This is a genomic window from Occallatibacter sp., assembly GCF_036502485.1.
Lineage (GTDB): Bacteria > Acidobacteriota > Terriglobia > Terriglobales > Acidobacteriaceae > Telmatobacter.
This window is the reverse complement of sequence record NZ_DASXYM010000146.1, coordinates 1-48,364: the sequence shown is the minus strand read 5'-3', so window position 1 is coordinate 48,364 and position 48,364 is coordinate 1. Positions and strand designations below refer to the sequence as shown.

Annotated in this window: 40 protein-coding genes and 1 pseudogene; 15 read left to right on the top strand and 26 right to left on the bottom strand. The window is 62.2% G+C overall.

Annotation, left to right across the window (positions count from 1 at the left end; translation table 11 throughout):
• Positions 1-264 precede the first annotated feature (264 nt).
• Positions 265-810 (top strand): YfiT family bacillithiol transferase, encoded by a 546-nt coding sequence (locus VGL22_RS18560; protein WP_465268441.1) that lies wholly within the window; start codon positions 265-267, stop codon positions 808-810.
• A 4-nt stretch (positions 811-814) separates the two neighbouring features.
• On the top strand, positions 815-2,434 hold the full coding sequence (locus VGL22_RS18555) for a hypothetical protein (protein WP_465268440.1): 1,620 nt from the start codon (positions 815-817) through the stop codon (positions 2,432-2,434).
• A 33-nt stretch (positions 2,435-2,467) separates the two neighbouring features.
• On the opposite strand, the gene VGL22_RS18550 is transcribed toward VGL22_RS18555, so the two are convergent.
• Together VGL22_RS18550 and VGL22_RS18545 are read right to left on the bottom strand one after the other, a co-directional pair.
• Positions 2,468-3,472: an alpha/beta fold hydrolase gene (locus VGL22_RS18550; RefSeq protein WP_465268439.1), complete on the bottom strand. Its 1,005-nt coding sequence runs from the start codon at positions 3,470-3,472 to the stop codon at positions 2,468-2,470.
• Between the two features lie 64 nt (positions 3,473-3,536).
• Positions 3,537-4,115, bottom strand: a complete 579-nt coding sequence (locus VGL22_RS18545) for a cupin (protein ID WP_465268438.1) — start codon at positions 4,113-4,115, stop codon at positions 3,537-3,539.
• A 372-nt stretch (positions 4,116-4,487) separates the two neighbouring features.
• Between VGL22_RS18545 and VGL22_RS18540 the strand changes: the two genes are divergently transcribed.
• Both VGL22_RS18540 and rpsT read left to right on the top strand, forming a co-directional pair.
• Entirely contained in the window at positions 4,488-5,114 is a 627-nt protein-coding gene (locus VGL22_RS18540; RefSeq protein ID WP_465268437.1) for a DUF1349 domain-containing protein, read from the top strand.
• Positions 5,115-5,231: 117 nt separating this feature from the next.
• Entirely contained in the window at positions 5,232-5,507 is a 276-nt protein-coding gene (gene rpsT, locus VGL22_RS18535; protein ID WP_465268436.1) for a 30S ribosomal protein S20, read from the top strand.
• Between the two features lie 91 nt (positions 5,508-5,598).
• Here the strand turns inward: rpsT and VGL22_RS18530 are convergent, their stop codons facing one another.
• A complete protein-coding gene (locus VGL22_RS18530; RefSeq protein WP_465268435.1) occupies positions 5,599-6,207 on the bottom strand; it encodes a DsbA family protein in 609 nt (202 codons plus the stop codon).
• Between the two features lie 130 nt (positions 6,208-6,337).
• Between VGL22_RS18530 and VGL22_RS18525 the strand changes: the two genes are divergently transcribed.
• Entirely contained in the window at positions 6,338-6,751 is a 414-nt protein-coding gene (locus VGL22_RS18525; protein ID WP_465268434.1) for a vitamin K epoxide reductase family protein, read from the top strand.
• Between the two features lie 1,016 nt (positions 6,752-7,767).
• Here VGL22_RS18525 and VGL22_RS18520 read toward each other — a convergent pair.
• A complete protein-coding gene (locus VGL22_RS18520; RefSeq protein WP_465268433.1) occupies positions 7,768-8,952 on the bottom strand; it encodes a thiolase family protein in 1,185 nt (394 codons plus the stop codon).
• A 193-nt stretch (positions 8,953-9,145) separates the two neighbouring features.
• Positions 9,146-9,454: pseudogene (locus VGL22_RS18515) on the bottom strand (DUF5597 domain-containing protein); the annotation flags it as partial.
• A gap of 1,501 nt (positions 9,455-10,955) precedes the next feature.
• Here VGL22_RS18515 and VGL22_RS18510 point away from each other — a divergent pair.
• Positions 10,956-12,224 (top strand): carboxypeptidase regulatory-like domain-containing protein, encoded by a 1,269-nt coding sequence (locus VGL22_RS18510; RefSeq protein ID WP_465268432.1) that lies wholly within the window; start codon positions 10,956-10,958, stop codon positions 12,222-12,224.
• Between the two features lie 156 nt (positions 12,225-12,380).
• Here VGL22_RS18510 and VGL22_RS18505 read toward each other — a convergent pair whose 3' ends face one another.
• Entirely contained in the window at positions 12,381-13,208 is an 828-nt protein-coding gene (locus tag VGL22_RS18505; RefSeq protein ID WP_465268431.1) for a hypothetical protein, read from the bottom strand.
• A gap of 381 nt (positions 13,209-13,589) precedes the next feature.
• On the opposite strand from VGL22_RS18505, the gene VGL22_RS18500 reads away from it, so the two are divergent.
• Positions 13,590-15,359 carry a mechanosensitive ion channel family protein gene (locus tag VGL22_RS18500; RefSeq protein WP_465268430.1) on the top strand — a complete coding sequence of 590 codons (1,770 nt, stop codon included), beginning with the start codon at positions 13,590-13,592 and terminating at the stop codon, positions 15,357-15,359.
• Between the two features lie 39 nt (positions 15,360-15,398).
• Here the strand turns inward: VGL22_RS18500 and VGL22_RS18495 are convergent, their stop codons facing one another.
• The 5 genes from VGL22_RS18495 to VGL22_RS18475 all read right to left on the bottom strand — a co-directional run bounded on the left by VGL22_RS18495 (position 15,399) and on the right by VGL22_RS18475 (position 20,431).
• A complete protein-coding gene (locus VGL22_RS18495; RefSeq protein ID WP_465268429.1) occupies positions 15,399-16,481 on the bottom strand; it encodes a carboxypeptidase-like regulatory domain-containing protein in 1,083 nt (360 codons plus the stop codon).
• Between the two features lie 183 nt (positions 16,482-16,664).
• On the bottom strand, positions 16,665-17,336 hold the full coding sequence (locus VGL22_RS18490) for a PspA/IM30 family protein (protein WP_465268428.1): 672 nt from the start codon (positions 17,334-17,336) through the stop codon (positions 16,665-16,667).
• Between the two features lie 138 nt (positions 17,337-17,474).
• Complete coding sequence (locus tag VGL22_RS18485) at positions 17,475-18,881, bottom strand: flotillin family protein (protein ID WP_465268427.1); 1,407 nt, start codon at positions 18,879-18,881, stop codon at positions 17,475-17,477.
• A gap of 335 nt (positions 18,882-19,216) precedes the next feature.
• Positions 19,217-19,843, bottom strand: a complete 627-nt coding sequence (locus VGL22_RS18480) for an NfeD family membrane protein (RefSeq protein WP_465268426.1) — start codon at positions 19,841-19,843, stop codon at positions 19,217-19,219.
• Between the two features lie 12 nt (positions 19,844-19,855).
• Positions 19,856-20,431, bottom strand: coding sequence for a helix-turn-helix domain-containing protein (locus VGL22_RS18475; protein WP_465268425.1), 576 nt, complete (start codon positions 20,429-20,431; stop codon positions 19,856-19,858).
• A 234-nt stretch (positions 20,432-20,665) separates the two neighbouring features.
• Here VGL22_RS18475 and VGL22_RS18470 point away from each other — a divergent pair, with 234 nt between their 5' ends.
• Positions 20,666-21,037, top strand: coding sequence for a VOC family protein (locus VGL22_RS18470; RefSeq protein WP_465268424.1), 372 nt, complete (start codon positions 20,666-20,668; stop codon positions 21,035-21,037).
• A 43-nt stretch (positions 21,038-21,080) separates the two neighbouring features.
• Here the strand turns inward: VGL22_RS18470 and VGL22_RS18465 are convergent, their stop codons facing one another.
• From VGL22_RS18465 to VGL22_RS18455, 3 genes are all read right to left on the bottom strand, one after another.
• Positions 21,081-22,196, bottom strand: a complete 1,116-nt coding sequence (locus tag VGL22_RS18465) for an alpha/beta hydrolase (protein ID WP_465268423.1) — start codon at positions 22,194-22,196, stop codon at positions 21,081-21,083.
• Between the two features lie 97 nt (positions 22,197-22,293).
• Positions 22,294-23,820: an RNB domain-containing ribonuclease gene (locus VGL22_RS18460; protein ID WP_465268422.1), complete on the bottom strand. Its 1,527-nt coding sequence runs from the start codon at positions 23,818-23,820 to the stop codon at positions 22,294-22,296.
• A 29-nt stretch (positions 23,821-23,849) separates the two neighbouring features.
• Positions 23,850-27,536 carry an Ig-like domain repeat protein gene (locus tag VGL22_RS18455; RefSeq protein WP_465268421.1) on the bottom strand — a complete coding sequence of 1,229 codons (3,687 nt, stop codon included), beginning with the start codon at positions 27,534-27,536 and terminating at the stop codon, positions 23,850-23,852.
• A 398-nt stretch (positions 27,537-27,934) separates the two neighbouring features.
• Between VGL22_RS18455 and VGL22_RS18450 the strand changes: the two genes are divergently transcribed.
• On the top strand, positions 27,935-28,180 hold the full coding sequence (locus tag VGL22_RS18450; RefSeq protein ID WP_465268442.1) for a DUF5597 domain-containing protein: 246 nt from the start codon (positions 27,935-27,937) through the stop codon (positions 28,178-28,180).
• A 14-nt stretch (positions 28,181-28,194) separates the two neighbouring features.
• On the opposite strand, the gene VGL22_RS18445 is transcribed toward VGL22_RS18450, so the two are convergent.
• Together VGL22_RS18445 and VGL22_RS18440 are read right to left on the bottom strand one after the other, a co-directional pair.
• A complete protein-coding gene (locus VGL22_RS18445; RefSeq protein ID WP_465268420.1) occupies positions 28,195-28,536 on the bottom strand; it encodes a hypothetical protein in 342 nt (113 codons plus the stop codon).
• Positions 28,537-28,544: 8 nt separating this feature from the next.
• Complete coding sequence (locus VGL22_RS18440) at positions 28,545-29,108, bottom strand: RNA polymerase sigma factor (protein ID WP_465268419.1); 564 nt, start codon at positions 29,106-29,108, stop codon at positions 28,545-28,547.
• Positions 29,109-29,283: 175 nt separating this feature from the next.
• Between VGL22_RS18440 and VGL22_RS18435 the strand changes: the two genes are divergently transcribed.
• Positions 29,284-29,607: a hypothetical protein gene (locus tag VGL22_RS18435; protein WP_465268418.1), complete on the top strand. Its 324-nt coding sequence runs from the start codon at positions 29,284-29,286 to the stop codon at positions 29,605-29,607.
• Between the two features lie 100 nt (positions 29,608-29,707).
• Here the strand turns inward: VGL22_RS18435 and VGL22_RS18430 are convergent, their stop codons facing one another.
• The 5 genes from VGL22_RS18430 to VGL22_RS18410 all read right to left on the bottom strand — a co-directional run bounded on the left by VGL22_RS18430 (position 29,708) and on the right by VGL22_RS18410 (position 35,722).
• Positions 29,708-31,177: a NapC/NirT family cytochrome c gene (locus VGL22_RS18430; protein WP_465268417.1), complete on the bottom strand. Its 1,470-nt coding sequence runs from the start codon at positions 31,175-31,177 to the stop codon at positions 29,708-29,710.
• A 140-nt stretch (positions 31,178-31,317) separates the two neighbouring features.
• Positions 31,318-31,629, bottom strand: coding sequence for a c-type cytochrome (locus VGL22_RS18425; RefSeq protein WP_465268416.1), 312 nt, complete (start codon positions 31,627-31,629; stop codon positions 31,318-31,320).
• Positions 31,630-31,795: 166 nt separating this feature from the next.
• The gene (locus tag VGL22_RS18420; RefSeq protein ID WP_465268415.1) at positions 31,796-32,113 is read right to left on the bottom strand and encodes a c-type cytochrome; all 318 of its coding nucleotides are present in this window, start codon (positions 32,111-32,113) and stop codon (positions 31,796-31,798) included.
• 286 nt (positions 32,114-32,399) lie between these two features.
• Positions 32,400-34,814: a hypothetical protein gene (locus VGL22_RS18415; protein WP_465268414.1), complete on the bottom strand. Its 2,415-nt coding sequence runs from the start codon at positions 34,812-34,814 to the stop codon at positions 32,400-32,402.
• A 14-nt stretch (positions 34,815-34,828) separates the two neighbouring features.
• Positions 34,829-35,722 carry a DmsE family decaheme c-type cytochrome gene (locus tag VGL22_RS18410; RefSeq protein WP_465268413.1) on the bottom strand — a complete coding sequence of 298 codons (894 nt, stop codon included), beginning with the start codon at positions 35,720-35,722 and terminating at the stop codon, positions 34,829-34,831.
• A gap of 633 nt (positions 35,723-36,355) precedes the next feature.
• On the opposite strand from VGL22_RS18410, the gene VGL22_RS18405 reads away from it, so the two are divergent.
• Positions 36,356-37,108 (top strand): Crp/Fnr family transcriptional regulator, encoded by a 753-nt coding sequence (locus tag VGL22_RS18405; RefSeq protein ID WP_465268412.1) that lies wholly within the window; start codon positions 36,356-36,358, stop codon positions 37,106-37,108.
• A 150-nt stretch (positions 37,109-37,258) separates the two neighbouring features.
• Positions 37,259-37,822, top strand: a complete 564-nt coding sequence (locus VGL22_RS18400) for a nuclear transport factor 2 family protein (RefSeq protein ID WP_465268411.1) — start codon at positions 37,259-37,261, stop codon at positions 37,820-37,822.
• A gap of 29 nt (positions 37,823-37,851) precedes the next feature.
• Here VGL22_RS18400 and VGL22_RS18395 read toward each other — a convergent pair whose 3' ends face one another.
• The 3 genes from VGL22_RS18395 to mnmG form a co-directional block, all read right to left on the bottom strand.
• Positions 37,852-39,069 carry a prenyltransferase/squalene oxidase repeat-containing protein gene (locus VGL22_RS18395; protein ID WP_465268410.1) on the bottom strand — a complete coding sequence of 406 codons (1,218 nt, stop codon included), beginning with the start codon at positions 39,067-39,069 and terminating at the stop codon, positions 37,852-37,854.
• A gap of 32 nt (positions 39,070-39,101) precedes the next feature.
• Complete coding sequence (locus VGL22_RS18390; RefSeq protein WP_465268409.1) at positions 39,102-40,205, bottom strand: DmpA family aminopeptidase; 1,104 nt, start codon at positions 40,203-40,205, stop codon at positions 39,102-39,104.
• A 707-nt stretch (positions 40,206-40,912) separates the two neighbouring features.
• On the bottom strand, positions 40,913-43,000 hold the full coding sequence (mnmG, locus tag VGL22_RS18385; protein ID WP_465268408.1) for a tRNA uridine-5-carboxymethylaminomethyl(34) synthesis enzyme MnmG: 2,088 nt from the start codon (positions 42,998-43,000) through the stop codon (positions 40,913-40,915).
• A gap of 140 nt (positions 43,001-43,140) precedes the next feature.
• Between mnmG and VGL22_RS18380 the strand changes: the two genes are divergently transcribed.
• The gene (locus VGL22_RS18380; protein ID WP_465268407.1) at positions 43,141-44,676 is read left to right on the top strand and encodes a hypothetical protein; all 1,536 of its coding nucleotides are present in this window, start codon (positions 43,141-43,143) and stop codon (positions 44,674-44,676) included.
• A gap of 198 nt (positions 44,677-44,874) precedes the next feature.
• On the opposite strand, the gene VGL22_RS18375 is transcribed toward VGL22_RS18380, so the two are convergent.
• The gene (locus VGL22_RS18375) at positions 44,875-45,072 is read right to left on the bottom strand and encodes a hypothetical protein (RefSeq protein ID WP_465268406.1); all 198 of its coding nucleotides are present in this window, start codon (positions 45,070-45,072) and stop codon (positions 44,875-44,877) included.
• A 285-nt stretch (positions 45,073-45,357) separates the two neighbouring features.
• Here VGL22_RS18375 and VGL22_RS18370 point away from each other — a divergent pair, with 285 nt between their 5' ends.
• Together VGL22_RS18370 and pheS are read left to right on the top strand one after the other, a co-directional pair.
• Positions 45,358-45,684 carry a hypothetical protein gene (locus VGL22_RS18370; RefSeq protein WP_465268405.1) on the top strand — a complete coding sequence of 109 codons (327 nt, stop codon included), beginning with the start codon at positions 45,358-45,360 and terminating at the stop codon, positions 45,682-45,684.
• Positions 45,685-45,838: 154 nt separating this feature from the next.
• Positions 45,839-46,966, top strand: coding sequence for a phenylalanine--tRNA ligase subunit alpha (gene pheS / locus VGL22_RS18365; RefSeq protein WP_465268404.1), 1,128 nt, complete (start codon positions 45,839-45,841; stop codon positions 46,964-46,966).
• 148 nt (positions 46,967-47,114) lie between these two features.
• On the opposite strand, the gene VGL22_RS18360 is transcribed toward pheS, so the two are convergent.
• Positions 47,115-48,209, bottom strand: a complete 1,095-nt coding sequence (locus VGL22_RS18360) for an IS5 family transposase (RefSeq protein WP_465268403.1) — start codon at positions 48,207-48,209, stop codon at positions 47,115-47,117.
• Positions 48,210-48,364: the final 155 nt, after the last annotated feature.

The following is a 48,364-nucleotide window of genomic DNA, read 5'->3' as shown; positions in this document are numbered from 1 at the left end:
CAATTCGACCAGTGCTACTCTCAACCCATGAAGAAGCTTGTGCTCGCTGCCTTCGTGCTGATGCTGGTTGCGCCGGCGGCCTTCGCCACCACCCGCCACCATCATCGCGCCCATCTAACCCCCACCGCCCACCACCACCGCACCCACCACCACAATCACCACCGTCCCGCATAAACCGGCGCCCGGCCCCGGGCGGCAACTGCAGGAGCCGGCGCCACCCCACCCACCACTCTTCCGCTCTCCCCGGCGTGATAGGTTCGTGCCATGACACAACCCGTCCCCGACACCCTGTCCGCTCTTGAAGACCTCCGTTATCCGGTCGGCCGCTTCAACGCCGCCGCGGCTGCTTCGCGCGCCCAGCAGATCGACACCCTCCGCCAGCTTCCCGCCAATCTCCGCGCTGCCGTCTCCGGCCTCGATGACGCCCAGCTCGACACCCCCTACCGCGACGGCGGCTGGACCGTCCGCCAGCTCGTGCATCACATCGCCGACAGCCACGCCAACGCCTACATCCGCTTCAAGCTGGCGCTCACCGAAGACTCGCCCACCATCAAGCCCTACGACGAAGCCGCCTGGGCCAATCTGCCCGACAGCCGCCTGCCCATCGACACCTCTCTCGCCCTCACTGAGGCCATCCACACCCGCCTCGTCACCCTGCTCGAGTCCCTCTCCGACGCCGACTATCAGAAGACCTTCCGCCATCCCGAACGCGGCACCGTCTCGCTGACCACCAACCTGGCCATGTATGACTGGCACGCGCGCCACCACACCGCCCACATCACCCGCCTCCGCCAGCGGATGGGCTGGTAGAGCCATGAGAAAGGGCCCTTCGCCCGAACGGCCCTCTGCCGCCCCAGCCGCTGACGAGTCCTCGCCCGCGCAGTTCGCAAAAGACATCGAATCCTACCTCGCCGAGCACCCCGCCGCCGCCATCCTTGAAGACGGACGCGTGGCCTTCGACATGCGCACCGCCAAGTACTCCGTCGCCGAATCCCACAGCCGCTGCGTCCTCCAGCTCTGGAGCGACGAGCGCAACCTCGTCCGCACCGTCGTCTCCGTGCAGCCTCGCGCCGCCTGCCTCCGCATCACTACCCGCCGCCTCGGCGCGCCCCGGCCGGAGACCCTCGAGATCGTCCCCAGCCGTGACATCCGCACCCCCACCGCCCGCGCGTCCGAACGCCGCAATTACCAGCGCCTGCTCGAACGCATCCTCTCCCGCACCTTCATCGGCAGCAAGGTCGAAGGCATGCGCTCCGCCATGGACCTCGAGCACAGCTTCGGCCCCGCTTACACCCGCGGCCGGCTCCTCAAAGGAACCGCCGCCGATGCCGTCATCGGCGTGGGAGCAAATGAGTCCGGCGCCACCATCGACGGCGTCCTCACAATCGGCCTGCTCTGGCTCGATTACTGCCGCCAGCACGCCGACACCCGCCGCCACTTCGGCGGCCTCAAAATCGTCGTGCCTGAAGGAGCCTGGCGCACCACCGCCGAGCGCATGGCCTGGCTCAACCACGCCGCCGCCGATTTCCAGCTCTTCACCCTCGACGAGCGCAGCGAAGAATTCGCTCCCGTCGACTTCCGCGACACCGGCAACTTCAAGTCCCGCCTCGTCCAGGCCTTCTCCGTCCCCGACGCCATCGCCCGCTGCCGCGCCGGCATCGACCGCGTCCTCAACCTGCTCCCGCCCGCGTTCCGCGATCATGTGGAGCTCTACTCCCGCTCCGCCACCCAGGTCAGCCTGCTGCTCCATGGCCTCGACTTCGCCCGCGTCCGTCATGGCGTCGCCGCCGGGTCCTTCGATCGGGTGGACGAAGTCACCTTCGGCGCCGGCGCCAACGAGACTCCGCTCAACCTGGAAACCGAGCCCCTCTGCCGCGATCTCCTCACCCGCCTCTTCCGGAGCCGCTACCCCGACGGCACCCACGCCGACCCGCTCTTCCGCCTCCAGCCCGAACGCTGGCTGGAATCGCGCCTGCGCGCCGGCATGGCCGGCCTCCTGCCCGGCTTCCGCAACGACCTGGTCTACTCCCAGGTCCCCGCCCTCACCAGCGGCGATCGCGGCATGCTCGACCTCCTCACCCTCGACCGCAACAGCCGCCTTGTCGTCATGGAGCTCAAAGCCGACGAAGACCTCCACCTCCCCATGCAGGCCCTCGACTACTGGATCCGCGTCCGCGCCCTGAACGACGACCGCACCCCCGGCCCTGCCGGACGTCCCCTCTCCGCCTTCGAGCGCGCCGGCTACTTCCCCGGCACTGAGGTATCCCCCCTCCCCCCCCGCCTTCTCCTCGCCGCACCCGCCCTCCGCATCCATCCCGCCAACCAACCCGTGCTGCGCTACCTCTCCCCCCAGATCGAGTGGGAGCTGGTCGCCGTCGCCGAACATTGGCGCCGCGAGCTGAAGATCGTGTTTCGCAAAAGGAGCGGAGAATAGTCTGTCGAGTACGATCCGGACGGGAGCCTGCGGCTACTTCAACAGCGCAGCGAATCCGCGAATCTCGTTCAACACCTCCGCCTCCCGGCTCAGAAATACATAGTGATGCGCCCCTGCCAGCACAATCACCCGGTCCGCGGGAAACGCCTCCCGCACCGCCCCGATCTGCTCGGTCTCAAGAGCGGTCAAATTGGCGATGAACCTTCGGCCATCCTCCTGCACTTTCCTATCCGCATTGTTCTCAACCCAGGGGCCGAGGCTGTGCGGACTCGCATAGATGAAGCAGGCAGGCACCGGAATCTGCGTGTACTTCTTCCCGGACGACAAGACCGCCATCAGCATCGAACCACCCGGCTGTGCAATGCCATCACCCACCCGCCCGAACCACCTCGCCTTGCGCTGTGCTCGAAACTCGGCTTCTGGCACTGAAAACCCGTCGATGCGCGCCACATAATTCCGATACGCCTGAAAACTGGCCAGATCCGCTTTTTGGGGTCCCGGGGGCTGCGGCGCCTGCAGCTTCATCATCTGCATCACGTCCGCGCCCTTGCCATTGTCGAACGCATAGGAGTATCCCGAGTCGAGGTAAATCAGCCCTGCCAGACGCTGCGGATACCGGCTTGCAACTGAGCTCATCTCCAGCCCGGCAAAGGAGTGGCCGACCAGTATCGGTTTTTCCAGCCTGAGCGCATCCAGCACCTCCAGCACGTCGTCGCCCAGCCGATCGGCGGTGTTGTCATCGTCGCGAAATCCCGATGCGCCGAACCCGCGCCGTGTGATGCCAACCACGTGAAAATCGCCGGTAAGCTTTGGGGCGAATGCATCGAACACGTGCGCAGTATTGCCGCCGCCAGCCAGCAGGACGAGCGGGCGGCCGCTTCCGCCCCAGTTCAGCACCTCGAGCGGCACTCGCTGATCGACGTTCACAAAACGGATGGTGTGCGGCGAAGGATCATGCCAGGGTCCCGAGCACTGCGTAAGAAGTGGAACCAGCAACAACGCGACCAACAGAAAGGCAACAAAGCGCAGCCGAGGCATACCGGTCCTTTCACAACAGCCATTATGGCCTGCGTGCAGCCCTGGTTCCCCATGCCGCCCGGAATCAGGCGGACTTCCAAAGGCGGAGTAATGGCCCTTCCGCCCCATGCACCGGATCCGACTGCGGCCATCCCATCGCTGCCATCCGTTTCACAGCCACCTCATCCGGGGCCGACCGGCAGATATCCCACTGTGCTCCCGGCGGATAGGCCCCGATTACCAGAAAGTCCCCGCTCGCCGAGATCCGGCGATGCCCGGTCCCGGTGGGCAGCACCGCCACATCGCCGGCACGCACCGTAACCTCGCGGCCATTTTCGCCGCCCAGCATGAGCAACGCCCCGCCGCCGGCGAACCCCAGCACCTCATGCGTGGTCGAATGATAGTGGTGGAAATTGTATACGCCATCACGCCATTGCGCAGGCCAGCCGTTGCGCTCGAAGACCCGCTCCATCTCCGCCGCCAGATCTTTCGTGGACGGGTCGAAAGCTCCCCGGTACACCACCACCGGCAGCCGCCTGTTATTGGGCATCCAGCCGTTGCGCCTGAGCACAAAACTCTCCGGCGCGGGCACGGCCGCAATCCCCTTCGATCCCGCCGCCGCTCCCGCCATCGCCGCCATCCGATTGAACGTCCGCCGATCCATCCTGCCCTCCGGACATCGCATAGATCGTTCGATTAGTCTCAGTGCCGAATCCCAGGCGCCGCTTTCGATCTGCGAAATTATGATCCCCTTTTGCCTATCCTGCCCAATATGCCTTTGATGATGATCTCCAGTCGCGAATTCGCGAAAGAGAGGCGCATTTCTTCCATGCTCACGAAGCATTCTCTTTGTTACGGGCTGGTTCGCCTCACTCGCCCTTTCCAGCATGAGGTGCATGCAGACAAGGATCTCGTCAGTGTCTTCTCGTCGAGTTCTTTGTTTGACCTCTCCCGATCACTCGGCTCAGATCTGAGCGGTCACTGTACCGATAGCCTTAGCACCGGCCAGTCCATCGGATATATTAGGTTCACTCTGATGAAGCCCATCCAAGTTGTTCTGTTTCTTGCGCTGTTCGTGAGTGCCGCCGCCGCACAGACCCCGCGCGGCCTCTTCCCCGGCTCTGACGACATCGGCCACACCAAGCCCGGCGCATCGGCCTATGACGCCGCCACAAAGTCCTACCGCGTCACCGGCGGCGGCGCCGACATGTGGTTCGCCGCTGACGATTTCCACCTCACCTGGGTCAAACTCTCCGGGGATGTGACCCTTACAGCCGATGTCGCCTTCACGCCGCAGCCCGCGCAGCCTCTGGCCAAGGCGGTGTTGATCGTGCGCCAGTCGCTCGATCCAAAGTCTGCCTACGCCGACGTCGCCATCCACGCCGACGGCCACATCACCCTCCAGTGGCGCGAGAAGTCCGGGGACCCGACTAAGGACCTGACCGCCCCCGAGCACAAATCCACCACCCTGCGCCTCGAGCGCAAAGGCGACGTCTTCACCGCCTACGCCCGGAAACCCGATGGCAGCCTCGATCCGTTCGCCAGCTACACCGTCCCCATGACCGGCGACGTCTACGTCGGCTTGGGCGTCTGCCCCCACGACGCCAACGGTCTGGCCACCGCGGCATTCTCCAACGTCAAGATCGACCAGCCGAAGCACTAACCCGAAGCCGCCCCACGTTGACCCTGAGCCCCGTTTCCCGTAGACTAAGTAATTGCGAGGGGTGCGGGCGTTACTGCATCTGCACCGCATCATCTCTTTCACAATCAAGGAACAGGAATGGCAAATCACGTTTCGTCGCTCAAGCGCGCCCGTCAAACCGAGACCCGCACCGCCGTTAACCGCGCCAACCGCAGCCGCGTGCGCACCAGCCTGCGCGCTCTCCGCGAAGCGCTGACCAAGGGCGATGCCAAGTTCGCGCAGCAGCAGTACCGCGAGACCGTCTCCACTCTGGATAAGAGCGTGCAGAAGGGCGTGTTCCACAAGAACACCGTCTCCCGCTACAAGAGCCGCCTGAATGCCCGCCTCAAGGCGCTGGTCACCGCTCAGGCCTAAGCTCTTTCAGCTCTTCATCGAACAGCCGGGACTCAGGTCCCGGCTGTTCGTGTTTACGGGCATCGGCGGGCCTCCGTGAAGCCCTCCGGCGCTACTTGTGCTTCGCTGCCGGCGCAGCCTGCTTCGTATCCGCAAGCGCCTGGTCGATCGTGCGGAAGAGGTCTGTCTCGACGTTCTGCACTTCGATGTAAGGTGCGCCTTTGGAGTGCGCCGTCACAATGAACACGGTGGGCGTGTGAGCCACGCCCGTGCGCCGTCCCAGGTCGCTGTCGGCGTTGACCTCGGCCGCCAGTTTGCCCTGCGGATCGACCGAGAAAGGCATCGAAATCCCGTGGCTTTGCGCAAAGTTCCGCGTAAACTGCGCCAGCACCCCGACGTTGTAAATCGACGACTGACTGGCGAAAACAGCGTTTCTGTAGGCATCGCCCAACCCGTTGCCCTTGGTGTCGAACCAGCGCGCGTTCACCGCTGCCACCGGGCTCCACGGATGCGCGGGGATGATGAAATCGTGGCGGACCCACGGGATTTTGTACTGCGCAGCCGCCTGCATGAGCGCCGCATTCGCCCGCGCACAGGCCGGGCACTCCGGATCGCTGAATTCGACGATAGCCACGTTGGCTCCCGCCGGCGGGTGGAGCGCGGAGGCATCCAGAACCTTGGTGGCCTGCGCCGGCAACCGCAGCGCGAACGGCAGGGTCATGGCCAAAGCAAGAGAACAACGCAAGATACGGCGAAACAAAGCGTGCATATCCGCGTAGACGGAATTGCCCGCGCAAAGTCGCGTGGCAAATTCACCTGCTGGTCCATTCTCACGTCGTACCATGTCAACCATGCGTATCGTCATCCTTTTCCTGGCTGTGGCGGGCCTGGTGGTGTCGTACCTGGCCCTGCGCGTCCACTACTCCAACGACGTCGAGCCGTGCGACATCAATGCCCACTGGGATTGCGGCATCGTGAACCATAGCCCTTTCGCCATGATAGGGCCTGTGCCAGTGGCCGCCATCGGCATGGCGGGCTACATCCTGCTGGGCGCCTTGGCCATCATGCGCCGCCGCGCCCTCCTGCTGGCCGCCGCCCTCGTAGGCTTGGGCTTTGCCCTCTACCTCACATATATCGAAAAATTCGTGTTGATGGTCTGGTGTCTTTACTGCGTCATCTCGCAGAGCCTCATCCTCGTTCTGACCCTGCTCGCCGCCGGATGGCTGTGGGCCAGCCGGCGCAGCGGGTCAGTGATCACCGAATAGTAGCTAGGGGCATTGGGGACTGCCTGACAGTTAGTGGCTTGTGGCTAGACCAGATTCTCAGCGGGTCTATCCCCACCTGAGAAGCGGGCTTTGAAACAGGGCACGACTTAAGTGGTCATTGAAAACACGTAAGCTATTGATTCTGCAATGTCCTAAATAGCTGAGAAGTCCACAAAGTCCAAGTCATTAGCACAAATTGGCACAAGAACCGGCATTGAACGGCTTCGTGCATTGTCCGAAACTTCCGACTTGGCGACGACTCGCCCCCCAGCGGTTTTGTACAATGCGATTGTCAATCCTTCCATCGCGTATAGGGGCCTTCAATGCACAGACGTTCTCTGTGGTCGCAAGTGATAACCAAAGAAGACAGGCAAATGCGTCTCGGATGGCGAGGAGTGCTGTGGGTTATGTTCGGCACTGTCCTTCTAGCCATCCCTTTCGTGTATTGGGGGAGATTCGATCTTGCTCTTCCGTCTTTTGTGTCGGCTGCGATGCTTGCCCTCGCCATCGCGATGAGATGGAAGCTGAGGCGGCATACTTGGTTTTGGATCGCGATGGCGTTTCTCGCGGCTCTCCACCTTCCATTCATCTTGTTTGTTCCTTGGACAACCAAGTGGATTCCCGCTGTCGTGATTGCACCATTCGGCGTACTCGATCTACACGCAATGCTCTGGACTCTCGCCGTCGTCGGGAAATACAGGGAGGGGTTAACGGCAGCCCAGATGTGAGCGCCATTGGCCGTTCCGGTCGAGTAACCGCCGATGCGGAAGTCTCGGCGCCCGAAGTTATTCGGTGTGAGGCACCCACCTTGTGAACGCCCATAGCACAGAATTAGCACGAAAAACGAGAGGCATTTGTAAGCGATTGATTCTACTAGGCGTGCGACCCTATATTTGTACCAGGGCACGACTTCAGTCGTGCCAAACGATGCTTTCTCAAGCGGTTTGGGCTTTAGCCCCTGCAACAGACGGTTGGGGCCGGAGACTACTTCCCACCTGACCACATGACCACCCTTATCACCTCAGCCGCTCGAAAATCCCCGCTGCGCCCATGCCTCCGCCCACGCACATCGTAACCATGCCGTAGCGCGCGTTGCGGCGGTCCATTTCAGACAGCAGGGTCGCCGTCAGTTTGGATCCGGTGCAGCCCAGCGGATGCCCCAGCGCGATCGCCCCGCCGTTCACGTTCACCTTCTCGGGATCGATGCCAAGGGTGCGGATCACTGCCAGCGCCTGCGCGGCAAAAGCTTCGTTCAGTTCGATCAGATCGATGTCTTCGAGCTTCAGCCCCGCAATCTTCAGTGCCTTGGGAATCGCAAAAATGGGACCGACGCCCATCTCTTCCGGCAGGCAGCCGGTGGCTGCATAGGCCACCAGGCGCGCCCGCGGCTCGACGCCTAGTTCCTGCGCTCGGCCTGACTCCATCAGCACCACAGCCGCTGCCCCATCGGAGGTCTGCGAGGCATTGCCCGCCGTTACCGTTCCATTGATATGAAAAACCGGCCTGAGCTTGGCCAGCGCCTCGGCAGACGTGTCGGCGCGCGGCCCCTCATCGGCGTCGAACAGGTTCTCTTCGATGCGCGGCTTGCCGGCCTTGTCGGTCGGTCGTGCGGTGGTCACGGTCACGGGAACGATCTCGTCGGCAAAGCGGCCCGACTCGCGCGCAGCAACCGCCCTCTGATGGCTGCGCAGCGCAAACGCGTCCTGATCCTCGCGGCTGATGTTGTAGTGCTTCGCCACGCGCTCCGCCGTCAGCCCCATGGTGAGGAGAGAAGCGGGATAGTGCTCGGCCAGCCAGGGATTGGGGCTGGGCTTCGCGCCGCCCATGGGAATCATCGACATGGACTCCGCGCCCCCGGCCAGCACCACCTTCTCGCCCCCAGCGCGAATCCGCATATCGGCCAGCGCGATTGCCTCCAGTCCCGAGGAGCAGAGCCGATTCACCGTCACGCCAGGAACCTCGATGGGCAGCCCTGCACGCAGCGCGGCAAATCGGGCAATGTTGAACCCGGCCTCGCCCTCCGGCTGCGCGCACCCCAAAATCACGTCTTCTACTTCAGCTTTGTCCAGGGTTGGAACCCGCGCCAGTGCGCCGTTCAGTGCAATGGCCGCGAGATCGTCGGGGCGCGTGGTGGCCAGCGCCCCCTTCGGAGCCCGGCCAACAGGAGTGCGAACGGCGCTGACAAGAACGGCTTCAGCCATGGGAAGTCCTCGGGGAGCGATGCAAGACACATCGCGGAATTGAAGTATCGCGCGCTGCCCTGCAGCCGGGCAAATTCCCCATCGAACCTCAGAACGCGTTCATGCTCACCCGCACCACTTCAGGCTTCTCATGAAATGTCACGCCACGGTCGGTCTCGTCGCCGTTGAGCTGCCTCTGCGGTTTCCATTCCCCGTTCTCATACGTGCCTAGCTCCGCCGTCAGAATCTCGCTGTGGATCCACGGCAGTTTCCCCGGCAGATGAAAGGTCACGCTGGCATCGACGCCCGTGACCAGGAACTCGTTCTTGCTCAGTCGCGCGATGAGGATCGATCCGTGCGCGTCCTTGGTGCCCGGCGCGTGGCGCCCGTCGGGCTGGGGAAAGCCGAACGCGGCCGTGGCCTGCCAGTCGCCGAAATCGACTTCCTGCTCCGTGTTGCCGGGCTCCTCCACCGCGGTCTTCACGTTGCCTTCAAACTCCCACTGTGCGATTTCGCGGCTCATGGGCCCGATCAGCGCGAAGTTGCGGGCATGGGCGGAAAAGGGCTCGTCGCCCAGGATGTTCCAGCCGGACTGGTCCACGCCAAATGGCGCGAAGCAGACCGCCCCGTCGCCCAACGCGTAGAAGAAGAACTTGGCGAAATTGTCGCCGCGGCCAGTCTCCGGAATCCACAGCGCATTGTCCGGGCGCCTGTAGGCCTGCAGCACGCTGCGATAAAAGCCCGAGTCGTCGCTGTAAATGTCCGGACCGATAGCGTCGAGCGACGGGGCCAGCGTGCGCCACATTGCCACCCACTTCTGCACCGGTCCACCGCTGGGATACTGCACGCCGGGGATGGCGATCTGCCGCTGCGGCAACTCGGCCGCCGGATAGCTGAGCCACACGTTCGCGTAGAGCGGAATGTCGAACTCGCGCTTGCCGGCCGCGGCAATCTCGTTGATGTACTTCGCCTGGTAGTACACCTGGAAGGCTTCGTCCGCGTCGCCGCCGAACACCTCGCGCCAAGTCCCGGCCTGCTTGTGCGCCGCTGCGACCATGTCGGCGGGAGCCGCGCCCGCGATGAGTTTGTTGGCTTCAGGAGAGTTGTCGCGCACGCTGCCCACGTTGCCTGACTCGTTCTCCACCTGCACCATCAGCACCGTGTGTCGGTCGGCGTCGATCTGCTTCAGGTGCCGCATCAGGGCGGTGAAGGCAGCCTTGTCGGCTTCGAGTGTATTGCGGCCCAGCGGCGAGAGCACGTCGATCGGTTCGCCGTCAGGGCGAATTACCCGCGGAAACCGCTTGCTATCGGTCTTCACCCACGACGGCACGTAATGCATGTTGCCGTTCTTCCACGTGCCGAACCACAGCAGAACCACCCGCAAATTGTGAGCGCGCGCGCCCTCGACAATCTGGTCCACGTTGGCAAAGTCAAACTGGCCCGGCCGCGCCTCTATCTGTTCCCAGTAGACCGGCGCTTCAACCGTATTGGCGTGCAGCGCCTCCATCGATTTCCATACCTGCGGCAGTTCGCTGGGCCACCCGCTGGAGTTGTGAATCTGTCCGCCGAGCGCGAGGTAGGGTTTGCCATCGACAAACAGGGCCCAGCGGCCGTCCTTCTGGACGAAGTGCGGGGAGCTGCCGGCGGGCTGATCGGCTGCGCGGGCTGGAGGCGCGGCAAGAGCGGCAGCCAACAGCAGGAGGGGAAAGCAAAGGCGGAGCTTGCACATGGAGATTTTCCTTCTCCCGCAATGTATACGTTTACTACTCCCCGTTCAATGCTTTTGCTGCAGCGCCTGCGGAACCTGGCTCCGCTAACCGCGAAAAACTGAGCCACATCGCCGGAGTTCTGCCGTTGGGCGGTACCGCGCGCCGCGTCGTGAACGCCCGATATCGCAATCTGGTTTCGCGGGTAGCCGGAGACTCCCTGGAACCCTCGGTGTCACCTATTGCCAGTGGCGCTGCCGGGCGAAAACCGGGACAATAACGTATATCGAAAGATTCCTCGAGAGGATGGACTAAGCATTGCTGGTTGGCCGAAAACTTGTCGGCGGAGCGAGCCGCAAGAAGTACGGCAAGGTGTGCCGAATGTGTTTTGGCGGGAGCCCCATCTGCCTTTTCCCGCGAAAAGCTCTTTGGGTTTGTCTTCTGATCCTCGGCATTCCCCTCCCGACCCCCCGCGCGCTTGCCCAGGAGCAGCCGCCCGGTCCGGCGACGACCGCAAAGAACGCTCCTTCCGCTCTCCAGACACCGCCCACCGCCCCTGATCTCCCCGCTGAAGTCTCCGGCAATCAGCAGGTTGCCGCAGAAAGCCCCTCGGAGGCAGGTAAAAACCAGGACGCAGCGCAGCCCGCTCAATCTCCCCCCCTTCCCACTGCCTCGACTTGCATCGTCAGCGGCACGATCACAGACGTGAACGGAAGCATCGTGCCGGGCGCGAACGTCGTTCTTGAAGGCGCGCAGCGCGAGGATCGCCGCACTACCATCGCGGACCAGACGGGCGCCTTCCAGTTTTACGGACTTAAGGCCGGAATACCGTATCAAGTGACGATCGTCGCCGAAGGTCTGGAAGACTGGAAATCGCCAACCATCCTGCTCGAGCCAGGGCGATACTTCCTCCTGACGGACATCAAGCTGAAGGTCTCGCGCTTAGTCACTTCAGTGCGGGTCTACGCGGATCAGGAGCAGATCGCGACAGAGCAAGTACAGATCGCGGAAAAACAGCGAATCTTCGGCGTCATCCCGAATTTCTATGTCACCTACGATCCAAACCCGGTGCCCCTCACGACAAAACTGAAGTACAAGCTCGCCCTCAAAGCGGATACCGATGTCATGACCTTCGTCGGGGTGGCATTCATGTCGGCCCTTTATCAGGCCGGAGACATCCCCAACTACGGCCAGGGTTGGGACGCGTATGGAAAACGAGTGGCCGCCGGATATGCCGATACCACCTCCGATATCTTTCTGGGAGGCGCCATCCTGCCGTCGTTGCTGCATCAGGACCCGCGCTACTTTTACCAGGGCGCCGGCACCACGAAGTCTCGTATGATCCACGCCCTCTCCAGTCCATTCATCTGCAGGGGAGACAATGGGAAAAACCAGGTGAACTTCTCCAGCATGGGAGGCGATCTGGCCTCGGGAGCTCTCTCCAACCTCTACTATCCGCAGTCGGACCGCGGCCCCGGTCTCGTCTTTCTCGGTTTTGGAGTCACCACGGGCGTCCGCGCGGTCAACGCAGTGCTGCAGGAGTTCGTCCTGCGCAAGCTGTCGCCGAGCGCCCGAAGCAAGCATTAGGGCCTGGGCGCGCCGGCGGCCCCTTGCTCCTGGATCTGGTGATCGCGGCCGTGAGTCGCGTCTTTTTTCAGGAGCTTGCGCGAGATGTCAGGCTAGAACTCTTGAAACATCGACCCCGCTGCCCCCGTCGCCGTCACGATCATGGCACTCGTGCCGTCACGGGTGATGTCTCAGGTGCGCGGCAATATCCGGCCAGAACTCCCGGAATGTGTTAGTTGCAGCATCACGCATCAAGGCATAGGCGTACTTTTCCGCAACCGAGCCTACCGTGCGGTCGGTGCTCGGATAGTACGTCGTCGAAATGCCCTGAGCGATACCCCGTCCCAGCAATTCCGATGCGTTGATGGTGTCGTGACCGTTGTAGTCGGGCGTAATCAGGATGCGGCTGGCCGCATACACGCCGCGCTTGAACTTTGGCCCCTCCCCCTTGGTATAGAACCGGGTGTCCTCGTGAAAAACCGTAGGCAGGGCGAAGATCACCCAGTAGTTGCCATCGGTCTTGTCCACGAACCCGCGCCAGTAGTAGCCCCAGAATCCCGGAACGCCTTTGCCCAGCTTGGGATGTGCGTCCTGCCCCTCGGCAATGAGCGAAGTAACACCGACAAAGACGAACGACGAGTAATCGAAGCTGTTCTGGGTAGCGATCTTGAACGCCTGCTTCGGCCCGGGCGGAGGCGGAATGGCGCCCGCGCTCACCGCTCGGTAATTGGGCATGATCCCGAGAATACGCTTCGGCTGCTGCTTCCCGGTGGGAACCGACTTGTTCGCGGCGCGATCGGTGGTGTCTGGGTCTTTTTCGGTCTGCCCCACCGGCTTCTGTGCGTCAGGAGCGTTTGGAAGGCTCGCCAGACTGCTGGACTCGCCGGCGGAATCCGCCACCGCCGCAACAGCAAATGTAAAAGGGTGAGAGGTTTGCGCGGCAGAACCGGCGCTCAAAATCGTCCAGAGCACAGCGGCACAGCTATAAGGAAGAAAACGAATCAACAATGAGATTCCTCGTGGAACCCGTGTTGCCCCTGACCAGACTCAAGGCCTGACGGACCGCTCAGCAAGGCTGTCCTTAACCCGGCGCGAATAGGCCGAGACCGACACCGATGCAGTGGACCAGGGCAACGCGGGAAAATCTCCCGAAGGCGCATTCCCGCGCCGGAGGGGACGTGTCCCGGCCGTTAAATTCCCGGCGGGCACACTCGTTAGACGCAGAAAGAAGCCGTGAGAGGCAGGATTGTTTCGCCGGGCGACCGGCGAAGCTTCGGCGGCCGCCTCGCCAAGTACCGTAAATCCTTCCAGTTGCATTGGTGACGGCCACCCCCTACCATGATCGCGCGTCGGGGAGTCCCGGTTGGCCCAGGCGGGAGGTAGGTTGTGATCAACAGAGTTCGCGGTATTGCGATCACACTGGTGCTGCTGACAGCGATTTGCCCCTGGTTGACCAGTCAGACGCCCGATCGGGGCACCGCAGCGCAGGCGCCGCCCGCGCCGGCGGCAGCAGACACCCAACCCGGTTCACCAGCGCCCCAGGGTGCCGCAGAACCCATCGCACCGGTAACGCTCAGCGGTGAGACCGTCTTCACCGTCGGCAACATCCTCTCCTATCGCGCGGACACCCGCGCAGCCGCGATCAGCCTGCGCATCGAGGATCTCGAAAAAGACATCCTCTTCAACCCTGACTCGATCGCCGTGAGTGAGGCAGAGTTTGGCTCCAACATCATGGGCGGCGATCTGATCATCATGAGTGTGACAGACCTTGACGCCCGGGCCGCCGGAACCACCCGCCATGACCTGGCTCAGAATTATGCACAACGAATCGCTGCGGCAATAAAGAACACCCGGGAAGAGCGCAGCACCCGCCGCAGGATCCAGGACACGGCAGAGGCATTCGGCTGCACGGTCATCTTCATCGCACTCCTGTGGCTCATGGCGAAGATCTTCCCGCGCCTGTACGCGAAAATCGAGTCCTGGCAAGGCACAAAGATCCCTTCACTGCGGATTCAGCAGTTTGAACTGATGGCGGCTGAGCGCATGGCGCGCATGGCAGTCGATTTCGTCAGGCTGGCGCGCGTGGCCCTCACTCTGTGCCTTCTTTACTTCTATGCATCGCTGGTGCTGGGCTTCTTTCCCTTTACGCGCGGATATGCAAGGGCACTGCTGGGATGGGTGTTCGCTCCTCTCAAGATGATAGGAACTTCACTCCTTGCTTATCTGCCGGAGCTGTTCTTCGCTGCGGTGATCCTCACGGTGGCCTATGCCGTGATTAAAGTGATTCACGTCATCTTCAGCGAGATTGGCAAAGGAACCATCCGCTTCGCAAAGTTCTACCCGGAATGGGCGGAGCCGACGTTCAACATTCTGCGCCTCCTGATTCTGGCGCTCACCGCGGTTGTGGTCTTCCCCTATCTGCCGGGATCCAGTTCACCGGCATTTCGTGGGATCTCCATCTTTGTCGGCGTGCTGTTTTCGCTCGGCTCCACATCTGCGGTAGCCAACGTCGTATCGGGCGTAATCCTCACTTACATGCGCGCCTTCCATCCCGGCGAACGCGTCCGCATCGACGATACAGTCGGCGATGTGATCGAGAAGAATCTGCTGATTACACGCCTGCGGACCATCAAGAACGAGGAAGTGACCATCTCCAACGCGAGCGTGCTTGGCAGTCAAATCGTGAATTACAGTTCCATGGCGCAGACGCAGGGCCTCATCCTCCACACGTCCGTCACCATTGGCTACAACGCGCCGTGGCGGACCGTGCACGCGCTGCTCATTGACGCGGCTCTTGGCACCGAACATATTCTCCGCGACCCTGCGCCCTTCGTCTGGCAGACCGCGCTGAATGACTTCTACGTGCAGTACGAGATCAATGCATACACTGACAATGCCAACAAGATGTTCGATATCTATGCCGAGCTGAACGCGAATATTCAGGACAAGTTCAACGAAGGCGGCGTGGAGATCATGTCTCCGCACTACACCTCGGTTCGCGACGGCAACCGGGTGACGATCCCCGAGAGCCATCTGCCGGAGGACTATGCGGCGCCCGTGTTTCGACTGGGACTCAACCAGCCAGACGGCGTCACTGGCATCAACGGACGCTCCCCATCGCGCACAACCCGGATGCGTCCGGCAGTGAAGCCCTGAGGGCGCTCCCGCTAAGGAACGGCGCATCCCTCCTTGGTTTTACTGAATCAACCCCGGGTCGCTGGGGTGACGGTTGGCGCTGGGAGTGATCTTGCGCAGGACAAACTCCTGCACCACGCTGCTCAGGGCGCGCTCGGCCGTGCTTATACCCACGGTCTGGAACGTGAGTCCCAGCCCGCGATTGGATTGCGGATAGTAGGTGTTGGATAAGGCGCTCGAAATGAGGTCGCCGCCAATGCTGGAATAGTTCGGCTGCAGCCGGCCGTTGTCGCCCCGACAGATAAACGGGTTTGACAGCGCGTGCAGCACGCGCGACTTCGTCGTCCCTGTCCCCTGATAAAAGTACCGCGGGTCCTGGTGTAAAAGCGACGGGAGAATAGCCCCTCCGAACAGGATGTCGGTAGCACCGTCGGCATAGGCAGCCCCGAAGCGCTGCCCGTAGCCCTTCGCGCCCTGAACGTAGTCGGGCCGGTCTGCAGCCTGGTTGATCCCGGCAAGAGTTGCTGCACCGGCGATACTGACCGGATCGACAGCCACCTTGTATGCCATCTGAAACTTCAGCTTGGCTGTCATCGGAACAGAATGGGCCGAGTCATAGACAACATAGAAATTTGGGATGAATCCAAGCACCCGTTGCTGCTCTTGAAGGTGCACCTGCTCCGTGGCGATCTGCTCCGTGGATGCGAGAACGGTGATCGAGGCAGAGGTGGCAAGCTTCAGCTTGATGTCTGTGACATCGACAAACTGGCCGCTCGCCGGATTGATCGAAGGGGACGACCACGATTCAAAACCTTCCGCCTTCACCACAAGCTCATACGGCGAGCCCGGAATCACCTGGTCAAACGAGAAGAAGCCGTTGTCATTCGATGTCTTCGTCTGATGCTGGCCGGAGTTGACCGTCTCTAGATCGACTGTCGCGCCAGGAATGACGTCGCCGTTCGTGTCGGTTACAGTGCCACTGACATGAGCCGGCTGAAAATCGGGCGCCTCCGGAACTGAGGCATTCATTGAGACTGCCCCGGAAGGACTGGGGCCCGATTGCGCCACCATCGCGCCGCCATGAATCAAAAAACCATAAAAAGACAACACCGCTACCGCGCGGCTCAAACGAGAGAGTCGCATAAGATCACCATATACACGCATTACGCAGCCGAGGCCGCGCCGGATTGCGCCCCAGCGGGGCATAAGTAGACTCGCGCCCCGGGGAACCGGAAAAGGGCGCGCAGATAAGAACGACTTGCGATCTCTTAGACGATTGCAGGTCAGCTCCGGATACAAAAATCTGCGCGCCCCTGTTGATGGTGACTATTGCGGGTTAGGTAGCGCACGCCGCTGCTTCAGCTCCGCCAGCATCAGTTCCACCTTGTTGTGATTCTCAAGTGTCTTGAATTTATCCTCAAGCGACTCGGAAACCATGATCTCGGCGGTAGCGGCATTCTCAGCCGACGCGATGTTGACGCGGCTGCGCAGCCGCTCCACCGCATTCTCCTGGCCCATGCCCACAGCCTGCCGCACTTTGGTGGTGCGGCCCACCACCCGGGCGCGGCGGTGCTCGGCGATCAGCATCTCGCTCTGCGCGCGCGTCTCGCTCAGCTTCTGCTCCAGCTTGCGCAGCGCCTGGCGCAGATTGTCGGCCTCATGCTTCTGGTCTTCGGTCTGCGCCGCGAAACCCTTCATGAGCTGGTCGTGGCTGATGGCACGGTCCAGCGCCGCACGCGCCAAATCGTCATTGCCCTTCTCGACAGCGAGTTCAGCCTTGCGGCGCCACTCCGCTGCCTCCTGCTCGTGATCCTTGCGCTTCTTCTCCAGCATGTGCTGGTCGGCAATGGCGATAGCCACCTGGGTCTTCACCTGCAAAAGCTGGTTTTCCATGTCGAGGACGATCTGCTTCAACAGCTTCTCAGCATCCTCGGCCTTTTCTACCAGGTCATTGAGATTGGCACGCAACAGCGTGCTGACGCGATCAAGTAAGGACATATGCGAACCTCCGTATTCGCGCGGCAATCAGTGATTGCTGAGCCGCTTCTTGTTCTTAATCAGTTCCCAGGTTGCGATGAACTCCTCTTGGCTTGCTTCGGTGCCGGTAACACGGAGTTACCGGCACCGAGCAATCGATCAGCTCTTCTGCGCATCCCCATTGGCGGCAGGGCGCTGCTTCATGCCCTGCACGTTAGCCATCAGCTGTTTGATGTCCATGCCGCTCAGCGCCTCGAACAGAGCCGGAACCTGCGCGGCAATCTTGGTCATGTCTCCGGTGATCTTGTGCACTCCGGCAGCCCCGTCGTTTCCAGTCGACACGATGGTGATCTTGTCCACCTTGCTCAGCGGCTCAGCCATCGCGCGCACCACGTCGGCCATGTTGGTGAGCAGCTTGTCCACCACCGCCGCCTGGTTCCATCCCTGGTAAGCTTCCGCCTTCACGTTCATGGCCTTGGCTTCCGCTTCGCCCTTCTGGAAAATGATGGACGCTTCGGCTTCGCCCTGCGTGCGAATTGCCGCTGCACGGCCTTCGGCTTCCGCAGTCAGACGATTCTTTTCCGCGGCCGCCATGTTTTCGATCCTCTGGCGCTCGATCTCCGCGCCCTTCAACACCGTGGCGATGAGTTCCTTTTCGTGGCGCAGGATTTCCGCTTCCTGTACCTTGATCTGGCCTTCCTTCTCCACCTGCTGCACCTTTACCTGTTCCAGCGTCACCTGCTGCAGCATCACGTTGGTCTGCAACTCATACGCCTTATCGGCGGATGCCTGCTGACGGCGGCTCTGCTCCGCATACTCCGCCTTCTTAATATCCAGGTCGCGCTGCGCTTCTGCCTGGCGCGTCTGCGACGCCGTCTCCGCAATCACCCGATCCTGATCCGCCAGCGCCTTGGCAACCGCCGCCTCGCGCGTGGCTGTTGCGCGCAGAATAGCGGTGTCACGCTCGGCCTCGGCGGTAGCCATCTCGGCGTCGCGCTTGATGCGCGCCACATCCGGCCGGCCCATGTTGGAGATGTATTCGTTCTTGTCGCGCACTTCCTTGATGGTGAACGAAATCACCTCGAGTCCCATCTTGGTCATGTCATCGGCGCAGGTGGAACGCATGCGGTCGCCCACCATCTCCGGCTCTTTCACAATCTGCTCAACCGTAAGCTGGCCGATGATCCCGCGCAGATGGCCTTCCATCACCAGCCGGATCAGGCCTTCGCGCTGCGCCGGAGCCTTGGTCAGAAACTGCTCGGCCGCGGTCAGAATCGACGCCTGGTCGCTGCGCACCTTGATCTGCGCCACCGCTTCCACCGTCACAGCCACACCCTGCTTGGTGTAGAGGTCCTGCTGCGGAGCGACGTCAAAGCTCATCAGTTCAAGTGAGAGCTCGCGGCAGTTCTCCACCATGGGAAAGATCACCGTCCCATGACCTTTAATGACACGCGGCCCGCGGAATCCATACACAATCAACGCTTCGTTGGGGCCTGCCTTACGGTACATCCTGGCCAGAATGCCCATCAGGATAATCAGCATCAGTACGCCGAGTCCGACAAACATGATCATTTCAGTGTTCATTGAGATCCCGGTCCTTTTACCGGGAAGTAGGCGGTGAATGGTTGAAGGAACAGTGACTGTGGTCAACGCTCAGCGAGTAGGAGTGGTGACCGCGTGTCCGGTATCGCCTCGGATTGCCGGTCGATAGGCCCCGCAGGCGCAGTCCGCCGCACCGCAGGTGCTCACTGCTTGGCCTTGCGGCCTTTCTTTGGAAACAGCTTGGCGAGGAATCCCAGCAGAAAGATCGCTACCAGGAGGGCCATGTCCGTCATCAGCACGGTCGAATCACTCGTCATTGCATCCCCGGTCCTTTCAACCGGGACAAACCCTGGGTTGGTTTAGAGACTCGTCGCGCTCGATCGGTCGAGCTCGCGCGTCACGTCTTCAAATCTGCGCACGTAGGCGATGCCCTTCTCATAGCGGACCACGAACACCTCTTCTTGCCGCTTGAGCTCCACCCCGTCCTCGGAGCGCGCCGGCGCCGACACCATTGCGCCAAGCTGCTGGTAAAGAATTTCGCCCGTGCCGCCGGCGCGGATTGGCGAGGCCACTTGCCCAACCGCCCCCACCACATCCGTCTCGTCCGCCGTGAGTTCGTGCTCATGCGGCATCAGCACACGGGTTAGGAAAAGGAAAATGATCGCTCCTCCTGCCACCCCCGCGATGGCTGCCAGCACCAGCACCACGCCGGCCACAAAACTGCCGTACTTGGTGAGTAGGTAACCCGCTGCGCCAAACCAGCACAGAAAAATGGTGAGCGAGAAACCATTCCACCAAGGCACGGCGGCTGCGCTATGCGCCGCCGGCGCCCCTGCATGCGGTAAGTGCGCTGCGTGCGGCACATGCACATGCGGAACATGCACGTGACCACCAATATGTCCCGCGAAGTGCCCCATGCCGCCCAGCAGCATCACCACGCTCAACATCAGTCCGGCAAGGAAACAAACCAGATAAAACGTGATCATGTGTGCGCTCCCTTATCTCGTAACGCGCCGTGATTGTTGAACAGCCCTGCGAGCCGGCGCTGCCTTCTTCTGCGTGCCCGGATCGTTGTCCCCCTCGGTCCCTTGTTCCCTCGGTCCCTTGGTCCCTGCTCTCAGCACCTCGGTCAGCCGCGGAGCCAGCCCCGGGGTTTCGAGAATGGATTCAAGAAGCAGCAGGCACTCGCGCGAGTGCTCGTGCCGCGCCAGCGTGATGAGAGCCTGTTTAAGCTCGGGATCACGCCGGAAGCGCTCGGCGCCGCCGATCAGCCACATGTCCAGGCGGTCCTCCAGCTTGCGCAGATCGCTCTGCAGCTCCGGCGAATAGCCCTCCGGATCATCCACCAGGTAGCCGGGATGCACCTTGAAGAACGCCGACAGCACCCGGCGCGATTTGCTGGTCAGGTGCGGCCGCGCGCCGCTCTCAATCTGGGAAAGGTAACTCTGGCTCAGCTTTGAGCCGGTCTCGGCCTCGATGGCGCGCGCCACTTCCAACTGGCTGATGGCGCGGTTCAGGCCTCGAAGGCTGCCTTCCACTTCACGAAGGTAGCGAATTTTCTCACCGAGCTTCACTGGCTCGTCTCCGCGATTTCGGCGGCATCGGGGGGATGATCCGTCCGAAAATCGCTGCCATAGGTTGCCCCGTTTCAGCAAGCACTATCGCAATCTGCAATAAGTATTATTGCGATTTGCAATAATGTCAAGCAAAATCGCGAATCGATTTCCATATCCCGCCAACCCCAGCGCTCTGAGCACGATGCCCTCTCCTCAGCCGGCGGCCGGCATCTAAGCCCCTCGAGGAGTCCTATGCCCAATCCTGTTGTTTTCTTTGAAATTCTCGGCAAAGACAAGGCCGCCCTGGAAAGCTTCTACGCCGGCCTCTTCGATTGGCAGATGACGCCGGTCGAAAGCGAAGCCCCCGACACCTACGCCATGGTGTCCCCCGGAAGCGGCATCAATGGCGGCCTCGGCAAGTCCATGGACGGTGGCCCCGGGCACGTCACGTTCTACGTCGAAGTAGCCAACATCGCCGAATCGCTCAGCCTGATAGAGAGCCGCGGAGGCAAGCGCGTGGCCGGCCCTGACCAGATGCCGAATGGCCCGCTGATCGCGCTGTTCTCTGATCCCGAAGGCCGCGTCGTGGGCCTCGTGGAAGCAAACTCGTGGCGCAAGGGCTAAGCCTTCAGCCGGTACCCTGCAGCCGCTAACTACTCGTTACAAGCTACTGGCGGTATCCCTGCCAGATGTACTCGAGAGCCTCGGGGTAGAGCTGTTCGCGGGTGGGGCGGTCTACGTGTGCGGCGTTTTCGGCGAAAACGAACTGGTAGTGGTAGTGCTTCGCGGCTAACACGCGGGCCGTGCGTTCGTTCGCGAGGACCCAGTCATGCATGTTGTCGAGCATCGAGTTGGGGTTGTAGAGGTCCCGGTCGCCTACCTCCATCCAGATGCGGATGGGCTTGCGCAGGCTTTTGGGGATGAGGCTCTCGTGGAACGCCCATGCGCCGTGGGGGGTGGCGGGGTTCCAGGGCCACTGCTGGTTGACGAAGGTGCCGGACCAGCTGAGGACGCGGTGGTAGAGCTCGGGGTGGTACCAGGCCATGATCAAGGCGCAGGCGGCGCCGGAGCTGCCGCCGGTGGCCGCGCGGCCGTCGGGATCGCGGGTGAGCCGGACGCCGGCCTCTTTTTCGACGCGGGGCAGGACCTCGGACTCGACCCATTCGGCGTAGCGGCCGGACATGGTGTCGTACTCGAGGCCGCGCTCGCTGCCCTGGGCGTCTCCGCCGCCGTTCTGGATGGAGATGGCGATCTGCGAGGGGACCCGCCGGGCGGGGATCAGGGCGTCGAGAGCCGCGAAGAGCATCGTGTCGGGGCCGTCCTGGCTGACGATAAAGGGCGAAAAACTGCCCGGCTGGTAGGTGCTGGGGATGTAGACGGTGACGGTGCGCTTCCAGGGAGCGGGGTGGCTGGTGGACACATCGAGCTTGGCGGGGTTGTGGGGGTCAGGGGTGCCGAAGGTGCCGGGGTCGCGCATGATGCCGGGGTAGAGCTTGCTTTCGGCGGAGGTCATGGTGAACGTGACGACACGGCCGTTGGGGAGGGTGTGGTTCTCGGCGGCGAACGCGGCGAGCGCGGGAGCGGGCTTGTGGGTGGGGCCGATGATGAAGTTGCCGTCAGCGCCGGGCGGGGGGATCGCGCCATCGGGGAGTTGGGTGGCGTGGACGTAGCCGGGGGTGTGAGGGGAGCGTGTGGGGGGTTGAGGGCGGTTGGCTTGGGGGCGGTTGGCCTGGGCGGAGGCCAGACAGGTGGAGACGCAGGCGAAGAGGATGAGACGTTTCATGGCAGACCCCTGGGTGCGCGGCATCAGCATAAGGAACGAAAAATGGAGGGCAAAGAACCCGATGGCGGCGGGCTTGGGGACACCACGTTACGCCCGCTCATCGCAAAGAGCGCGATGAACGGGGCACGACGTGGACCGCCGCAAAGTCAATAAACCCACGCGCCGGGTCGGTCGAGATCAGCCGGGCCTGCAGCCGATCGCCCACATCCAGCCCCTTCGCACCGCTCACCAGCATGCCTTCCACATGCGGATCGAGCGTGCGGATAAACGTGCCGTACTTGTTGACGCCCGTAACCACGCCGCGAAACACCTGCCCGATGCGCGGATGCAGCACCACTGCCGCGATGCGCTTGCGCATTTCGCGCTCCACCTTGCGCGCCATGTTCTCCATCAGCGTGCAGCGCTCGGCAATCGTGTTCAACTCGTCCTCTGCATAAGGGTGTGGCGCGCTGGCAATCAGCGCTTTCAGGATGCGCTGCGCCACCACGTCAGGAAACCGCCGGTTCGGAGCCGTCGAATGGGTATAGTCCTGCACCGCCAGCCCAAAGTGCCCGGGGTCTGGATCGGTGGGCCGCACCAGCACGTACTCGCCCGGCCCCATCAGCTTGATCACCGCCAGCGACAAATCCGGAAAATGGTCGGGATCCTTCTGCTTCTCGGCGAGCAAAAACTCGTTCAGCGCCTTTGAGTCGGGCTGCGCAGGCAGTGTCTGCCCCAATCCGCCGGCAAGCTCGACAATGCGGTCCCAGCGCTTGGGCGTGCGCACCACGCGCCGAATCGACGCCACCTTCGCATCGTCAAACGTGCGAGCCATCACCCCGTTAGCCGCGACCATGAACTCTTCTATCAGCGACGTCGCTCGATTCTTCTCCAGCTGCGTCAGATCGACCACATCCATTCCTTCAACCACCGGATGCGTCTCCACCGTCTCCAGATCCAGTGCGCCATGCTGGTAGCGGCTGCCCAGCAGGCGTTGCGCAGCTTCGTCCTGCAGCTTGAGTTGCGTGGCGAGTTCGTTGTTGATGCCTACCTTCGCCGGCGCGGCTCCGCGGCCTTCCAGCCACGCTCCCACCGCGTTATAAGCCAGCTGCGCACGATTGCGGACCAGCGCGCGATAGGCCTTGCCATCGCTGACGACGCCGGTCTGGTCCACGCAGTATTCGATGACGAGAGCCGCGCGCTCTTCATCCTCGTTCAAAGACGTGATGCCTTCGGAAAGCTCCGGTGGCAGCATGGGAAACACTTTCACTCCGGTATAAACCGAGGTGGTCTCGCGTTTTGCCTGCGTGTCCAGAACGGAGCCGCGCACGACCCGGAAATCGACATCCGCCACACCAACCAGCACGCGGATGCGGCCGTCGGCGAGCCGCTCGGCCCACTCGATCTGATCGAGATCCTTCGAAGTGTCATTGTCGATCGAGGACCAGAGCAGGGTGCGCAGATCCCGGCATTGCTGACGGATCTCAGGCGACGCCGAGGGCGGGGCCGTATCGGACAAAATCGCGGCGAGCTCCGCATCGGTCCCTTCAGGGAAATCAGGCTCGAATCCGTGCTCGAGCATGGAGGCATGGGCCGCAGCCACCAGGTTAAATCGCGCAGGCGCAGCGGAATGCGAGGATTGCATGAATGAAAGCTCCAGAAAAACTCAGCCTATCACTTGGCCCCGAGAACCGGCTGAACGGTACCCGTGGATCCAGGCGGCAGAACGTTCACGTTGATGTAAGCGCTGTGGCTGAAGACGGTGTTGTCCACATTGGCAGCAGCGGTGACCTTCAGAGTGGTGAGCCCCAGCGGCGTTCCATCGCCCGCCGTGGCTGACCCGGACACGCTGCTGCAGCCCATTCCAGCCACGCCCAACATCCCCATAAGCAGTAACAGGATCAGCAACCGCCGGCCGCGCTCTGTGAAGATGCGCACGCGCCGGCCCACCGGCAGCAAAAAGAACAGCAGCGCCGCGAGTGCAGTCCCGGAAGCGGCTCGTGGCCAGAGCGATGGCTTTGGACGCGCCGACGCCTGGCTGCCCGTGAGAAATGTGTTCACCGTGAAGGTGACAGTCCCCGTGGGCGTGATGCTCGACACGTTGGGCACGCACGTCATGAAGTCCGTGGCGGGCACCGCGCAGGTGATCGCGATAGGCGCATTGAATCCGCCCACGCCGGACACAATGAATGAGAACTGCCCGGAGGTTCCTTTAATAATGTCGAGGTCCGAGGGCGGACTGTCCGGGCCAGGCGTCAGCGTGAAATCCTGCACGGTGATAGTGATGGTGTTGGAGGTGGCCGCGGCGTAAACGGCGTCGCCCACATACACCGCGGTCAGCGTGACCGTGCCGGCCGGCAGTGTGGCGAACAGCAACTGTGCCGTCGAGGTGGAGTTGGCCGATGCCGTAAGCGCCACGATTGCGAGAACGGTGTTGCCGTTATAGAAAACGACATTGCCCGTGGGATTTTGCTCCACCGCGGAAGCCGGAGCACTGCTGGGCGTGACGATGGCCGTCATGGTCACCACCTGCCCCGGAGACGCGGTAGCCGGCGTCACGCTGAGGGTGATGGTCGTGGGGATGAGACTCGCCTTGAGCGTCACCGCGTTTGAGGTGCTGCTGCCCCAACTGTCATCGCCGGAGTAAACCGCTGTGATAACGTGCGTGGTGCTCGCGGAGAGGGTCACGTTAGGAAGCGTGGCAGTGCCGGAATTTACGTTGGCACTGCCGAGCTGGGTGGTGCCGTCATAGAACGTGACGGTGCCGGTAAACGCAGTAGTGGTTCCGCCCGTCCCGTTGGCCGCCGCGATCGTGGCAGTGAGAGTCTCGGCAACGCCGGCCGTCAGGATGGCCGGTAGGGCCGTGAGCGTCGTGATCGTTGCGCCCTTTGACACCGTAACGCTCACCGTGGAAGCTGTCGAAGCCACGTAATTCGCGTCTCCGGCGTACACAGCCTGCAGATTGTGCGATCCGCCGGCGTTGATGGTGACGTTGAAGCTCGCTGAAGTTGTGCCCGAGGTCGCCGCCGCATCGGCCGAGGCATACGGCAGGCCGTCCACGTTCAGAGTGATCTTGCCCGTGGGCGATGCGGTTCCAGCAGGCGGCGTGTTGACCGCAACTGTGACCTTGACGGAAAACGCCGCGCCCACCGCCGGCGTGGTGGTCGCCGGCATCACCGTGGTGATGGTTGAACTGGGCTGGATGTTGACCGTGAGTGCCTGCGAGTCGGTAGCCGCGTACGTGGAGTCCCCGCTGTATTTGGCGACGATGCTGTTGCCGCCCTTCGGCATTCCGCCCGTGACGGTGAGGCTGGCCTTGCCGTCCGTGCCGAGCGCCACCGGGCTGGTGTTCAGATTCGCACCGGTCGCCTGGTCGAGAAAATCGAGGCCGCCCGAGGGTGTCCCCACCCCCGAGGTAGCCACAACCGTCGCCGTGAGCGTGATGGTTGCCGAAGGATTGTACGTAGTGTTCGCCTGCGTGGGCGAGACCGTCAGCGACACGACGGAGGTGGCAGTCCCAACATCCGGCCACGCACCCACCAGGGCCGCCGCATTGGGCACCCCCAGGCCACTGGCAAGATCGTAGCCCGCTGTAGCGTCATACCCCAGTGTGCCCGGGCCGTCGCAACCTGAAGTGCCCTCAACGCAAGCCAGGCGCGCAGTTCCCTGCTCCACGTCGGTGAAGATGCCGGGCTGCCCGCGCAGTGCGTAAAGGCGCGGCGCCAGGTTTCCCTGCGGGCCGTTTTGCTGCGCAAGGGCGGCAGAAACGCCGGCGAAAATGGCTGCCGCCGCAGCACTGCCACCACTGCGGACCAGCGTACAACCCGCCGGCTTTTCAGAGCCGCTGAAGCAGAAGGCGAGGCCATGGCTGAATGCGCCGTCCACAGCAGCCGGGAGCGAAAGATCCGGAACAGCGCGCAAGTTCGTCGCGCCGGAGAGCCCCGCCTGCCATGCAGGAACGCTGAACGTATTGCTATGGCCTCCGCCGGTGGCATAAGCCGGATCAGCCGTGTGCACGGGCGACCACGCAGACACATCGGACATGCTCGCCGAAGCAAACGCTGCCGCGCCCACTGCCGTGTTCCACGGAGTGACCGCGAGCGCGTTCACGGCGAAACCAGTCGTGACCGGCACATCCACTCCCGCCGCCTGGCATGCGGCGGCGCCGCTGTCCCCTGTCGCCGCCACCGTGGACATCCCCTGCGCGGCAGCCTGCCTGTAAAGCGCCGCATAGAACGCGCGATGCGATTCGCTCAGCGCGGCCTCGCATGCGGAGTAGCCCACCACCATCGTGTGGGCGAGGTTTTGGTCGACGACGGAGGCAAGCGAAAGATCGATGCCATCCGTGGCCGCCGTCGATGCGGCCGGAGCAACAACAATGCCGGCGCCGGGCGCAGCCACACCTGTCCACGATGCCGCCAGTTCCACCGCGGCCTGATCGGACGTGAGCCCCGGATCAGGCCCCGCAAGAGAGACTCGCACCGGATTGGCTGTCAGCCCGAAGCTGCTGCGAAACGCGTCGATGTCCTCCGCGTGAAGATTGCTGCGGGCCACAATGGCGATCGATTCACCGGTGCCCTGCGGCAGGCCTTCGAGGTGCAGCGCCTGTGCCGCAAGGCGGGGGCTGAGTGCCTCCGCGTGGCCGAGGTCCGTCTCCGCGGCAAGCGCCGCGGCAGTCGTTCTGAGAGGCTGCGGAGCGAGGATCGCGGCCGCAGCTTTCGATCCGTCCAACGATGCCAGCCCGTGGATGACAGGACTCAGCGCTGCGGGAACCGCAATCGTGTTGCTCAAAACCAACCGGGTCCCCCCAGCCGTCGACCAGGTGTGAACCGGCGCGTGAAATGCCTGCGTAACCTGGGCGGCGGTTCCTGAGAACTCGATCCATCCGCGCGAAGCAGGCAGCGAAGCCACAGAAAACCCTTCGCCGCGCAGCCACCCGGCCACAGCCTCTACGTCCGCGGCGGGGTTGGCATAGCGGTCCGCGAACTGCCGTGCCGTGAGCCAGTGGTGATACTCGCAGGACCCGGCGCTCTGCATCGCATCCAGTTCCGCATCCAGCGCCTTGCCTTGCGCTGCCGACGGCTCCAGCAGCAGAATCATGCGATCCAAACGGGTACTGCCCGGCGCCAGCCCCAGATCAACCGCATCGCGCAGCGCCGGCGGCTTGCTTGCTGGAAGAGAAACAGGAGTGCTGGTGCGCCAGTCACCGGCCACACGAGAGACGGCCGCGGCCGGCACGTTATCCCCTGATGCGAAAGACGCGGAGCAGGCCCTTGCGGTCCCGGCGGATTGCGCGGACGCTGCCGTCGCCATCGCGAACCCAAGCGCCAGGAGCCAACTCATCCGTTGTCTATGTGCCATCTTTTGTCTTTCGTACATCCCGGAGACTGCGGCCAGAGCTTGCACAAGAAGTCCCATCTCATCTTCCGATAAAGGCTCGAAGGTAGCGCCACCACCTTTTCGGTACGGGGCCGCGCATTTCTAGTGTTTGGCTGGATTGTATCGCGCCGCAGGTTCTCAACGCGCCGGATTCTGCGGTGCAAAATGGGTTGCTTATTCAAGAACTTGGCGCCGCGGACAGCGCGCCCTCTTACAATGCGATTGGTTCAACTGTTGATGCGATGGCCCTCGCAGCTCGGAGGCAGATTGAAGGCTCTGATAGCGCAGTACCTCGCAGCGGCGTTTGTCGCGAGGATGACGGTTGAAGCAGCAGCGCAAACCACCGCGCCGCAAGTCACCTCGCCACAAATCTCCCGGTCATTGAGACAGCGCCCGATGAATTTCTGCTTGCCGGATGCGGCCTCTCCGTAACCATCACCCGCGATCCCGATACCGACAACCATGTATCCGGAATCGCCGCCATCGAGCAGGTCGCAAAACAAAACGGCGCGTGGATCACAGAACGGCGCTTGAACGGCGACCAGAGCAACCAGGGACGGCAGCTCATGCTCGATCCCCACCAGATGCGCACCTCCCGCGTAAAGCTCTACAGCTACGCACGCTGAATGGGTGTGCCGGCTTACGCCGGCTCCTTACTCTCGCTGCCCGGTGCGCCAAACGGCCCGCAGCGAGTCCCCATGCGCTGCCGCATGCTGTCGCGCTCTTCCGGCGTCATCGCGTCCCACATCTTCTGCTTGCGCCGGTCCCGCTTGTTGCCGCGGTGGCCGCCGTTGCCGAAACCTCCAAACAAAATGCGGCAAAGAACAAGAAGCCCCAGCCCCTGCCAGAAGGTGACCGTGTGCCACCCAAACAACCCCGGCAGCAGCCAGTTCCACAGGCGCATCACGACTTCGCCAAAGATCCAGACAAACAGTACGATAGCCGGCGGTGCAATCAACGCAATCCAGATTTTCTTCTTCATAACATTCCTCATTTCCTTGTGAACCCGTGATGAATGGCCTCGAGTTGGCGACGAAGCGCAAGAACGGCATAGCGCTTGCGCGAGAGCAGCGTGTTGATGCTGACCCCCGTCTCGGCCGCAAGCTCCTTGAAGCTGCGGCCCTCCATCTCGTTGGCGATGAACACTTCGCGCTGCTCCGCGGGCAAGCTGGCAATAGCAGACTGCAGCGCCTCCAGAAGCTGAGCGCGCAGGTACACTGCCTCCGGCCCGTCCTCCGGCGACGGAAGCAGCGCTTCGAAATCAAGCTGCTCCCCCTCCTCGCCTCCAGCAGCCAGTTCAGAGAACAGCACTGGCTTCCGTTTGCGAAACAAATCCGTGATGCGGTTGCGCGCGACGCTGAACAGCCAGCTGCTTACGGTATCGACAGGCATCAGCAGGCGATGCGCCCGGACCAGTTCGTAGAAAACCTCCTGCAGCAGGTCCTCCACGTCCGTTCCGTGCGGCACGCGTTTGCGGATGAAATTGCGCAGCCGCGAGCTCTCTTCCGCGATGGCTTCGGATATCTGCCGGTCTTGCTCGGTGATCGAAACCATGGCGCGGATGCCTTACTCATCCAAAGCTGAAGACGAACGGGAAGCGGAATTATTGTAGGCCGCACACGCGAAGTTCCGCGCAATCGCTCTGCGTCCGGCGCATCTTGAAAACTGCGCGAATCCGGTCCCCAGAGGCGAAGCCGAAACCAACTCCCCGCCTCCGCCAGGAATCTATATGGATATGAAGATTAAGTGGCATGTACCCGCAATGTTTCTGGGAGCCGCGCTGATGTGCGTCCCGGCTACCGGATGGACTCAACAATCCGACACGGCGCCCGCACCTGCGCAAGACAACGGCACGAAGGCAAAGCAGGACATCAAGAGCGCGGGACACGAAACCAAGAGCGCAGCCAAAGACGCCGGGAACGGCGTAAAGCACGGAACCAAAAAGGCCTACCACTCCACCAAGAAGGGCACCAAGAAGGCCTGGAATAAGACCAAGAGCACCACCAAAGGCGCAGCCAATGGCGCCAAAGAAGGCGCGAAGCAGCCGCAGTAATCGGCATCCGCCTTCCTGCACTCTCAAAAAAACACCGGAGGCTCCACCCAGCGCACGCCGGGTCGAGCCTCCGGAAGTTGGCAACCTGTTCTCCTGCCCCCTACTGCCGGATACCGAGATCCTGCAGCACTTTAGGCTGTTTCTCGTCGACAACCAGCAAATTGTGGCAGGCAGCGCAGTCGTTGGAGATGGTGGACTTGGCGTCCTTCGTGCTGTGGTCCCCGTCATGGCAGCGGAAGCATCCCGGGTAACTCATGTGCCCGATGTGGTTGGGATGCGTACCCCAGGTGACCTTCATCTCAGGAAACACATTGCGCGTGAAGATACCCACCAGCCCCTGCCCCGCGGCCCTGATGTCCGCCGATTTGGCCGCGTAAACGTCGGCATGCTGCGTCTTGTAAAAATTGTCCAGGTCCGCGGGAATCTTCTGGCTGGCTTCCTCCGTCGATGAATACGTCGCCTTGAGCAGTTGCAGCCCTTCCTTGTGCACCCACGGCAGCTCCGGATTGATCACGTGATCGGCCATGGCGCGGTTCAGGGCGTCTTCCGCGGTCTGCATGCTGTGGGCCGCGCGATTGTGGCAATCCACGCAATCCATCAGGCGCCGCTCGCCCTTGGGCATCTCTCCCTTGAGGGAAGCAGACGTATAGACCGACTTTGATCCATCTGGATTGGTGCGCTCGATCCACGGAATCTCGGTCCGGCTTGCATCGGTGTCGATGTACTCGATGTGTCCGAGATGCACGCCGTGAATCCCAAGCAGATTCGACAGCGAGTCCCGTCCACCCAGGTGCATCACCAGCACGCTCTGCGTCAGGGTGTTGGTCTCATCATCGGCGTAAGTGGATTTCACCAGCAGCTTGTCGCCGTAAAAACGCGTGGGCGTGTGGCAGCCTTCGCAGATCTCCCGCGCCGGACGCAGATTGTGTACCGGCGATGGGATGGGCTGCGGGTAGGTGGGAATAAGCTTGGGCGCTACGCCCGCAATCGGCCGCAGCGAAACTTCAATCAGCTGCTTCGTGCCGTTCACCTTGGCCTGGAAATACGAAGCCGCACCCGAGCCGATGTGGCAGTCGACGCATGCCACGTGGGAGTGTGCAGACACCTGGTAGGCCGAGTATTCGGGGTGCATCACGTGGCACGATTGCCCGCAGAACTGCGGCGAATCCATATACGCCGCGCCGCGATAACTCGCCACCGCCACCACCAGCAGGTTTACGACCGTGGCCACCAGAACAATATCCACTCCGTGGCGGAAGATGCGATCGTTGAAGTCCACCTTGGGGAACTCGACCGGAATCGCGCCGGCCTTCAGCAGCTTCCTGCGCCGCAGGAACATGCCAATCGGAATCAGCACCAGGCCAAGTATGAAGAGCGCCGGCAGAATGAGGAAAAAGATGATCCCAAGATACGGATTGTCGTTGCGGTGGAGCAGTTCGTACAGCCAATAGCCGATCATCGTCACGCCCGACGCAGTGGTCATGGCGCCGCCGACGAGACTGATGTTGTTGTTACCGAAGAAAAGCGCCGGCCGAACCCAGTGTTCGCGGAATCTAAGCAACAAAGGCAAGTGACCTCCCCCGGTTCACCGCATGAAATGGCCCGCTACGTCGCGTCTCCAGGATGATGCTGCACTACGTGGAAAGCTGGGTGCGGGCCGTGATCCGTCTTATTCTGTTGAACTGTTTGTATATGTGAGCGTTGAACGGCCTATTTCAGCGTACGGAAATAGGTCACTGCCGCCTTGATCTGGTCGTCGGTCAGCTTGCCCGCGAAAGGCTTCATCTTCCCCTTGCCGTTCTTCACCGAGTCGATCTGTTCCTTCTCGGTGGTCTTGTACTCCGCGGCCGGCTTCACGTCCATCATCTTGGCAATCCCGGCATTGGGCGTGCCGGAGCTTCCGTGGCAGCTCTGGCAATTTGCCTTGTAAATCGCATCACCCGCAGACTGGGCGAAGCTCACAGTGCCGGCTACTGCAAAAATCGCCGCCAACACTACCTGGTTCCGAATCATCGTTTTCATTACGTTGCTCCCTGAACTTGAAAACCCGGCCGGCCTCAGCGAGTTGCCTGCCCAGCCTTTGGTTTACATCTCACGCGCTGCTACAAGCCCGGAACCGGTAATGCGGTGGTTCAGATCTCAAACCACCGCATACCCGCCCGTGCAAACTTAAAAGTGCCGCTACGACTTACTTCGCAAACGTGCGGAAGTACTCCACCGAAGCCTTGATCTGCGCATCGGTCAGCTTACCCTTGAACGCCTGCATCTTGCCCATCCCATCCGAAACGGCCTTGATCATCTCCGCTTCGGACATCTTCTTCACATCGGGATCCGTGGCCGGCTTCACTTTCATCGCCTTCCCCGCCCCTGCATCTGCCATGCCGGTTGCGCCGTGGCACATCTGGCACTTCGCTTTGTACGTGTCGGCGCCTTCTTGTGCCAACACCGGTGCTACTGCCGCAAAACCAAGCAGAACCAAACCCGCAACTCTGGCCTTCGTATTCACTTGGAGAGACTCCTTTCGTTCATTCGTCTCTTCCAGGGCGCACCGCGTCTCCTGATACCAGGACCGCGGCGCCCGAAGGCGTATTTCCGCCGTGCAGCTTTGCCTCTGCCCGGCGAGTTGTCTGGGCCCTTTGCCCTGGTATTGCCTCAGAACTGCAGGCGCAACCCCGAGTGTGTTCGTACTGCTGTTAACGTTGTGCGGCAAGGTCAAACCCAGATCCCTGCCGCCGTGCTTGCAAACTCGAAAAATCCCAGGGCCATCCAATCAGGCAATGGCCCGCTGCCGATCAAAACGCGTACTTCACACCCAGCGTGAAGATGTTGCCGTTAAAGTCCCGCGGCGCAGGTCCCGCCGGGCCTGACTCCGCGTAATCGGGCCGATTCCAGTCCCCATGCCACGACCACTGCGGCGCAATGTGCACCACCAGATCCGCATAGGGAGTCCAGTAGGTTGACTGCAGCGCGCCCGGCACTTGATATGGGCTCAGCATCTCCGCGTAGCCGTTGATGGAATTCACCCGCACACCCGCGCCCATCGCCACATACTTCGGCGCGGTGTAGTGGAACATGCCGTTGAAGAACGTGGTCGGCGCCTTGTAAAGCCCGTTGCCTCGATACGGATTGCCGCCCCCCGTGAATTGACAGGTCCCGCCGCTGCCCGCGCCCACCGGAGGCGGCGTCGCCGTATAGCAGAGATCCGTCTGCGAGTACACGCTTTGATAGGCATAGTCCAGCTCCAGACTCATGGACTCGGCCGGAATAATCCGCGTGGTAAAGCTGACGTCCGTGTTGTGCTCCTTATGATTCACCAGCGGATCCTTGTTGTCCGCGAAATAGGCGATGCCGCTGGCCGAAAAGTCAATCCACTTCGCCGGCTTCGATTGCACCCGCGCGCGCAGATCGCTGATCCGGTTCGGCGCCTCGCGCGTGTAGGTGTCGCTTGGCGTCGTGGTTGCATTGGCGGATTGCGAGTGCATCAAATCATAGTTCAAGTTGACGCGGAGCGCGTGAGAAGGCTGAATCACCGCGCCCAGCAGAAGCCAGTTCTGGTGCCACACCATCCTCGGATCGTCATCCACCTTGATCTGCCGCGCATTGAACCGCCACCCCCCGGTGAACTTGAACTGCGGCGTGATCGCTACCGTGCCCAGCACCGTGTTGCCCGCATTTTTGTGCGCCAGATAGTGCGCATCCGTGTTCAGCGTGGTGCTCGCCGTAAGGCTGGGATCGTTCAGCGGCGTCAGCAGCGACGTGCCATACACCACCGGCGGCCCCTTCTGCGTCGCCACACCCTTCAGCGTGAACTCGTTCCACGCCGTCCGGCCCGGAACCCGCACATCCCAGTAATTCACCACGTCCGAGACTTCAAAGATCGGCGTAAACTCGGCGCGAATGCTGTAATCGCCGTTGACGTTGACGCGCTTGTTGTTGGCCAGATGCCCGTTGGGGAGCGCGCCCGTGTCCACAATCTCGCGAAAGAACGTGCGCGAGTTGAACCCCACGAAGGTCTGGTTGAAGCTGTTCACGCGGCTGTTGCCGCCGCTGTACAGGAACCTCCCATTCATCGCCACCTTGTCCCAGTAGCTCGAGGCGAAGCGGAATTGCTCGGTCGGGAAACTCGTCCGCGTCGGAGCATTCTGATCCTCCACGGTCGTGCCGCTGCAGAAGGGATTCACCACGCCATTCTTCACCGCCGGCCCGAAATTGGCCGTGCCCGATGTGCCGCAGTTCGTCGTCGTCAACAGGTTCACGCCCACGCTCACCGGTGAGCCGTCAGGCAAAACGAACATCGGCCCCTGCAGCCGGTAGTTCGTGTCGCCTTTGTAAAACACAAGGAACTGGTCGTAACTGAAGGTGGTCCGCTGCACCGGCTTGTAATCCACCCCCGCCACCCACGTGTCGATCGCGTTGCGGAACCACTGATATTCCTGCACGTCTCCGCCCTGGTGGATGGTGGAGTACGAGGGGCCCTCGTGCGTGCCGTGGTTGTATCCCAGGCGGAAGCTCACAAGCGAAACCGGCAGAATCGTCAGCAGCGTGTCCGTACTGCGGCGCACCGTGTTAAACAGGTGCAGCGAGTCAGGCTGCGCCACCAGTTGACTGGGGCCCAGCAACGAGTTATCCAGCAGGTTGTAGTCAAAGTACTGCCGGCTGCGCCGGAAATTCGAGGCAAAGTCGTACCACTTCCCCTTCGAGAGATTCAGATACGTGGTGTCGTACGGATCGCCGCCATAGCCAAAGCTCGAACTCGACAACGTGTCGAAAAACGGCGTCTTGTGCGGATCCAGCGTGTGCATCCGCACTTCCTGCCCCAGCACGCGCGCCCCGGTGCTCTGGTTGATCATCGTGGCCCACATCGCATGGCTGCCGTTCTTCTCGGCAAAGCGCCCGCCCAGGTCCACCATGGAATGCACCTGGTACTTGCCCATGTTCTTTCCGTCCGTTGCCTCCGCGGGCTTGGCCGGAGCGGGCTTGGCCGGAGCGGGCTTGGCCGGAGTCGGCTTGGCCGCTTCCGGCTTGGCCGCTTCCGGCGCGGGTGCCGTCGTTTGCGCTGCCGGCTCTGTCGCCGGCGCCTGCTGCGCATGACCCGCCAGGGCCGGAATCGCAGCCAGAATCACTGTCGCTGCCAGGGTGCGCCACCGGAGACTAAATCCGGCCGGCGACCCCGTCAGACGCATGCGTAAATAAGTCTGATTCGTCATCGCTCACCCTCGCCTTAGTGCGTGTTGAAGAACACAGGGCTCACATTCGAGCCGTGTATTTCGCTGTGGCACACCGTGCACGATTGATACTGCGCGGCCTGGTTATGCGCCGGTCCCATCGGCTCGCTCGTCGAAAAATTCTGCGACGGCGAATGACACTGCAGGCAGATCGTGTTCACGTTGGACCGGTTCAACAAACGAGGATTGGGCCCGCCATGCGGCGTATGGCACGACATGCAGCCCTCGGTCTTCACCACCGCATGCTCATATACATAAGGTCCGGCGGTCTCGGTGTGGCACTTGGTGCATACCGCATCCTGCTGTGCCGACGCCCGCAGTCCCTTTTCCTTGAACGATCCGTGCGGGTTGTGGCAATCCGAGCAGCTCACCGCCCCCTCTTCCACCTTGTGGTGGAACGGCATCGAGAACTGCGGCTTCACGTCGGAATGGCACTGGAAGCACAACATCGGCTGCGCCGCCTTGAGCAGATGTTCCGGCTCCTTGCTGGCATGCACGCTGTGGCATCCCAGGCAGCTCACATTGCCTTCGCCGTGCCCCGAGCGCTCAAAGTTGGAATGCTGGCCGCGATGGCAGCTCAGGCACTTCGCATCCACTTCCTTGGCCGTCGCCTTGGCCGGATTGAAGATCTTGCTTGTGTCCCCGCCCCCGTCCACGTGGGCCTTGCCCGCGCCGTGGCAGTTCTCGCACGTCACGCCCTGCTTGCCGTGCATCTGCGCCATCTTGGTGTGCGGATTCGAAGCGAACCCCTTGCTCACTTCCTCATGGCAGCCCGCGCAGGTTTCAGAGCCGACAAAATCAGAAGCAGCAGGCTCCGCCGCCTGCTTGCCGGCCGCCTTGGCCCCCGGCGCGGCCAATCCGCTGGAAGTTAAATACAGGCCCCCAGCCATAAGGAATAAACAAGCTTGCAGTCCCCGATGCCTCTTCAGAACCGCACGACGCTGCATCTTTGTTGATGGTTTACCGATTTGCATGAATACCGCCTCGCATCCAGCTCGTAGTCCTTCGCACTTTACTGATGACCGGGACCACACTTCCTGCATCGGCTGTCGGCAGCCCGCCACAAGTCGTTCTCGGCCAATCGAAGCAACTGCTGTGCGTAGCATCACTTCATGGGGTGAGAATACCGGCAATTCCGCGAATCAGGCGGTGATGCTTATCACACCTAACTCCAGAGTCTCCCCCGCTTGATGGCTTCGGGCATGCTGCCAGTATTTACAGTTCTGGCGTCTTGATTTCCTCACAGGAAACAACCGGCCTGCCCCAGCGCGAGCTTCCTGTTTTCTTTTACTTACTGCCCTCGCCCCATCCCGCGAACAACCGGCCGGGTCCAACGCACGAACCTCCTTTTTTGGTGCAAATGGGCATCAGCCGTGAGCCTCGTCACATTCCCCGATGCGAAACTTGGCCAATATTGGTACAAGCGAAAATCTACCCGGGCCGGGTAAAGCATCTGGGTACGCCAGCCTTCGCCGTTGCGAAGTGAAACGTGGCCACTGCCGGCCGGCAGAAATGAAGTCATCATGGCGGATGTAGAACAATTTGCGATGCCTGAAACGCGCAACCGGTATATACCCCGGCAATCGCCGGTGGGATGTGCTGCCTGTTCCAATCGACGCCCGGGGTGGTTCTGCTCTCTTGGGAGCGCAGTTCTTGCCGACCTCGAACTGGCAACCAGCACCATCGCGCTGCCCGCCCAGGCCCCCTTGTTCTCCCAGGGAGAGGATGCCCGCTGCCTCTATCTCATTTGCGGCGGCTACATGAAGCTCACCGTCGGCCGCGCCCATGACAAGCAGATGATCGTGCGCGTGGCCGGTCCCGGCTCCATGCTCGGCCTCTATGCGGTGCTGTCGCACGGCATGTACGAGGTGAGCGCCGAGTCGCTCACCCCCGCCCAGTTGCGGCCCGTCGAACGCGATCGCTTCCAGAGCTTCCTGCGCGCCCACAAAGAAGCCCAGATGCGCGCCGTGCAGTGCATCTGCCAGGAGTACCGGTTTGCCCTCCAGGATGCCTGCCGCATCGCCCTCGCTGAAACCGTGGCCGGCCGCCTCGGGCACCTCATCGTCGACCTCGGCAACCAGATCGGCCACCATCTGCCCTCCGGTGAAACCCGTTTCCCGCTGCTCCTGACCCACGAGGAGATGGCCTCCATGACCTGCACCACCCGCGAAACCGTCACCCGCACCCTGGGCCAGTTCCGCAAAGACGGGTGGATCTCCATCGAGGATTCCCTCGTGACCATCCATCAGCCCGAGCCGCTCGAAACCCTCCTCTGATACCGGACTTCATGCATTCCTCTCCATACGGGAGACGGCGCCCCTTGCCGTCTCTTTTTCATGGAAGCGGCCTTCTCCGCCGCCGCGACGCACCGGCGTGATTCTTCCGGAGTCAAAGAGATATCATCTACGCAGGGAGTCCTTAGCCCAATGATCCGGAAATTGCTTTGTTTTTCCTCTGGTTTGCTCTTCTGCTTCTCCGCACTGGCCCAGGATCAGAATCCCCCCGCGGCTTCCGTCGCGCCCGGGGTCACATCCGCGGCAAGCTCTGACGTGCAGTCCTTCCAGAAGATCGAAGACAAATGGGACGATGCGGTCAACAACCGCGACCAGTACGCCCTCGAACTGGTGCTCTCTCCCCTGTTTGTGGGCATAGCCGCCAATGGCGACATCACCACCCGCAACCAGGAACTGGCCGGGGTCATCGCCGAGCCGGATAAGACGATGCACATCGATCAGCACATCATCACCGTCCGCCAGCTGGGCGACACCGCCGTCGCCAACGGCACTTACACCCTGCACCACAAGGCATCGTCAGGCCCGGTGGATGAAAAGGGCGTCTTCACCCATGTCTTCCAGAAGCAGCGCAATGGCTGGATCTGCGTGAACTCGCAGCGCACCGTGCTGCGCGAAGACGGCCCCGCCGGCAAGAACAAGAAAAAGCAGTCCGGCGCGGAACAGCCCTTCCACATCCCGCTGTTTTCAAAAGACTAGAGGCGGGCTCAAGGCCTGGATCCCGCCCTTCAGCGGCCGCTCGCCCGCACCTGCGCATTCCCGTGCGCCACGTGTTTCTGCGATTCGAGCAGCGCCACGCTCGCATAGGCGGTTGCCGCGTCGCTCATGAACTTTCCCGGGCCTGACTGCGGATCGCGATTCTTGTTGAGCGACCACGCCGGCCACGCTCCCGTTTCCGCATTCTGGTTCGCGCGCAGCCACCCCAGCGCCCGCTCGATATGCGCCGGAGTCGACCGGGACGCATGCGGCGCGCCCGCCACCGCCTCTTCGAGGACCAGCGCAATCAACGCCGTGGCGTATCCGTCGGAGCGCGTTTCGAGAGACGTTCCATCGCGGCGATGCCAGCCGCCGAGATCGGTAGTGGACCAGCCGCCGTCAGGTTTTTGAAGGGTGTAGATGCGCTTCAGCAGAGCATCCTTCCGCGGCGCGCTCAGAATATCCGGGAATGACTCATCCGCCCACAGGGCTGCGACCTTGTTCAGCAGCGGCTGGGCGTCGTAATGGGTCGTCAGGTATTCGGTCAGCGCTTTGAGGCGCTCCTGAACGTCCGGCTGCTGCCGGTATGCGGGCTCGCGGGCCGCCTGCATGGCCATCAGCGCCGCCCAGTGATACTCTGACTCCTTCGACTCCCATGGCGCGTAATCGAAGTTCTGCCACACCCACGCTCCGGCGTCCGGCCCCGTAGTGGTTTGCAGCTCCCAGGCGTGCCGGAAGGCCAGCTTCGTCACCTCGTCCTGCTTTCCCGCCTCCACGTCGTAGTTTGAAAGAATGATCGCGTTGAGCACCGCCTCGGCATTGCGCGATTCAACCTCCTTTCCCTTGCCGTACGCCTCGTCACTGTAAAACGGCAGCATCTCGTTCCATGCCTGCACCCGCTTGCGCACATCGGCCAGCATGGCTGCTTCCTGGTCCGCGGGGCCGTGCGTGCCCAGGCTTGCCCGCAGAACCGGACGCGCCAACGCGTAAGTTGCCTGGGTGTGGCACGAGACGCACCGCGTGCCGTGGTCGCGTTTGGCATGGTCCCAGCTTTGCCACCAGGACTCGCGCGCATCAAGATAGCGCGCCGCCGCTCCCGCATCCCAGCCGGTCTTGGCGGGGGGCTTCGGCCGGGCCGGCTGCGACTCGTCGGCTTTAGGCTGATCCGGTCCCGCGACCTGGCCCGCCGCTTGCCTCAAAGGCATCTGCGCCAGGATCACCACCGCCATCAGAAAGAGCGTCTTCCGCATGAGCGAAGACTACAGCAATTGCCAGGCGAAAATCAGCGGTTGTACTTCTTCATCAGCCTCTGCAGTTCCTCGTGCGGCAGCGCCTGCACCGTATGCCCGTCAATCCCCGTCATCGTCCGCGCCCCCACCATCGCATTCACAATGGCCTCTTCCGTCGCCTGCACCGTGGCTTCAAACAGCGGCGTGATCTTGTCGTTCGAGACCGTATCCACCTTGTTGGGCCCGGGAGAATCGTCGAAATGAGGGTTCGCCGTCGAGAAAGCGATAAAAATATCGCCGGAGCTGTTGCCTGAAATGGACCCCGTCCGCGCCAGCCCCATCGAAGCGCGCCGGGCAATCCGCTTCAGCTGATGCGGCAACAGCGGCGCGTCCGTCCCCACCACAATAATGATCGACCCCACATCCCCCCGCGCCTCGCTCCCCGGCATCTTCGATAAAGCCTGCTGCGGCGGCAAGGGCAGTTCCTTCCCCACCGGCACGCCGGCAATGGTCAACTGCGGACGCCGCCCGCAGTTGCACTGCACCAGCACCCCCACCGTGTAGCCACCATCCTGCTTCGCAATCACCCGTGACGCGGTGCCGGTCCCGCCCTTGAACCCGTAGCAGACCATCCCCGTGCCGCCCCCCGTATTCCCCTCTGCAACCGGCCCCGGCTTTGCTCCGTCCAGCGCGGAAAACACATGCTCCGGCTTCACGTGGAACCCGTTCAGGTCGTTGAGCCACCCATCCCACGTCTCCGCCACCACCGGCAGCGACCACTCGTCTTCCTTCACAAATTTGTTGCGCAGCGCCCACTGGATTACGGAGTCGCGCACCACCCCAACCGAATGCGTATTGGTGATGCCGATCGGCCCCTGCAGCAGCCCCGACTCCTCCACCCACGTGGTGCCCGTCATCTCCCCATTGCCGTTCAGCGAAAACCACCCGGCGTAGGCTGGATGCGTGTCCTTCCCGCCGCGCGGCAGCACCACCGTCACCCCGGTGCGCACCGGACCCTCCCCCACCCTGAGCGGCCCCTCCCCCCAATTCAGCGTCGTCGAGCCAACCTCCACGCCCGCTACATCGGTAATGGCATTGAGCGGCCCCGGCGTTCCGTCAAACGGAACCCCAAGGTCGCGCGCGCGGACAGTCTTCATCGATTCGGTTTGAGTCATCGCGGAGTTGGCGCTCAGGAGCACTGCGGCGGCACAGCAGACAGCGAGCTTGAACATGAGGTAGTGTAGCGCGGGCGCTTCGTCACAAATCCGCGGAGCATGCTTTCAAAAGATTCCCGCTCCCTGTCGGGAAACTCGTCGCATCTGCTCCTCGCCTGTTCTCGCATTCGACCTGGCACCCGCATCTCGGAATCGTGACAGCGATCACAGCGACGCTTCCCCTTTTCCTCCATACTCGCCACAGCAAACAGCATCAGGGGAGTACTCTGCGGCTTTGTAACAAGGGCACGGCTTCAGCCGGGCCAAAAAGGCCCAATAGGAATCCGAGGGCTTTAGACCCTGCCAAGACGCCCCTGCCAGGACTTACGTGCCGCAAATGCGAATCTCGGCCGCACCAACTGTCTTTCTGCGCTAGTCCGAACGAACAGAAAGTTAACTCGACAGTTACGAAGTAGAGCTTTTTTCAGTGTTTTCGTAAAATAAATATGTAAGTTATTTATTTTCAGTCATTTAGTCGCATACCCCTAGTGATCCAGCTCACACTTTGATCCGCTCTCACCCCGCCGGAAACGCCGGCAGACCCCCTCCGCCGACATCCTCTCGCCAACTGGCCCTTTGCATGCCTATTACTCATCTGTTAACACCCCGGCAGCATGCCGGTGCGGCTTGCCTGCACCGGTCTCCGCAAGCTATGCCGATGCCGGAGCGGCCCCGGGTCCCCGCGTGTGCCCTGCGGTCTGCGCACGCCGCGCTCCCTGCAGCCGGATCGACACATGCACCAGGCTCAGCGCCGCCGGCGTCACCCCCGGAATCCGGCTCGCCTGCCCGATCGTCTGCGGCCGCACCCGCTCCAGCTTCTCCCGCATCTCGCGGCTCAGTCCGCTGATGACCCCATACTCCAGCCACTCGGGAATGTTGACCCCCTCCGCCGCCTTCAGCTTCTCAATCGACTTCTTCTGTTGATCCAGATACCCGGCAAACTTGATCTCCGTCTCCACCGCCCGCGCCTCATTGCGCATCGCCGCCCGCGCGACCCGGTCATCGGCCCGGCGGTCCACCAACTCCGACAGCAGCGCATCCTGCCGAACCTCGTCAGCCAGCGCCCGCAAAACCGGCTCGATACCGACTTCCGGCCGCTTCAGAAGTTGCGCCCACGTCTGCCCCGCGACCGCCGTTAGATCGCCCAGATCGGCTGACTGAAGCGCCTCGGCATTGGCCTTGCGGGTCGAAAGAAGCTTCTCCAGCGCGGCCATCCGCGCCTGCTTCTGCTGGTACGCGGCCCATGCCTCGTCGTTGATCAGACCCAGCTTGCGGCCGTAGGGCGTGAGCCGGCGGTCGGCATTATCAATGCGCAGGTGCAGTCGGAACTCGGCCCGCGACGTAAACATGCGATACGGCTCGTTCGTGCCCTTCGAAATCAAATCGTCAATGAGAATGCCCGTGTACCCCTCGGTCCGATCCATGGTGAACGGCGCCTCCCCCTTGAGATAAAGCGCCGCGTTGATGCCCGCCATGATCCCCTGGCATGCGGCCTCTTCATAACCGCTGGTTCCATTGATCTGCCCCGCCAGATAGAGCCCTTCCATCGATTTCACGCGCAGCGTCCGGTCCAGCTCCGTGGCGTCCACCGAGTCGTACTCGATGGCGTAGCCAGGGCGCAGCATCTCCGCTTGATCCAGACCCGGAATCGAGTGCACAATCTGCCACTGCACCTCCATCGGCAGCGACGTGGACATGCCGTTGACGTAGACCTCATGCGTGTTCAGCCCCTCGGGCTCAAGAAAGAACTGGTGCTGCGTCTTGTCTGGAAACTTGACGATCTTGTCTTCGATCGACGGACAGTACCGCGGCCCCACGCCCTCGATCTGCCCCGAGTACATGGCCGAGCGGTGCACGTTCTCGCGGATCACGCGCAGCGTCTCCGGCGTGGTGAAAGCAATATGGCATGAGATCTGCGGCTGCACAATCTTCTTGGTCCTGAAGCTGAACGGAGTCGGGTCCGCATCCCCCGGCTGCTCCTCGAACATGTCCCACTTGATCGTGCGACCGTCCAGGCGCGGCGGCGTACCCGTCTTGAGCCGGCAGGTGCGCAGCCCCAGCCGCCGCAGTGCCTCGCCCAGCAGAACGGAAGCCGGCTCTCCGCTCCGTCCCGCCGGATAACGCTCTTCGCCGCAGTGAATCAGGCCATTCAAAAATGTGCCGGTAGTGATGATCGTCGCCCCAGCCATCAGCCGCCGCCCATCACGAAGCTTCAGCCCCACCACGCGCCGTTTAGTCGCTGCTCCTTCGCTCCCCTCGCTCGTGCCTTCCTGTTCCGTTTTTCCCTCTTTCCCTCTTTCCCTGCCTTCCTGTTCCCTTTTTCCCTCTTTCCCTCTTTCCCTGTCGTCGATCACCAGATCGACGACCTCCGCCTGCCGGATATGCAGCCCCGGCTGGCTCTCCAGCACCTCGCGCATCTTCACCCGGTACTGCGCCTTGTCGCACTGCGCCCGGGGGCTCCACACCGCCGGCCCGCGCGACGTGTTGAGCAAACGGAACTGGATGCCAACCGCGTCCGCGACCTCGCCCATAATTCCGCCCAGGGCGTCCACCTCGCGCACCAGGTGCCCCTTGGCAACGCCGCCCACCGCCGGGTTGCAGCTCATCTGCGCGATCAGGTCCATATTCATGGTGATCAGGGCCGTCTTCAGTCCCATGCGCGCGGCTGCCATGGCGGCCTCGCAGCCAGCATGCCCGGCGCCCACCACCGCAACATCGTATTGTTCCGTAAAAGCCATTCCTTCCTATTCTACGGATATCCAACTTCGCGAGTGTCCCTGCGCATGAATAGGCCTGCCCCATCGCCTCTTGGATCACCCCGATCTTTTCCGTGGAACACCTCCCTGTCCTGTGCTACCGTACGCGCCAGAGGTCCTGAATGGTCTCGAAGCTGCTCTCGAAGCGCGTTCTCTGGATTGGCAGCTTGGCGGCACTGGCCCTGGTGGCCCTCGGCATGCTCCTGTTCCTCTTCTTTCCGGCTGCCGATGCCCACCCCAGCGAATCGATCATCCGCTCCATCGACCAGAAAACCGCGCAGGTCCGGATTCAGGCCCTCGTGGACCGCAATCGGTTTGAGGACGACTCCCCCGCCACCCTGCAGATCACGATCCAGAATGATTCCGCGCAGCCGCTGGCCAATCTGCACCTCGCGCTGAGTGCGCCCGGCTTCGAGCTCAACCAGTCGAAACTCGCCTGCGACGGCATGACCGGGCCGGGCGACGACCGCCAACTGTCGACGCACACCAATTGCCGCTACAAGATCGACCTCGCGCCGGCGGCCCGCTCCGGAACGTACGGCATTGCCCTTTATGCCAGTTGGAATCAGTCCAGGACTGCGCAACATGCCAGCCTGCTGGTCGGCCCGATCAGCATCGACAGGCCCTGGGGCGCCGCCCGCTGGACCCGCGCCGGCCGGAGTCTGGGCAATCTCTTCAAAGACCTCACCCTGCCCATCCTGCTGGCTGTGCTCGGTGCCGTTTTCGCAACCATTCAGAGTGATCGCGAGGCCCAACGCCGGGCAGACGAATCGCAGCGTGAGATCGATCGAGCCGCGCGGGAAAAAAAGCTGGAGGAGGACCGCATCGAGGCGGATCGATTACGCCAGGAGGCGCGCATCGCCGCCGAGAAAGCAGCCGAAGAGATCCGCATCGCCGCCGACCAGGCGAAAGAAGAAGCACGCCGGATCGCCGAGGCCGAGGAGGCGGAACGCCAGGAGGTGCGGCGGCTTCTCCTGGAACGGGTGATGGCACTGGCTGAGCAGCACTACCTTCCCTTCGTCGGCATCGCCCGCCTCATCCTCAACGAAGCAGATAAGATCGCCACAAAAAGGCCCGACGCCTCGGCGCAGAAGCTGTTCTTTCAGGTTCTTTTGCTGCTGCGGCGCATGGAAACATTCAAACTCACCAAGGGCGGCATCTTCTTCAGTTCGCGCGATGGCGAGCGCGCCGTCGGCGCAGCCTGGTACCTGCTGCGCATCGGCATGTACGCCGCCCTGGGCGACGCCGAAGTGGCGGAGGCGCTCAAAGTGGTCAAACCAAAATGGAATTATGCCTCGTACCTGGCGGAGTTTTCCAAACTCGACGCCCTGTGGAAGAACTTTGAGGCGTGGCTGGCGGAGCCGCTCATGTCCTCCGCGCTCACAGGCTCATTCTGGCAGATCCTCGGCACCGTCGACGCGTTCCAGGCTGTCATGGCCTTCGAGGCCGACAAAGCCCTTACAAAGTATTGGTATAACAACGAGCAGGGACGGGTGGAATTCAGGCAGGCCGCGCCCACCATACTCTACGATCCTGCCGCTGCCGATCCGCCCTTCAAGAAGCAGATCGCTGAACTCGGAACGCTGCTGAACAATTCGTTCGGGCGCTCGGTGACGATACTGCCCATCCCGTCGACAACGCATCCCGTAAGTTGTTAATAAACCTCAACTCCACGCATAATCTACTCCCGTAGGCGGCTAAATTTCCCGTCCAACGCAAATAGGATACACGTAGAGTGTATCCTCGTCAACATCGGAAGCTTTGAGATGTTTTAGTAGACTTCGACTCCCCGCATTGGGGCTACCTCTCGATCTACTTTACCACGATTGGGCCCGCAAAACGCCTGGGCGATCCGTCTATGCGTGCCGCCGCTGCCCGCCCAGCCAGGCAACGCCGCCAGGGCAAGCGCGGCAACGAAGTAGCTCGCTGAGCAGGTTGCGGAACCGCAGATAGCCGAGCACGCGGCGCAATACGTCAGGCTGCCGCGCGATCTCCGCGCCGTTCCACAGCACGTGGCCGGCGGTGGCGCGCGTGATGGTGGCCAGGATGCTCATCAAACGTAGTTTTGCCGGCGCCATTGGGGCCCAGCAGACCCAGAACGCCCGGCCCGATTGTCAGATTGAAGCCGCGCAGCGCGACGAATCCGCGACGATACTGCTTTGAAACATCCTGAATGGATAGTTGCACTTGCGATTACTCCTGTGGCTGGGCTGAAGGCTAGTACGCGGCACCCGTTGTTAAGTTCCGGCATCAGAAAAAGAAACGCTCTGGATAAATTACTTCCGGGCGCATACGATGCACAGCAAGTTCCCCATTCCCCGTCCCAGGAGGCTTCCCCGATGGGTTCCATAGATTACAACCGCGATCCGCAAACCTGTGCCGGCGCCGGCCAGCAGGAGCCGGCAGCGCAGGACGAACCGGCCCGACAATCTCCGGAAGATCTGCAGGAAGAGAACCGCAAAATTCGCCGCCTGCAGATGGTGGTGAATATGGTGACCCAGGTCATCGCGCAGGATTCTTCGCTGAGCGTGGAAGAGGCGTCAGAAATGGTCGCCGACACGCGCCGCGTGGCCCTCGGCATGTTCCCCGAAAAAGAGCTGGCGTTCAACCTGATCTACTGGCCGCGCCTGCAGCGGCTCATGCGTGAGCGGTTCCGGATGCAGTAGCCCCGAGGAACGGACGCTCATCCGGGCGAGGCAAAGCGGAAATCACAGGTCCAACCCGGATTTGGCGGCGCAGCCGCGTCCAGCCGCACCACAGGTGCCTGGCGGCGAAGCCGCGTTTAGCCGCACCGCAGGTGCTTTATCCTGAAACCTACGCATGACCAACGAACCGATTCCTGAACTGGGGGGCTACGACGAGCCCTCTTTAGACAAGGCTTTCGCCGCGCTGGAGCAGCAGGCCCGCAGCGACGCTGCCAGGCTCACGGGCGACGAAGCTACAGAGGCTTATCGCCTGCAGTGGCTTGGCCGCAAGCAGGGGCGCCTGAACGATGTCTCCACCCGATGGCTCAAGGCTGCGCCGCCGGAAGCGAAGAAGTCCCTCGGCCAGCGCTTCAACGCGCTCAAGGCCACAGTGGAGCAGTTGCTCGAGCAGGCCGCCGGCGGTGGACCCAGTGACGCCGCACTCGCCGCCGAGGCCATCGACATCACTCTCCCAGGCACCCGCCGCCTTCTGGGCGCGGAGCACCCCATCACCCGCACCATGAATGAGATCGTCAGCGTGTTTGCGGCGCTGGGCTACTCCGTAGGCGTGGGCCCCGAAGTCGAGACCGACTTCTACAACTTCGAAAGCATGAACTTCCCGCCCGGCCATCCTGCGCGCGACACCCAGGACACCCTCGTCATCGCCAACCAGGACCGCCGCCCCCTGCGCGACCGCCTCCTGCTGCGCACCCACACCTCCCCCGTGCAGATGCGCACCATGGAGCGCCAGCCGCCTCCGGTCCGGATCGTCATTCCCGGCAAGGTCCATCGCAACGACGCGCAGGACGCCACGCACTCGCCCATCTTCCACCAGGTCGAAGGCCTCTGCGTCGACACCAACATCACCTTCTCCGACCTCAAAGGCACGTTAGACCACGCCATGAAGGCCCTCTTCGGCTCCGACGTCAAAACCCGTTTCTTCCCCAGCTTCTTCCCCTTCACCGAACCCTCCGCCGACGTCCAGATCTCCTGCATCTTCTGCGGCGGAAAAGGCTGCCGCAAGTGCAAGCACTCCGGCTGGATCGAGCTCCTCGGCTGCGGCATGGTCGACCCCGCCGTCTTCGCCGCCGTCACCGAAGAACGTCGCAAGATCGATCCGTCAGACGACGCCTACAACCCCGAAAAGATCACCGGCTTCGCCTTCGGCATGGGTGTCGAGCGCATCGCCATGATCCAGCACGGCATCTCCGACATCGGCCACTTCTACTCCGGCGACATGCGCTTCCTCGAGCAGTTCCCCTAGGAGCTTGTTGAACTTCAGCGCGGTGTCGGTTCTTTGCTGGTGATTGTTGACTTGGCTTTTCTGAAATCGGTTCGAATCGTCTGTTTTGCGGGTTTTTACGCGGCGTTCGACGGGTCTTGGAGGGCCTTTTCGGGCTCTCCGGCCGCCTTCAGGCGCACTGCTCCACGGGGCTTGCCTGTCGTCCAGGGGCTATCAGTTTCGGCAGCCGCATGAGGTTGTGGGCGGCGCAGCTGAAGACGAACAGCCAGTCGACCTTGCGCAGTCCGCGCAGCTTTACCTGGCGGATGGGTCCGGTCTGCTTGAGCCATCCAAATCCCTTTTCGATCAGCCATCGGCGGCTCAGGCTGATGGCGTAGCCGGGATGGCGCGTGGTTCTGCGGTCGAGGTTCGAGCGGCGCCCCTTCTGGTTCCTGGTCACATGCGCGGTGACGTTCAAGGCACGTGTGGCCGCGATGAAATCCTTCGTGTCGTAGGCCTTGTCCGCGCCTACGGTGATGCGCCGCCTGCGTCCTTTTCGCTTGTCCTGAAGCATCAGCAGCGCAGCTTCGCGCTCAGCGTAGCCGTCCGCCTGGGTGACCATGGCGGCGGCGATCAGGCCGTTGCGGTTCTCCACCAGCGTGTGGCCCAGATAGGCCAGATGCGACTCCTTGCCGTAGCTCTTTTTGTACAGTCGCGCATCCGGGTCGGTGGTCGATTCATGCGTGTCGTTGGAGCGCTTCTGGCCATGGAAGTCTGCGCCGTCGCTGCCATCGGAATCGCCGTCCTTGGCGCGGAAGCTCTTGTGCGAGGCCCAGGCCTGGATCAGCGTGCCATCGACGGTGAAGTGATCGTCCGACATGAATCGCTTCGCCTGCTTGTTCACCGCCGCGAAAAACTGTTGCGCCACCTCGCTGTTGAGCAGCCGGTCGCGGTTCTTCGAGAACACGGCGTGGTTCCACACCGCGTCGTCCATACCCAGGCCGACGAACCAGCGGAACAGCAGGTTGTAGTCGATCTGCTCGACTAACTGGCGCTCCGAACGGATCGAATAAAAAGCCTGCAACAGCAGCGCCCGCAGCACATACTCGGGCGCGATCGAGCGCCGCCCCAAGTCCGAATAGAGCCCATCGAACTCCGCACTCAACGACCGCAAAACCTCGTCCGTCAGCTTGCGAATCGCACGCAACGGATGCTCCCGAGGAACACGCTGCTCCAGCGTCACATAGCTGAACATCCCGTCCTGAACCCGCTCGTCTCCACGCATACTCCATAGACGAATGCGAATCTAATCCAGTCGCAAGGGGAAATTACTTCTTCAACAAGTTCCTAGAGTTACATAGGACGGGGGACGGGCGGGACGAGCGTCACTGCAACCGAGTGATGCAACGCGGGTCTCTATGGACCGGCTTTATAGGAATC

Coding starts and splice junctions, on each gene's coding strand:
- VGL22_RS18560 (WP_465268441.1), top strand. CDS start 265: ATGACACAACCCGTCCCCGACACCCTGTCCGCTCTTGAAGACCTCCGT.
- VGL22_RS18555 (WP_465268440.1), top strand. CDS start 815: ATGAGAAAGGGCCCTTCGCCCGAACGGCCCTCTGCCGCCCCAGCCGCT.
- VGL22_RS18550 (WP_465268439.1), bottom strand. CDS start 3,472: ATGCCTCGGCTGCGCTTTGTTGCCTTTCTGTTGGTCGCGTTGTTGCTG.
- VGL22_RS18545 (WP_465268438.1), bottom strand. CDS start 4,115: ATGGATCGGCGGACGTTCAATCGGATGGCGGCGATGGCGGGAGCGGCG.
- VGL22_RS18540 (WP_465268437.1), top strand. CDS start 4,488: ATGAAGCCCATCCAAGTTGTTCTGTTTCTTGCGCTGTTCGTGAGTGCC.
- rpsT (WP_465268436.1), top strand. CDS start 5,232: ATGGCAAATCACGTTTCGTCGCTCAAGCGCGCCCGTCAAACCGAGACC.
- VGL22_RS18530 (WP_465268435.1), bottom strand. CDS start 6,207: ATGACCCTGCCGTTCGCGCTGCGGTTGCCGGCGCAGGCCACCAAGGTT.
- VGL22_RS18525 (WP_465268434.1), top strand. CDS start 6,338: ATGCGTATCGTCATCCTTTTCCTGGCTGTGGCGGGCCTGGTGGTGTCG.
- VGL22_RS18520 (WP_465268433.1), bottom strand. CDS start 8,952: ATGGCTGAAGCCGTTCTTGTCAGCGCCGTTCGCACTCCTGTTGGCCGG.
- VGL22_RS18495 (WP_465268429.1), bottom strand. CDS start 16,481: ATGCGACTCTCTCGTTTGAGCCGCGCGGTAGCGGTGTTGTCTTTTTAT.
- VGL22_RS18490 (WP_465268428.1), bottom strand. CDS start 17,336: ATGTCCTTACTTGATCGCGTCAGCACGCTGTTGCGTGCCAATCTCAAT.
- VGL22_RS18485 (WP_465268427.1), bottom strand. CDS start 18,881: ATGTTTGTCGGACTCGGCGTACTGATGCTGATTATCCTGATGGGCATT.
- VGL22_RS18480 (WP_465268426.1), bottom strand. CDS start 19,843: ATGATCACGTTTTATCTGGTTTGTTTCCTTGCCGGACTGATGTTGAGC.
- VGL22_RS18470 (WP_465268424.1), top strand. CDS start 20,666: ATGCCCAATCCTGTTGTTTTCTTTGAAATTCTCGGCAAAGACAAGGCC.
- VGL22_RS18465 (WP_465268423.1), bottom strand. CDS start 22,196: ATGAAACGTCTCATCCTCTTCGCCTGCGTCTCCACCTGTCTGGCCTCC.
- VGL22_RS18460 (WP_465268422.1), bottom strand. CDS start 23,820: ATGCAATCCTCGCATTCCGCTGCGCCTGCGCGATTTAACCTGGTGGCT.
- VGL22_RS18455 (WP_465268421.1), bottom strand. CDS start 27,536: ATGGCACATAGACAACGGATGAGTTGGCTCCTGGCGCTTGGGTTCGCG.
- VGL22_RS18445 (WP_465268420.1), bottom strand. CDS start 28,536: ATGAAGAAGAAAATCTGGATTGCGTTGATTGCACCGCCGGCTATCGTA.
- VGL22_RS18440 (WP_465268419.1), bottom strand. CDS start 29,108: ATGGTTTCGATCACCGAGCAAGACCGGCAGATATCCGAAGCCATCGCG.
- VGL22_RS18435 (WP_465268418.1), top strand. CDS start 29,284: ATGGATATGAAGATTAAGTGGCATGTACCCGCAATGTTTCTGGGAGCC.
- VGL22_RS18425 (WP_465268416.1), bottom strand. CDS start 31,629: ATGAAAACGATGATTCGGAACCAGGTAGTGTTGGCGGCGATTTTTGCA.
- VGL22_RS18415 (WP_465268414.1), bottom strand. CDS start 34,814: ATGACGAATCAGACTTATTTACGCATGCGTCTGACGGGGTCGCCGGCC.
- VGL22_RS18410 (WP_465268413.1), bottom strand. CDS start 35,722: ATGGCTGGGGGCCTGTATTTAACTTCCAGCGGATTGGCCGCGCCGGGG.
- VGL22_RS18405 (WP_465268412.1), top strand. CDS start 36,356: ATGGCGGATGTAGAACAATTTGCGATGCCTGAAACGCGCAACCGGTAT.
- VGL22_RS18400 (WP_465268411.1), top strand. CDS start 37,259: ATGATCCGGAAATTGCTTTGTTTTTCCTCTGGTTTGCTCTTCTGCTTC.
- VGL22_RS18395 (WP_465268410.1), bottom strand. CDS start 39,069: ATGCGGAAGACGCTCTTTCTGATGGCGGTGGTGATCCTGGCGCAGATG.
- VGL22_RS18390 (WP_465268409.1), bottom strand. CDS start 40,205: ATGAAGACTGTCCGCGCGCGCGACCTTGGGGTTCCGTTTGACGGAACG.
- mnmG (WP_465268408.1), bottom strand. CDS start 43,000: ATGGCTTTTACGGAACAATACGATGTTGCGGTGGTGGGCGCCGGGCAT.
- VGL22_RS18380 (WP_465268407.1), top strand. CDS start 43,141: ATGGTCTCGAAGCTGCTCTCGAAGCGCGTTCTCTGGATTGGCAGCTTG.
- VGL22_RS18375 (WP_465268406.1), bottom strand. CDS start 45,072: ATGAGCATCCTGGCCACCATCACGCGCGCCACCGCCGGCCACGTGCTG.
- VGL22_RS18370 (WP_465268405.1), top strand. CDS start 45,358: ATGGGTTCCATAGATTACAACCGCGATCCGCAAACCTGTGCCGGCGCC.
- pheS (WP_465268404.1), top strand. CDS start 45,839: ATGACCAACGAACCGATTCCTGAACTGGGGGGCTACGACGAGCCCTCT.
- VGL22_RS18360 (WP_465268403.1), bottom strand. CDS start 48,209: ATGCGTGGAGACGAGCGGGTTCAGGACGGGATGTTCAGCTATGTGACG.